We start from the raw sequence: 57671 nt of genomic DNA, 5'->3' as shown, positions 1-57671 counted from the left end.
AGGGGTACTATGGCGATTAGTGAAGAACAAGTAAAACATGTAGCGAAGTTAGCCAAATTGAAATTTGCCGACGAAGAGCGCGCAGGTTTTACTGACCAATTAGGAAAAATCATTGACATGGTAGAAATGCTGGAAGAAGTAGACACAGAAGGCGTACCATTTACATCAAACGTCGTTGAAACTGTCAACGTCATGCGACAAGACCGTGCACAACTAGGTTGGAGCAGAGATGAATTATTAAAAAATGTACCAGAAAAAGAAGATGGGTTCATCAAAGTACCAGCAATCATCGATAATGGGGAGGCTGGCGCATAATGACAGAATTATACAATCGTTCATTAGAAGAACTACACGACTTATTAGTGTCAAAAGAAATCACTGCACAAGACTTAGTGAGAGCTACATTTGATCGTATCAAGGATACAGAACCTGCGATTGATGCATTCATTACATTGAATGAAGAGAAAGCTTTAGCCCAAGCCAAAGCCTTAGATGAAAAAGGCATCGATGAGCATAATGTCCTTTCTGGTATCCCGATCGGTATCAAAGACAACATCGTGACAAAAGATCTTTTGACGACAGCAGCTTCAAAGATCCTTTATAATTTTGAACCGATCTACGATGCGACAGTCATGGAAAAAGTATACGAAGCAGACATGATCCCTGTTGGTAAATTGAACATGGATGAATTTGCAATGGGCGGAAGTACCGAAACTTCTTACTTCAAAAAAACAAAGAACGCTTGGGATCAAACAAAAGTACCTGGCGGATCATCTGGTGGTTCAGCCGCCGCAGTTGCCGCAGGACAAGTGCCAGTTTCTCTAGGTAGTGACACTGGTGGAAGTATCCGCCAACCAGCCGCTTTCAATGGGATCGTAGGAATGAAACCAACTTATGGTCGTGTGTCACGTTTCGGTTTGATTGCATTTGCTTCATCTTTAGACCAAATCGGTCCAATGACCCGGACAGTCAAAGATAACGCATTAGCATTGACCGCAATCAGTGGCTACGACGAAAAAGACGGTACTTCATCTGGTGTATCTGTGCCTAACTTTGCAGATGGCTTGTCTGGTGATATTAAAGGAATGAAGATTGCTTTACCTAAAGAATATTTAGGTGAAGGTGTCGATGAAGGCGTGAAAGAAGCAATTCTTAAAGCAGCTGAAACATTCCGTTCATTAGGTGCAACAGTTGAAGAAGTTAGCTTACCTCATTCAAAATATGGCGTGGCTGTCTACTATATCATTGCTTCATCTGAAGCAAGTTCGAACTTGCAACGTTTTGACGGTATTCGTTATGGATATCGTTCAGAAGATGTCAAGAACTTGGATGACGTTTATGTCAATTCACGTTCTGAAGGTTTCGGAGAAGAAGTAAAACGCCGGATCATGTTAGGAACGTTCTCATTGAGTGCAGGTTACTATGACGCGCATTTCAAAAAAGCAGGACAAGTCCGTACATTGATCAAGCGTGACTTTGAAAAAGTTTTCGCGGATTATGATTTGATCATCGGCCCTTCTTCACCAACAGTTGCGTTCGGTCTTGGTGAAAATATCAACGACCCGATCACGATGTATATGAGTGATATCTTGACGATCCCAGTGAACTTGGCAGGACTACCAGGCATGTCAGTACCTGCAGGCTTATCGGAAGGATTACCAGTTGGTTTACAGATCATCGGTAATTATTTCGAAGAGAAAACCATGTATCAAGCAGCTTATGCGTTTGAGCAAGCGACTGAGTTCCATCGTCAACAACCAGCTATTTTAGGAGGGAAAGCCGAATGAATTTTGAAACAGTCATTGGACTTGAAGTCCATGTGGAATTAAAAACCAACTCAAAAATCTTCTCTCCAGCTCCTGCGCATTTTGGTGCTGAACCAAACAGCAACACCAATGTGATCGATTGGGGATACCCTGGAGTTTTACCAGTAATGAATAAAGCCGCGCTAGAATTTGGGATGCGTGCAGCGTTAGCATTGAATTGCGAAATTTCGAAAGATACTCATTTTGACCGCAAAAACTATTTCTATCCTGACAATCCCAAAGCTTACCAAATCTCACAATTCGATCAACCAATCGGTCATGATGGCTGGATCGAGATCGAAGTAGAAGGTAAAAAGAAAAAAATCCGCATTGAACGTGTGCATTTAGAAGAAGATGCAGGGAAAAACATGCACGGCATCGGTGGGTACTCTTATGTCGATCTAAACAGACAAGGAACACCATTGATCGAGATCGTTTCAGAAGCAGACATGCGTTCTCCAGAAGAAGCCTATGCTTATTTAGAAGCTTTGCGTTCTGTAATCCAATTTACTGAAGTCAGTGACGTGAAATTAGAAGAAGGTTCAATGCGTTGTGATGCGAACATTTCTTTACGCCCCTATGGACAAGAAGAATTTGGGACAAAAGCAGAATTGAAAAACTTGAACTCCCTTTCTTTTGTCAAAAAAGGTTTAGCATTTGAAGAAAAACGCCAAGCAAAAGTATTGTTATCTGGTGGAGAGATCCAACAAGAAACTCGTCGCTTTGATGAAACGACGAATAAGACGATCTTGATGCGTGTCAAAGAAGGGTCAAGTGACTATCGTTACTTCCCAGAACCTGATATCCCAAGATTCGTGATCGATGACGAATGGATCCAACGAGTGAAAGCAAGCTTACCAGAAATGCCTGCCTCTCGTCGTGAACGTTATATTCGTGAACTGGGTCTACCAGAGTATGATGCAAAAGTATTGACACTATCAAAAGAAATGTCTGATTTCTTTGAAGCAACATTGGAAAATGGGGCAGATGCCAAACAAGCATCCAACTGGTTGATGGGTGAAGTATCAGCTTACTTAAACAGTGAAAAGTTAGAATTAGCTGAAACAAAATTAACACCTGAAAACTTAGCAGGTATGATTCTTTTGATCGCAGATGGTACGATCAGTTCTAAAATTGCGAAAAAAGTCTTTCGTGAGTTGATCATGAATGGCGGAGATGCACAAAGTGTTGTCGAAGCAAACGGTTGGGTCCAATTATCTGACCCAGCGAAGTTATTACCGATCATCAATGAAATTTTAGATAACAATCAACAATCTGTTGATGATTTCAAAAACGGAAAAGACCGTGCAGTCGGTTTCTTAGTTGGACAAATCATGAAAGCTACTAAAGGACAAGCAAACCCAGGTGTGGTCAACAAATTGCTAAATGAAGAATTAGCGAAACGATAGAGGGATGCTATGAAAAAAGCGCGTGTGATCTATAATCCGGTCTCAGGTAAAGAATTGTTAAAACGTAATCTTGCCGACATCCTCCAAGCTTTGGAGGAGTCGGGCTATGAAGCAAGTGCTTATGCCACGACTCCGGAAGAGGACTCGGCAAAAAATGAAGCACGACGAGTCGCTGAGTTAGGTTTTGATCTTGTCGTTGCTGCTGGTGGCGATGGGACGATCAATGAAGTCGTCAATGGTATCGCCTCACTGGAAGTTAGACCTAAAATGGCGATCATTCCAGCGGGAACGACCAATGACTATGCTCGCGCCTTGAAGATTCCTAGAGATAATATCAAGGCAGCAGCAGAAGTCATCAAAAAGAATCAAACAGTCAAAATGGATATCGGTCAATCCGATAATAGCTATTTCATCAATATTGCAGCTGGTGGCTACTTGACAGAATTGACCTACGAAGTTCCTTCCGAATTGAAAAGTATTTTTGGCTATCTTGCATATTTGGCAAAAGGAGCAGAAATGTTACCACGTGTCAAACCGATCAAGATGCACTTGAAGTATGACGAAGGAGAATATAATGGCAATGCTTCGATGTTCTTTTTAGGGTTGACGAATTCCGTTGGTGGATTTGAACAAATTGCGCCTGATGCAAAGCTAGATGATGGAAAATTTTCTTTGATCATTGTCAAAACGGCGAATATTTTTGAGATCCTACACATTGCGGCACTCATGCTCAATGGAGGAAAGCATGTAGATGATCCAAGGGTCATTTATACAAAAACAAGTTCCCTTTATGTTGAAACCGAAGATAATGCGAATCGTCCTGTCATGATCAATTTAGATGGCGAATATGGAGGTAATGCTCCGATGCATTTCCAAAATCTTCATCAACATATCGAGTTTTATGCAAACACAGATCAAATTCCAGATGAGGCAATCACTGGTTTTGAGGAAGAAGAACTAGAAGAAGTTAGCAAAGAATTCGTCAAAGAAGTAGAACGTTTGACGGATGAAGACATCGATGGCGATGGCAAAATTGCTGATAAGGATCAGAACTGAGCAGGATTGGACGACTATTAGAAGGAAAAAGCAATGATCATAGGATTACTTGCTTTTTCCAATAGACTGAAGAAAAAAAGGGCTGGGAATGAATGGATATCCCAGCTCTTTCCTTTGTTGAACGGACAAAATTAGAAACCATTCAAAAGAATAGGAGTAATGAAATGACACAAACAATTAAGAAAAATGAACGGTATACTGTTGATATCATCGATTTAAGTTACGAGGGGTTAGGTGTTGCGAAAATTGATGGCTATCCATTATTTATTGAAAATGCTTTGCCAGGTGAACAAGTGGAGATCCTTGTCGTAAAAGCAGGCAATAAATTTGGCTACGGTAAGGTCGAAAACTGGTTGACGACGTCACCAGACCGTCAAGAAATCACTAGTAATGTTCTGTTGCGTACAGGAATCGCTCCTTTAGCCCATTTAAGTTATGATCAACAATTAGTATTCAAACAAAAACAAGTCGAACACGTTTTAGCTAAAATCGCTAAAATGCCTGAAGTCACAGTACAACCAACGATCGGGATGGAAGAACCTACAGGATATCGCAATAAAGCACAGATTCCTGTTCGTCGCGTCGAAGGCGAATTAGTGACTGGTTTTTACAAGAAAAACAGTCATGACTTAGTGGAAATAGAAGATTTCTTCATCCAAGACCCACAAATCGATCAAGCCATCATTAAGGTAAGAGACATCTTGCAACGTTTCCAAGTACGTGGCTACAATGAAGAAAAAAATGAAGGACAAATTCGTCATATCATTGTTCGTAGAGGTCATTACACCCATCAAATGATGGTCGTTCTAGTCACTCGAAAAGAAAAATTCTTCAAAGCGAAAGAAATCGCTGAAGCCATCCATGAAGCTTTACCGGAAGTGGTGTCAGTGATCCAAAATATCAACGAAGAAAAAACGAATGTCATTTTAGGAGAAAAAGAAAAAGTTCTTTTTGGTCAATCATATATCGAAGATCAGTTACTTGGTAAGACCTATCGTATTTCTTCTAAATCCTTTTATCAGGTCAATACATTACAAACCGAAGTACTGTATCAAAAAGCGATTGAATTTGCTGAATTGAAAAATGACGATGTCGTGATTGATGCCTATTCAGGAATTGGAACGATTGGTTTATCTATAGCAGACCAAGTAGCAAGCGTTTATGGAATGGAAATCGTACCAGCAGCAATTGAAGATGCACAGTTTAACGCATTGACAAATAAAATCGAAAATGCGCATTATGAAGTTGGAAAAGCCGAAACAGTCATGAAAAAATGGCAAGAAAAAGGGATCAAACCAACTGTTTTAGTTGTCGATCCTCCAAGAAAAGGCTTGGATGCACGCTTTATTGATTCAGCGATCGAGATGGCTCCTGAACGAATCGTTTATATCTCATGCAATCCTGCAACGTTTGCCAGAGATGTGAAGTTGTTTGCAGAAGATGGTTATAAATTGGAAAAAGTCCAACCAGTTGATTTATTCCCACAAACACATCATGTGGAATGTGTCGGATTATTACGTAAAGGTTAATTGGTTTAAATAGATGAGCGCAAGGCATTATATCCTATAAACTCATTTTAGAAGACGTTTCTGTCAAAAGAAACGTCTTTTTTAGGTGAGTGATAATATTAGTTATCAAGGAGAGCTCTTCTAAAAATGGTATCGCACTCAAAATAGAAAAAGAAAACTTAGTTGTCACCTGAAATTAGCAACGTACATAAAATTTTCAAATTCACAAAGGACTATAAACTAGACCATCACATTAAGGATGGAGGAGAGCAACTAGAAAGTCTTTATACCAATAGATTGTTGATTTTGAAAACTATCAAAAGATTTTTAAATGTTTTGGGGTCTAATCCTGAATGTACTCGATAGGTCAAAAATTTTGTAAAATAGACGATTGATACTATCCAAATTAGACTTCTTAAAAAACTTTGTGTATAAAATTTACAATCTTTAGTGGTTTTATAGATTAAAAGTATCAGCATTTTGTTGATGTTTTTTTCTGACATCACTCTTGTTAATGGTTGGAGCCATAATCACTAGCAACATTTTTGGAAGATGGATAGATTACAAGTAAATCCCTATAAAATTACCTTAATCCAAGCATTTTTTTTGCGAAAGTCTCCATTTCTTGAGCATAATCATTAAAATCCAATAGTCTAAACATATCGATAAATGAATCAATCGTGTTGAAATTTTTGACAGTAGGATCATACTTACATTTTAAGATCTCAGTAAAAATATTATATAAAATACGTTCTCTTACATAATTGATCGTGTTGAAACTTTTGAGTTCGGCTAAATAGAAGTTCATATTTTCAAGCTCGTCTCTTTCAAATTTCAACATGATAACGTTGATTATAAAGAAGCTATATAATTTGTAAAATTTAAAACTCCCTCGCACATTCCGATATTTTTTTCGAAGAATTTTTACTTTTGAAAAAATATAAGCATCATTAAAAAGGGAGAGACAGTTGGAGAATAAATTTAATTCGAATGCTCCCCATACTTCTACATCATTTAAATAGTTCTTTATAACCATAACTTCATTCTCTGTGATAATAAATTTTTCAGCCCTGATTTTTCGATATAATAATAATTTGTATTGGATGAATAAGTAATAATAATAGAAATCATTACTTTTCATGTATAGCTGATATGTATGGTTTATTTTTTCTTCTAAGTCAGTCCAGTTATACGTATAATAGGCTTTTTCTAATACTTTATTCGCTTTTTCCTTATTTGAAGCTACTGTTTGATTTGGCCATTCTTCATTAAAATGTAGTAAAAAGTAATCTTCAACAGAAATATTTAATCTGTCCAAGTACGATTGGAACAAATTCAAAGAAATATTAGTTCCAGTATTTTCGAAAGAAGAAAGAGTTGTTCGGCTACAAATCCCTTCGCTTAGAGTTCTCTGACTTATATTTCTTTCTTTGCGTAATCTTTTTATTATTTCATGATGTTTCATTGGTAACCACCTCTCTTGACGGAAATCTGTACATTCTGGAAACATTATATCATATTCTAGATATAATATTTCTAGCGATAGATATAGTATCGAATAATACATAGAAGAGCGGGGGTTGATATAAATAAAAAAAGAACAATAGTTAAAACAAAGAGAAAAAAACAAAATTTATATTTTTAAGTTAAAAAAAAAATGATGACGAATTAAAATATTGGAGGCGATTCTATGGATTCTATTTACTTTGACAACGCATCTACATCATTTCCTAAAAGTAAAAAAGTATTGGAAAGTATTTCAGATTTTATAAAAAATACTGACGGTAGTTACAATCGTTCAGAATCAACTGAAGAAAGTGATTATATCTTTGAAACTAGGAGAAAACTAGCAGAGCTTATAGGAGTAAAGTATCCAACCCATATTATATTTACAAGTAATGCAACAGAAGCTCTGAATACCATTATTTTTGGATTCGTAAATAAAAACGCAAATATAGTTTCTACTGTCACAGAACATAATTCAGTAATACGTCCGTTAACCTATTTACAAAAGATTAGAAATATAACAGTTGATTGGGTTGAATGTGATCGCTATGGTTTAATCAATGTAGATGAACTAATTGATTTTATCGATGAAAAAACAGATCTTGTTATAGTGAACCATGGTTCAAATGTAACTGGTCAAGTACAACCAATCGCCGAGATTTGTAAACGTGTCAAACAAAAAGGAGATATTCCTATTTTGATTGACATGTCTCAGACCATAGGGCATATAGAAATTGATAATAATAACCTTGAAGCAGATTTTATCGTTTTTACTGGTCATAAAGCTTTGAAAGCGTTATCTGGTATTGGTGGGTTTTATATTAACCCCAAGCATACTAGTATTTCTCCTTTGAAAGTTGGTGGCACCGGTGTTTTATCAGAACTTCTTAGTCAGCCAAGGACTCTCCCATATTATTTTGAATCAGGAACATTGAACTATCCAAGAATTTTTTCTTTGTATTGTAGTTTATCAGAAATGTCTATAGAGACTTTAAAAAATAAAAAAGAATACATATATACTCTGACGGATTATTTAATAAATAAATTAACTGATATGCATAATATTGATATTTATAGCAATGCCAATGTATTAGGTATCGTTTCTTTTAATATTAAAGGAATGATTGCTGCACGAGTTTCTAGCTTACTTCAAAAAGAAAATATTAAGACACGCTCAGGTTTACTATGCGCACCCTTTTTACACCATCATATCCATGACAATGTATATGGTTGTGTGAGGATTAGTTTATCTGAATCAAATACAAAGGAAGAGGCAGACAAACTAATAGATATCTTGGGAGGGATTTGTAACAAGGTGGGAGAATATCAAAATATTAAGCTTCCAAGGGTTTATGAATTGCCCATTCCAGAAAGGAAGTATTTCAATGAAAAATAAAACGATTGATTTTTGTACATTTTGTTCTCAGGAAAAAGATAAAATTTATATCAAAACTGAAAATTTTACAGTCTGGTTAGCTATTGGTCAAATCGTTGAAGGTTATTCACTAATTATGCCTAATGATCATTATCATTGTATTGGTGCTCTACCAGATATTTTAAAAAAAGAATATCTTCAATTAAAACAAAAAGTACGAAATTTATTAACTAAGTATTATGGGGCGTGTATTTTTTATGAACATGGACGTGTAGGTTATTGTAATGTACAACCTGGAGAGCAATTATGCTACCATGGACACTTGCATGCGGTACCTGTTGCGATTGACTTACTAGAAAGTTTTAAAGCGGATGGATTATTTCCTATCGAGTTAGAAGATGATCGTGAATTTTTCAAGGCGTATATGGAATATGGACATTATTTATATTATGAAGATGTAACTTCAAGGAAGTTTCTTGTACCAATTACGCAACCTTTACAAAGACAGTATTTAAGGTTTATAACTGCAATAAAAATTGGAAGACCAGAATTAGCAAACTGGCAAGAATTTCCTGAGTGGAATAAATTTTACTCAGCGAAGAAAAAGTTAATTATAGGTGAAAATAATGAATAAACTAATTAGAACCAAATTAAGAGAAAAAATACTTGAAACTAATCCAAATGCTAAATTTATTGATTTAACGTCTATTGAAGTAGAAAGTGAACTTAAAAAAAAGCTATTAGAGGAAGTACAAGAATTTATTGAGGCTAAAAGTGTGTATGAAAAAAATGAAGAGATGGCAGATATTCTAGAAGTAATCGACGCATTTTATAGTTTTGACTTATTAAAGAAAGAACATGTATTGCACGCTAAAACTAAAAAGTACGAAGAACGAGGTGGGTTTAATGAAGGAATATATTGGAAACAGTAATATCCATTCCTTTGTAACTGTAGCAATGAACAAACCGAAAGAATTGAATAGATTATTGGAATATATCGAGAAGCTTATTCGCCCTGATCTTTACCAATTTGAATGGATTATTGTAACAAATGACTCAATTTCAACTAGTTCTATTCCAAATGTATCAATTTATGAACATGCACAAGGAAATATTTCTCAATTAAGAAATTATGGGGCTGATTTTGCAAAAGGAGAATTTATAACTTTTCTAGACGTGGATATGATATTTAAGCAAGATTTTTTTGAAGAAATTATTCTTAAATTGAAAAAAGTTACAAATAAAACTGTGCTTTTACATTATATATATGGGTTTAATGTAGAAGATACTCTACCTAATCGATCTATTTTTGAAAAAATATCTCCGATGAATGTTGGGCAGTTTTTAAAAACATATGAGGATGTCTGGAGTGATTATAGAAAAGATGTTTTTCAACTGTATAAAGATGATCTCTCAATGTTGAGAGCTCCATGGGTATATGGATGGAGTGGTGCTTTCACATGTAATAACTCCGAATTTATGAAAGTGAAAGGATTTGATGAATCGTTTAATGGTTGGGGAGCAGAAGATACGGATTTGTCTTATCGATTATTTCTAAATAATAACACTTTTATAATTTCTGAAAAATCTCCGGTTATTCATTTTCCGCATCCAAGTAAGTCAAAAGACATTTCTAAGGAGTATTTTAATAATAGGTGCAAACTTTTTATGAAGAATCCAGCAATAGAAAGTGAATTATATAAATACATTACTGGGATAAATTTGAATAACGTTCTCAATAAATTAGAAGTAACTGTTATTTGTTCGATGTCACCAGTTTATGCTCACCATGACTTGAGTGCTATCAAGTCAAAAATGAAAAGCAATAATTTATTCATAGGGACTGACTCACTTGGCATATTAAAACAGTTATTGCCCCAAGAAATACTAGTATGGTCCGATAGGTTTGAGCAAGTTGTGAATAAACACCTTTCGACAATCAAGACGACTAAATATTTTGGTGTTTCTACAAATTACAAGGATAACTATTTTGATTGCGTATTTCTTTTTGACGCAGGAATTTCTATATTTCCAACTTTGAAAAAAAGAATTTTTATGGAAGCATATAGAATTGGAACTGAAGTGTATCTTGTTAAAGATCCTTTGTTTTATCCATTGGAAGAATTTAAATTAGAAATGACTGAATTTCAAAATAACGAAATAATAAATATTGAAATTTGAGGAGGCCTTTGGATGGGCTTAGCATTATGTTTAATGATGAAAAACGAAGAAGAATATTTAGATGATTTTTTTCGAAACTGCTTTGCTGATGCTATTTATGTACTTGATACGGGATCAACTGATCAATCAATTCAAATTGCGCAAAAATATACAACTAATATTTATAGTAAGCCTTTTAATAATGATTTTTCAGCTATGAGAAATTATTTGCTAGAGAAGGTAGAAGAAGATTGGATATTATTCTTGGATGCAGATGAGTTACTATTGGAATCGGATTGGTACAAAATTAGACATTTTATAAAAAGTAATAGTGATGATAGCAATACTGGTGGCTATAGATTTTTAAGGTATAACTTTTTTGGAACAGGTGGGTGGTACTCTGACTCAATGGTAAAATTGTTTCGGAATCATTGTGGATTTAAATATTATAAAAAAGCCACCGAAAAAATAGAACCATCAATTAAATGTAAAGGGTTTAGTGTTGCCGATATTCCTATTACACTCAATCATTTAGGCCACCTAAGACCCTTCAAAGAACGACAAATGAAAAATGAAAAGTATATTCAAATAATGAACGAGCAAATTTTGAATAACCCAAAAGAGACACTAGCGAAATCTTATTTGGCAATCATACAAAGAAATGCAGGAAAACTAAAATTAGCAAAGAAGAATGCACAAGAAGCAGCAGAAGCTAATCCAGATAGTGAAATTGCTCAACTCTTTTTAGGATATATTTTTAGAAGTGAAAATGACATTCAACGATCAAAAAAACAATTTCAAAAAGTACTAATCATTAATCCTAAGAATACTAGGGCTCTAAATTCATTAGGAATAACAGAACTCTGTTGTGGGAATTATGAAACTGCTAGGGAATTTTTCGGGAAAGCATTTGAAATTTCACCTCTGTGTATACACATATATATAAATATAGGGCTAACCTACTTTTTTTCCGAGAACTATTTTCAAGCACTCTCATTTTTTAAGCGTGTGCTTGAGATCAATCCATATTTTGGTATCGCTACGACTCAAGGGATATTAGAAATGGACTTTTACAAGTCCCATTATTATGAAACAATTCCCAATTATTGGGGAGTGAGAACGTATATTACAATTTGTGAAAAGGAGTTAGGGAATGATGGATTCTATTTTTTTTATAAGTGACATCGATGGAACAATCTATAGAGAGAAAAAAGTAACAGAAGAGGAATTGTTCTTTTTAAGTTCTGTATCTAAAAGGCATCCAATTGTTTTGGCTACAGGAAGAAATTACGCAATGTTCCATCGTTTTATACAAGAATATAACTTTGAATATGAATATTGTATACTTAATAATGGTGCTTTAGTAATGGATAAACACGGTTCCATACTTTTAAGTTTAATTATGAAAACTAGTATGATATTACCGATAATTCAAAAAATGTTAGTAAAAAAAGAGACCATTATCAATATTACATTTAGTCATCTTCAACAGAATATTTTTTTAGAAAGAATCCATAGTAATAATTTTTTGAAAAGAACATCCAATACCCCTTTAATAACAAACTCTGTTACTTTAGAAGTCAATGGTTATAAAGAATTAAGCAGTGAAATAGATATTTTCACAAAAGCTATAGAGCGGACAGGCTTTCAGGTGAATAAAAATAAAAAATACATTGATATTTCACCACTTGGGAGTGGAAAGGCTAGTTCCGTTATTTGTTTAGGAAATTTAGTCGAAGCTGATGTCAGCAACTCAATCATTGTTGGAGATGAATTAAATGATAAAGAGATGCTTATGCTTACTGAAAAATCATATTGCATGGTTAATGGAAATAGTGAGTTATTTACTGTAGCAAATAATATTATTAGTTCACTCACAGAAATCTCCTTAAAAAAGGAAGAACAAAATGAATAAAGTATATAGTACGATTGAAAATAATTTACTTTTAAAAATATTGCGAAATAGTTTTATTTCATTGATGCCAATTACGATTATCAGTTCATTTTTTATTCTGATAGTGAATTTTCCTATCCCAACTTTTACTAAATTTATGGAAAAAAATTTCAATGTATTATGGATGACTGCCCTTCCTTCAATTCCCAATGCTTTTAATAATCTGATAGGTTTGTTTATTTTAATATCGATTGCCTATAATTATTGTAAAATAAAAAAGAAAGATTATATACTGTACATCACATCAACAATATTCGCTTATTTTATTTTTTTGCCGCTTGAATCCCCAGATCAATTGATCGATTCACTTGGATCACAAGGTATATTCTTTTCGATGCTTTGTGCTCTTATGACATGCGGTATATTAACTGTAAGTTTTAAAAAGAAAAAAAAGATAAATCTACATTCTTCTGTTCCAAGAGAAGTAGCAGAAAGCTTTGAATATTTGTTACCTTTCCTTACGACCACGGTAGTATTATTTTTTATAAAATTAGTCTTAGTAACTTTAAAAATAGACAATCCATCTAGTATGATCAATGGATTAATCCAAGTACCGATCACGAATTTAGGTAGTACTCTTCCAGCAGTTATCATAATTAATCTAGGAATTACATTGTTATGGTTTTTTGGGTTTAATGGGAGTTATCTATTCAATTCAATAATGAATCCGATTTATTTTTCATTAAATATGGAAAATCTTTTGAGTATAACCAAAGGAGAAGTTCCTAAAAATATTATTACTGGAACGTTCCAATCTTTATTTATTAATTTTGGAGGAAGCGGAAGTACCTTTGCATTAATTCTAGCAATACTATTCTTCTCAAAGAACAGTGAAAAAAAAAGTATAGCAAAAGTATCATTTATCCCAGGTTTATTTAACATAAACGAGCCAATAATTTATGGCCTTCCGATTTTACTAAACTTTAGAGTATTTTTCCCATTTATTCTTTGTCCAGTAGTCAACACAGTCATAGCTTATTTTTCTATGAGTGTAGGAATTGTAGCGAAAACAAATGGCATCCAAATTCCATGGACGACACCACCTATTATTTCTGGATTCTTAGCCTCTGGAGTTTCTGGAGCCTTTCTGCAAATGGCTTTGATTGCATTGAACATCATGATATATGCACCGTTCGTAAGGACTAAAAATAAAGGAACTTTGATTGGGTAGGCACGACAGATTTGCTGTACTCTCATTCGTTCTAAACTAAGCCTGTTTTAAAATTTCCAATTCTCTTTATTTCATGTTTGATCATAGTCTTACTGAACATCGGCGCTACTCTAGATGAAAGTTCAGTGATTTTTGGTGGTTGTATTTTTATCGTTTGCGCCGAGTGATTTTACCGTTGATCCCTGGAAATTCTGCCATTGGTGCTTTACTTGTGTTTGTCAAAGCAGTTTAAGCGTATCGCACATTGCAACGATCGGCCAAAGCATTGGCTTCTCTATTTGTTACGGCGATTCACCATCATGTAACGATTGCACCAATCAACGTCAACACAGCAGCAAGTTAGTGATCTTCATCTGCTTTTTGTATTAGGTTTTTATAATGAGAAAAGCTATGTGATCTTAACCTGTGATGAACATACAAACATCGTACGTTTTTATGATGAAAAGCATAAAGAAATCAATAAGTATGAATTTTTTAAGTAAAAATGTGGTACAATAGCGAAGTGTTTATCACAGTAGCGAAAAAGTGAATAGAGTAAAAGAGGGAAACAGATGAATTCAAAAGAGAAAATGCTTGAAATAATCAAAAAGAAACAAGGTGGCGGTCGAGTTGAAAAGATGGCTACGCCAAAGAATGATCGTAGTAACATGAGAAAAGGACCTAAAATCTATAATAAATAATGAACGACTGGTATATATCAGCTGAATTATTTGTTGTTATAAACTAACACTAGTGAGTAATCACTGGTGTTTTTTTGTCTAAAAACGAAGAAATAGGTCTCTAGTAAAATAAACCTCCAAACAAATATAAAGAATTATTGGGAAAAAAATCAGAAAAAAACCTGTTTGATAAAAATACATAAGCTATTTTTATTTTTATAAAATCACATTAAAGAGAATGTTAGAAAACGATAGTTATTGTTATTTTATATCGTGTTTGTTTTTAGAATATAATAATGATTAAATAAAAAATACATTAAATAGCTTTTTTAATAATGATTTTATGCATATTTCTCATGATTTTTTATAAAAAATTCATTTTGGAGAAAAAAGTGTGTTTGGAAATTGGTTATTTAATGTTAAGGTATTTAGGAAGATAGCTACGAGTAAATATAACGGAATCCTTTTTTGTTTACGATTGAGTCTCTCTTTTTTCAATAAATTATTTGATGATAATGAATTAGGAGGAGAAAAAATGGAAGAATATTTCTCAATAATTCCTGAATAATTAAATGAGAAATCAGGCTGTATAAAAAGCCAAGTTGAAGAAAGGCTCTAAAAAAATAAATCGAATGAACTAGATACACAATCTGCTGGAAACGACAAAAGAAATTATTTTAAAAAATTGTATGACTTTATTTAATCTTTTAAATGTCATGTTGTTCATTACAGTTATATCGATCGGATCTTTTAGAAATAGTTTTTTAAGGTCTCGATTTTAGTCAATAAATCTATGGGGATTTACCAAGAAATCAAAGTAAAAAGGACGATAGAAAGACTTAGTGTTTTAAAGCAAGATCATGTGCCTGTTTTGCGAGAAGGGAAAAAGCAACGATAAAAAATTGAAAAGTCCAACTGTTTCGATTCTTATGAAAAAGAGGGCTTAGCAACATTAGAAATCCTTCCTAATATCAGAATGTTTGATGAGCAAGGCGCTGAACGGAGATTGAATTTACCGTTGTTTGAGAAAAACATAGTTTGCATCCTGGAGTATACGTAAAAGCGGAGGCAAGTAACGTGGTGATCGTAGATCCAAAAGATGTACCTCCAGAAGTGAAAAGGAACTTGCTGAATGATTAAAAAATGAAAGGTGGTGATGCGTATGGAGTGATGGAGACCTTTATCGGTAGATCCAATTAAACCTTTAGTAAAGGGGCAAGAAAAATTGAGAAAAATATGTCTATTGATCAGTAGTGCATTGATGGTTCTGTTTGTTGGTTACCACGAGATAAATGAGCAAAATTTGCCTGTTTTAACTGATAAAAGCGCTGATTTTTCAGGGATCATTGATGCCGCAGACCTGCCTTCTTTAAAGTATTGGAGGGATGAAGTCATTCAAGGTAAGGGAATGAGAGATCTTGAACTCAAATTGAAGTTACAAGATATCAAGAAAATCAAGGATTGTACTTTCATGAGACAAATGACAGAAAGTGATGTGATCATCAATGTGGATGGTGATAGATGGTTGCATGATACGATCAGTAATAGTCGTAAAGTTTATGTCTATTTAACGAAAGAACAGAGATTTGTAGGAAGTGGCCGGATCAAAGAGTTACCAATCGAATCCATTCAAGCGATACGATTCGGACATGAAAAAAATTCAGATTAAAAGGAACGGTGAAAAAAATGGGAAATTCAATTCAAAAATTAGCAGGAATCTCTGCAATGCTATTTAGTGTAGTTTTACTCGTAGGAAGATTATTTCAAGTCATCAGTGATGGACAAACGAATAGTACGATATCGATTCTCTTGAATGGTATGAATTTCATTGTACTATTTATGGTGATTTATGCTTGGCACAAAATAAAACAACAAAAAAAATCGGCGACACCACATTTTATCACGCTCATTGGTTTAGGTATTGCTCAATCTGTGATCATCATTAATCAAGTCAATATCGTAACAAATTATGCTGGGATCTTCTTATTATTAGTTGGTGGTTTTTTAGTATACAGTAGTGGTATTGTTTATTTAGTGAAACGATGAAAAAGAACAGAATATCAAAAAAACAATGCAACAACTAAGTAATTGATCTGGCGGAAAAATACGAGAGTTGTCGCATTGCTAATTATTAAGTATAGATAGATAACAAACATGAGTCAAGAATGTTCATTGAAACAATTCATTCTTGACTCATGGTATGTTCAAAGGATGAAATCGACAGATGAAAAATAGGGGCGGATGGTATGAAATCACTATTCCTGATGCCATTTAATTTGAGAAAAGAATTACTTGATGGAGAATCGTTTAATTATGCCAGCAAAAATGATCGATTACATAAACTTTTAGATAGTTCGCCCTCAAAAAAACTTGATCATCAGGTTCGTCAACAAGCAAAAAAAGCTTGGATCAGCGTGAGTATCACAAAATACTTCAATCGGCACCCAAATGTTTCGCCAATGATTCTTGGATTGTTACTCTTTTTGGCGTTGCATTTTTTGTTCTTTTTTATCATAGACAAAGAAAAAGAACAATGAACAAAAAAGTCAGATGAAAGGAGAGAACCTTCTATGCAGACGAGAACAGATAAACAGATCGATGTCTTTGTTTTAGTGCTTGTGGTTACCATTTTAAGCGTTTATCTTATACGGAACCACAGGGATGATTTATTTCAAGTGTTTCGCTGTCTTAAACTATTTTGAAAGAATGTCGCACTACGTTTTTGTTCGATTCATTTCCTTCCTTGGTTGGAATTTATGGTCTAACAGCTCCATTTGTGAATAGTCACAAGTCTTAGACCTAGGGAGAAATTTTAGACGTTTCTCCCTAAGTCTACAGCAAAAATCGAATGGCTCCTTGAAACTATCAATGACTTGAAGCACGTTCAATCAAATGTAGTTTTAAGTCTGTCCACTCCTCATGCGTCGGGATTTGGGCAATTTGAATCACTTCACAGGCCATTTTCTCCGTAAGATCATAGTTACTGATGATGAGACAAGCTCCTAACTCGTCGATCTTTGTTTGTGTAATCGGTTGATCGAAAAGAAAAAGAGGGTGATACGTTTCAGGTAGCCATTTTTGGATCATAGCCATTAAAAAATTATCATAGCCAGCATCTCCATGAAAAGTAAAGACGATCATTTGCTTTTTCCTTCTTTGGATTTGCTGATAGGAGGATTGGATCATACTCAAAGATAGTGCAACTTCTTTTATGCAGGTCATTGGTATGATCTCTTGCCATTTTAGTTGCTGCAATCGGTCTTGCCAGGAGTGATAGAGTGCTTCAAAGTATGGATCGACTAAATGATCAATCGACAGCGGGTGATTCTCAAAACCATCAGTGATTTTATTAAGTAAGCGAAGATTAGCTAAATAAGCACTCATTTGCTCAATACCTTCCTTTGTTGTACCGTCAATAAGCACTTCGTCGAGTAGAAATTGCTTGATCCATTTTTTGGCTGGTGCTTCTTCTTGATAATGGGTCGCTTTATGCGATATTGTCTCTTGATAGTTAGATGAGCTATAGGAAATACAGTGTAAAGCAATCAAATAAGCCCAAACTAGTTCATTTATAGACAGCTGTTGGATACCAAGAATCTCTCTCAGAAAAGGAGTGATTTTTTTTGAGAACCTTTTGAAGCTTTTTCTAGACTGGATCATACTCAATGTTTCTGAGGGGATTTCACCTTGTTTACGACGCAACCATCTTTCTTTTAAGATGGACAACCATAGCGTAGCACGAAAATTACTAATATGTAAATGAGACTGAAATACTTGCTCTAGTTCAGCGAACATGACTTTGTATGTCTCTTGAGAGGATAAATAAGTATGATCTGTAATGATCGTTCGTCGAAAACTCGTATAAAAGTAAAAAAAGAAAAAACGAATCTCGTTTTCTTTTCCAATAAGATCACCATTTTTGGGAGAGAGTTGGATTCGGTAGTTTTTTAGTTCATGGTTCATGTGTTGAATGATTTTGCGTAAAGCTGAACTAGATAAATGATATTCCAAGCGCATGGCTTCGAAGGATTGCTGATTTCCCCGAAGGCTACGGTCAATGATCTTATAAGTAATCGTTTCTCTAACAAGAGACAAAAGATATGTATCCAGTGTTTCCCCATTGGGTATTTTTAAACGGTAGCCAATCATTTTGATTGATTGCAATTGAATCGATGGTGGTAATTTGGTACGTAATGCCTGAATATCTGAACGTAGAGTGGGTGGTGTGCAGCCTATTTCTTGAACTAATTCAGTGATCGAAGTGATGTCATTTCGTTTTCTCAAATAAGTAAGAATCTTGATTTGACGATGTAATTGTTTATTTTCATGTAGTTTGAAAAAAGGTTCCATTAATTGCTCCTTTCGTTTGGTGAACGCTGATTCGATTGTTTTATTTTATCTCGCTTATTTTGCAAATACAAATCTATTTTTAAATATTTTTTTCGAAAAAAAAAAATAAAAAATTTTCTTTCACGGATTACGGTAAAATTTAGTTGGATGTTTTTTTATCTTTCTATAATTTGAGGAGTTGAATAAACAATGGACCACAGAAAAATAGTAAAAGTGACAGCTTCAATGTTATTACTCATGAACGCATCCCAACAGAGTATCATGACGTTTGCTGATCACTTAGACAGTGGACAAATGACAGAAGAGCTAGTCAGTTCGACCATCGAAGAACCAACAGAGAACAGCGTGATGGAAACAGCAGAAAACGAAGCGATGGATGAGCAGCAAATAAGCGAAACACCAGAATCCTCAGCGACTGTTCCATCTGAAGTGCCGACACAACCCACCACAGAAACAACGCCAGATGTAAATGCTGAGGTAGAGCAATCGACTGTCGATTCGACAGTTCCCACCACTGTGGAACAAGAAGTGACGGATGTTTCTAGTGCCCCAGTTATTCCAGATCCAAATGCCAAGACGGAATGTTTTGAGATAGAGGTGACAGAAGAGCAATTGGCATCTGGTGTGTTCGGTAGCAGTCCTTGGCGGATCGACCAAGAAGGTGTTTTGTACATAGATGCAGGAACATTAGGAGAAACAACTTTGGCGGCTCGTGCGCCGTGGTTTCCTCACCGTTCACTCATCAAAAAAGTGGTTCTTACTGGACCAGTGGTAGCGAATGCTGAATCACTAGGATTGTTTTTTGATCTGAATCAGCTAACGACGATCGAGAATTTAACCAATCTAGATACAAGTCAAGTCACGAATATGGATTATTTCTTTGCTTGGTGCCAGCAACTGACCTCATTGGATCTTACAACTTTTGATACCCAAAATGTTCGTTCGATGAACCACATGTTCAATGGGGTATCTTCTGTCAGTACGCTCGATCTAACCAACTTCAATACTGCGAACGTCACTGAAATGAGTCATATATTTTATGGGATGAGTGGATTGACTTCATTAGATTTGTCCAGTTTTAACACGACGAACGTGTCGAACATGAGCTACATGTTTTATGATTGCTCTGCCTTGACGACACTGGATGTAACTGGTTTTCAAACAGCCAACGTGACAAATTTCAGTCATATGTTCCGCGGTTGTTCCGGATTGGCTCAACTGGATCTTTCTAGTTTTGTAACGAGTCAAGCAACAGAAATGTCCTTCATGTTCCATGGCTGTTCGGGATTACAAGCGTTAGATGTGACACATTTTGATACGAGCAACGTTATGTACATGCATTATATGTTCCATGGCTGTTCCGGTTTGACAGAACTTGATGTTAGCCGCTTTGATACGACAAACGTGACTTCTATGTACTATATGTTCTTCGGCTGTTCCGGTCTGACAGCGTTAGATGTTACGAACTTTTCAACAACTAACGTGACAACAATGAGTTTTATGTTTGCAGAATGTCTCAATTTAGAAGCAATCGATGTCAGTGGTTTTGATACGGAGAATCTTCGATTTATGCGAGGAATGTTTAGAAACTGCCAAAAGATCACTGAATTGGATCTATCACATTTTAAAACTGGCAAGGTGCAATTGCAGCAAGAGATGTTTGCTGGTACAACCTCCTTATCGAAAATCTCTTTAGGTGTCCAGTTTTATTCTTTAAATGATACCAATATTCCAGAGTTGCTCGCTACAGAAGAGCATACGGGGTATTGGCAAAACGTGGGATCTGGCACAGACGATGTCCCACTCGGTGAATATGTATTAAGCTCCTTTTCACTGATGTCAACTTATGAAAATAGTATGGCGGATACTTATGTGTGGCAACCAACCGCTAGTGAGTCGATCCGCGCAATTGATTCAACGATTTATGTTGGTGATAGTTGGGAACCAATCGACAATTTTGTTTTAGCGACCGATCCAAATGGAGAATCAATTCCTTTTGACGAAAGTATGGTCACTGGTACAGTGGATACGACGACAGCAGGAGTCTATCCAGTGACTTATACCAATGGATCTGCAAGTCAACAGATCAATGTGACTGTCGAAGAAAGTCAAGAAACCCTTAAAGTCACAGATTCGACGATCATTGTAGGGGATGCTTGGACACCAAGTGATAATTTTGTTTCTGCTACTGATAAAACGGGAGAAACTGTTGCCTTTGATGAAAATATGGCCAGCGGCTCAGTCGATACGACACAAGTAGGCGAATACAAAATCACCTATACGTATGGTTCAATCAGTCGTGAAATCACAGTGACCGTCATTGCTAGTCAAGAAGCGATCAAGGCAATCAATTCAAGGATTCATACAGGTGATGTTTGGCATCCAAGCGATAATTTTATCTCAGCAACCAATAGAGCAGGTGACACTTTGCCATTTGATGAAAGTATGGTGTCAGGCACCGTTGACACCGGACGAACAGGAAACTTCATCATTACTTATACGAATGGAGAAGCCTCTCAAAAAATCACAGTGACCGTGGTTGAAAATAGAGAAACGATCCAAGCAAAAAATGGCAGCATTTATGTCGGTGATAAGTGGGCGCCAAGTGATCAATTTGTATCTGCTACAAACAAAGATGGGGAAATGATCGTTTTTGATGAAAGCATGGTCAGTGGTACGGTAGATACAACTAAAGCTGGCGATTATCCGTTGACTTATACCAACGGTCGAGCAACAGAAGAAGTCATGGTAGTCGTAAAAGAAAACGGAGAAACGATTGTGACAAAGGATCTCCAATTATATATCGGTGATACGTGGAACCCAAGCGATGGCTTCGTATCGGCAACAAATCGCGAAGGGTTCACTCTTGCATTTGACCAGAATATGGTGTCAGGTGATGTTGATACCAACAAAGAAGGAACCTACACGATCACTTATACGAATGGTTCCGTTTCAGAAACAAGTCAAGTGACAGTGAGTAAACGAGGGATTACGGGAGGAAATGCCAACACAGGCGGAGGGAATACTCAGCAAAAGAAAACAGCCAACACCCCTGCGACCCAAAAAAGACAAGTCCAAGGAAATACAGCAAAAAACTTACCAAAAACGGGTGAGATCCAATCTAGTGCAGCAGTTCTTGGTTTAGCCCTCGTAGGTGGAGCGATAGGAACTTATATCTACAATAAAAAGAAAAATCGTAACGATTGATTCTATAAAATCAAAAAGCCAACTTAGTTTCGGAATGAACCTAGACTAAGTTGGCTTTTTTGTGGCTCAACTATTTTGAAATTGGCTGTTGTATAAGCTTGCGTAAAGTGTTGGTTGTTGTAATAGTTCTGTATGTGTTCCTGTTTCAATGATATCTCCGTTTTGCATCACTACGATCATATCCGCATGTTCAATCGTAGAAAGGCGGTGGGCAATCACGAAACTTGTCCGGTTCTTAGTCAAAGCATTCATTGCTTCTTGGATCAACGCTTCCGTACGTGTGTCGACACTCGACGTTGCTTCATCTAAAATGACGACTGCAGGATTAGCTAAAATGACTCGTGCAATCGTTAAGAGCTGTTGTTGCCCTTGAGATATCGCCCCATTTTCGCTCGAGATAATGGTGTCATAACCTTGTGGCAATGTGCGGATAAAATGATCACATTGAGCAATTTTTGCTGCTTGAATGACTTCATCTCTGGTTGCCTCTTTTTTGCCGTAAGCAATATTTTCTGCAACAGTACCTTCGAATAACCAAGTATTTTGTAGTACCATGCCAAATAGATTCCGCAATTCATGGCGCGGCAAATCGGTGATGTCATGACCGTCGAATAAAATCTGACCGTCATTGATCTCATAAAAACGCATCAAAAGATTGACAAGTGTGGTTTTTCCGGCGCCAGTTGGCCCAACGATGGCAACAGTTTGTTGTGGCTTGACCGAGAAGTTAACATCTTTCATCAACGGTTTTTCTGGTGTATAACCAAAGCGCACATGTTTAAATTCAATAGCTCCTTGTGGTGTGATGATTGGATTTTCTACTACCTGATCAATGGCTTCTTCTGGCTCATCCATGATTTCAAAGATTCGTTCGATGGAAGCCATTGCTGATTGCACCGAGTTGATGACATAAGAAGCGGTAGAGAGTGGTTCCGAGATTTGGTTGATGTACTGCAAATAGGCTTGCAAGAAACCAATCGTAATACCACCAGATAAAACAGATATTGCGCCAATGATCCCACTAGCGATAAACGCTAATTGATTGATCAAACGAATCGCTGGATAGATCGCAAAATTCATGAATTGCGCTTTTTTGAAAGCTTGCGATTGTTTTTCATTTACTTTATCGACTTCTTCAATCGCTAATGCTTGTTGGTTGAAAGCTTTGATCACCAAATTACCAGTTAAATATTCTTCCGCTTTATTGTTCAAATCTCCCAGTTCTTCTTGGTTATTGTCAGAAATTTTTTTATTTTTGTTTGCAAATTTTGTTGTGACAACTGTGCTAATCGTAATCAAAACAAGAACAAGTAAAGTCAATTTTATATCGATGTAAAACAACATGATACCAGCTAAAAGAATCGTTACAAGAGAGGTGAAAAATTGATTGATACCTGTTAGTAAAACTTGTGATAGTTGATTTAAACCAGTAGTTGTACGACTAATGATGTCGCCGACTTGATGGCGGTCATAAAAAGCCATCGGTAGAGCTTTGAATTTTTTCGTGACTTCTTTTCGGACACGCAATGTTACTCGTTCACTCAATGAAGCCATTGCTCGTTCTTGGATAAAAGAAGTGACGCTACTCAGTAAAGAAAAGAGTATCAGCAGTATAACGGGTAAAAGCAATGTTTCTTTCACATCAGCCGCAGTCATTTGGGGCAAGCCAACAGCTTGGATACGTGCAAGTAGTTGGTCGATTCCGATACCCATGATCAAAGGCATTGCAACGACTAATGTATTCCCGATCAAGCTACAAAGTAATGAACCATAGAAGATTTTATGTTCGGGTTGGATCATTTTCCAGAAGCGTTTCAAACTTTGTTTTTTTATCGTTGTTTTAGTCATTTCCATCGACTCCCTCCTTCAACAAACCTTGTGATTTCGCAAATTCCTGATACGAGTGATTGGTTTTCAATAACGCTTCATGCGTGCCTTGTCCGACGATCCGTCCTTCATCCAAAACAATAATATTATCAGCGTTCACGATGGTACTTAAACGTTGTGCCACGATGATCAATGTTTTATCTGCCATTTCTCGATGCAACGCACGTCGTAATTTGGCATCTGTCCGATAGTCCAATGCAGAGAAACTATCGTCAAAGACATAGATTTCAGCAGGTTTGACTAACGCCCTAGCGATACATATCCTTTGTTTTTGTCCGCCAGAATAATTATCTCCCCCTTGAGCAACAAAGCTGTCCAATCGATCTGGTAGATTTTCTAAGACTTCATTCAATTGTGCGACGCGAACTGCTTTGGTTAATTCTTCATCTGTCGCATGTTCCTTACCCATCAGTAGATTACTTCGAATCGTTCCACTAAATAAAAAAGCTTTTTGGGGAACATAACTAATATAGCTTCGCAGTGTTTCTTGGTTCATTTCTTTGATTGGAGTGCCTGCGAAAGTGATTTGGCCACTTGAAACATCATTTAAACGTAGCAATAATTTTGCAATGGTACTTTTTCCTGAACCTGTTCCACCAACAATCGCTGTGGTTTTACCTTTTGGGACGGAAAAATCAATGTTTTCCAACACAGGATCAGCGGTTTCGTTATAACGAAACGTGACATTCTCAAAGGATAAGAAAGTATCATCGACTGAATCGAAGGATAAAGTTTCTGGTTGGTCGGGATCTTTAATTTCGATTTCAGCGTGTAATACTTCCTCAATCCGTTTAAGACAAGAAATTGATTTTGGCACGATAACAAGAACCATTGCGGCAATCATCAAATAGGCAAGTGTCAACATCGAATATTCTACAATGGCAGTCACTGTGCCGATTTGTAAGCTACCATTAGCCACCAAACCGCCACCAAACCACAAAATAGAGGCATAAACGATGCCCATCAATAAAAAGGCAATGGGTGTGACCCAAGCAAAGATCCGATTGACACGAATCATTTGTTGCGCGTAATTTTCAAAGGTCTTATTTGTTCTTTTTTCTTCGTAGTCTTGATTATTAAAGGCACGGATCATATTGACACCTGTAAAGAATTCACGTAGCGTTGTCGTGACACGGTCCATCTTCGGTTGGATACTCAAAGATAAAGGCGTTCCTTTTTTCATCAAATAATACGTGACTAGAGCATAGACGAAGATCGAGCCTAAAGTGATCACTGTTAACTTGACGGAATGCTCCAACATCATCAGAATCGTAAATAGCGAAATGATCGGTGCTGGGATGATCATCTGGCAGAACATGACGATCATTTGTTGGACGTTATCTACGTCATTGGTCATTCTAGTCAAAAGAGAACCGGTGTTAAATCGATCAACATCTTTCATTGATAATTGTTGGAATTTTTGAAAAAAGCTTGCTCGTGTCTGATAACCAAATCGAGTGGCTAACAAAGCAGAATAGTAGCTTGAGGCAACTGCGGCAAAAGATCCTAATAAGGCAACGATCAACATTTGAATTCCGATTTGTTGGATTTGTTTCACTTCGCCACTTGCAATCCCTGTATCTATGAGATCAGCTACTAACTTTGGCACACCAAGGGTTCCTAGAAGTTGTAAACAGATAAATAAAAGAGTAAGTAATGCAATTCCTTTATTGTTTTTTATAGATTTTTTTAATAATGTCATTGTGTTTCCTCCTTTTCCCGACAAATACGCATTCTACACCTTAAAGTTACTTGAAGGTCAAGAAAAAAAAGCATAAACTATCATTGAGGTGAAAGGTATGAAACGATTGTATTCGATTGGGGAAGTATCGGAGTTATTGAATATCCCTAGATCAACCATTCGGTATTGGGATGCAGAAGGGTTGATCCATGCAGCAAGAGAAGAGGAAAATGGGTATCGATTATTTGATATCGATGCCATTTTTCAAGTATATGACATCAATTTTTATCGAAAACTAGATATTCCCATGAAGCAAATGAAAAATCTATATAGTAAATCATTAAATGAGATGTACGACATTTTAGCTGAAACGGAACAGCGCTTGGATCATGAGAAAAAAATCTTAGAACAAAAGCATAAAGAAGTATTATCAAGAAAAAACCAGTTGAAAGAAATGATCGATAGTGAACCAGATAAATTTCCTGAAGAAGAAATTCCCTTTCAAAAAATCGTCGTGGCAGCATCTGATGACATCTTATATTCAAAGGAATATCTAAAGAATTATTCAAGTTTCGTGATTTATTTTCCAGAAAATAATCAGAACAGTATTTATGGGTTCTGTACGGACGAGCACACGGAAAAACTCCCAGGCTCACAGACGATCTGGCAGAAAGATCCTGCGAAAAAGTACGTGCGATTTCTATTAAAAGTCCAAGTGAATAACACAAAAAATAATAATCTATTTGAAGTAAAAGACAGGTTGCAAAAGCAAGGCTACCGATTAGGGCAAACGATTGGTCAATACTTGTTGACTCATACGACAAAGGACAAGATTTCCTTTGAATATTACCGAGCATGGATCGAAGTGAGTGAGGGGAAGTAGGATTAGTTGACATTCGGAAGTAAACATGGGATAGTAATTGACAATATCAAAGCGTAGAAGAGAAGAGTAACTAACGGTCAACGGTAAAAAGAGACTCCGGAGGGTGAAAAAGGAGACCTAAAACCTTAGTGAAGATGAACTTGGAGCTTGTTTTACTAGTAAGTGAGTAGAACCGGACTGCGACCGTTAACTCGCCGGATATCTGATGGTATCGTTGAGGCATTATTTGTGAGGATAATGTAAATAAGGGTGGTAACACGACGCATTCGTCCCTTTTGTCAAGAATTGGCAAAAGGGATGAGTGTTTTTTGTTTTCATCAGGTCTTCAGCTACTACGTAATCTAAGGAGGAATTTTTTTATGACTACTCGTACCACATCCCCATTTCGTTATGACATCGTTGGGAGCTTTTTGCGCCCAGAGAAGTTAAAAAAGGCACGAAAAGCGTATAACGAATCGCTTATTTCTGTTACTGATTTGAAAGAGATCGAAGATGAAGCTATTATCGATCTGATCAAAAAACAAGAAGCTGCTGGCTTACATGCGGTGACAGATGGTGAGTTTCGTCGGAGTTGGTGGCATTTGGACTTTTTCTTTGGTTTACAAGGTATTGAGTTTTTTGTCCCTGAGCGAGGGTATCAATTTCACGGAGAAGAGACACGTCCAGGGACAGTGACTGTAACGGGAAAAATCAAGGGAGAAAAACACCCTTTTGTCGACCATTTTCGATTTACCCGGGCCCATACAAGTGAAGGAATCGAAGTAAAGCAAACCATTCCAGCCCCAGCACAATTGTTAGTCGAGTTATTACGGCCAGATATCTTGCCATATGTCCGTGACATCTATCCGGAAAATGAAGAACTTTTTCAAGATATCGTTACTGCTTATCGTCAAGTGATTGCGGATTTATATGAAGCAGGTGCCAGAACGATCCAATTGGATGACTGTACGTGGGGCGTATTAGTAGCACCTTTACCAGAAGGATTTTTAGCAGAGAGTGATAAAGAGGAAGGCGAGATTCGCAAAGAGTTGGCACAGACCTATTTACAAATCAATAATGCGGTTATTGGAAATCAACCACAAGATTTGATTTTGAATACCCATGTCTGTCGAGGGAATTACCACTCCACCTGGGCAGCAGCTGGCGGATATGAAGCTGTAGCTGAACCACTATTTACGGAAGAAAATGTTCATGCCTATTATTTAGAATATGACAACGATCGTTCAGGCGGTTTTGAACCACTTGCGAAAGTTAGTGAAGAAAAACTTGTAGTATTAGGATTGATAACCTCAAAATCCGGTGAACTTGAGGATCGTCAAAAAATCATCGAACGAATTTATGAAGCTACTCGCTACGTCCCTTTAGATCGATTGTGTTTAAGCCCACAATGCGGGTTCGCCTCCACCGAGGAAGGGAATATTTTGACGGAAGAAGCACAATGGGAAAAAATCACATTGATCAAGAGTATCGCAGAAGAGGTTTGGAATTAAGGAATAGCCGACGAACCAAGTATTCAGGAAAACCGTTAAGAACAACTCAGTTGTTCTTAACGGTTTTTCTTGTTTATACGGCATGACAGCTTACTGCTCAGGTCAGAGCGCTCATTTCACAACCTCCGATAAATGGTGTTCAATGAGCTGACCTTCAACATTAAGCTAAAAAATCGAAAAATATGAGAAGCTATTTTCCCAATTTCCGCCTTACTGCTCGGAGCTGAACGGCTTTCTCATGACCTCTGATAAACGGTGTTCAAGGCGCAACATTTCGGACATAAGCCAAAAAAATAAAAAATGAAAGAACCATTTTCTATTTTTTCAATCTTATGCCTCAGTGCTGAACGCACCTTTCACAACCTCTGATAAACGGTGTTCAATGAGCTGACCTTCAACATTAAGCTAAAAAATCGAAAAATATGAGGAGCTATTTTCCGATTTTCTATCTTACTGCTCAGGTCAGAGCGCTCATTTCACAACCTCCGATAAACGGTGTTCGAAAGCCAACTCCTACGACATTAAGTCGAAAATTGAAAAAATATGAGAAGCTATTTTCCCAATTTCCGCCTTACTGCTTGGAGCTGAACGGCTTTCTCACAACCTCTTGGGCACAAAGCTTTCTCTTACCACTAATCGGGTGGGGTAGGTCAAAATAATGGGTTCGTCGCGGATTTGGTCGATTCTTTCGACGGCTAAGCGAACAGCGGCTTTACCGATGGATTTGGCATTGATTTGGACAGTGGTCAAGCCAGGAGTTAGTCTACTGGCTGCTTCAATGTTATCGAAACTGGCGATCATGATGTCTTTACCGATGGCCAAATGGTGCTTTTTCATGGTGTGATAGACGCCGATTGCCATTGGATCGCTTCCTACAAGGAGTGCGGTTGGAAGTGGATCAGAGCTTTGGATCAGCTCTTCAGCTAATCGTTCACCGTCTTCTTCGGTCCAATTTCCCAGGTAGTGCGTACTGTAATCTTGTAACTGGTGATCGGACATGAAATGCAAATAGGCACGGACGCGTTTTTCATCTGGATTGATCGTCTTGCCTCCTCGTTCATCCATATCAACTTGGTAGCCACCGATATAGGCGATTCGATGATGCCCATTCTCTAGAAATAACTCTAAAACAGCTTTGGTCATTCGCTCTAAATCTCCATAAACCATATCGACTTCTTGTTGGATATCAGGATTATCAACAACGATCAAATGCTGATTTTGTGATAATAGATCAGTGATCGACTGCTTCGTCACTGTTCCAACTACGATGATCGCTCCTAGTTGATCTAGGTCTTTCCATTCCTTGGGATTGTCAGAGAGATTGTAAATTCGATTCATGCCAATATGCAGGCGGTTTGCTTCTTCTTCTAATCCCATACGTAATTCTTTGTAATAGACATCTTGTGCTTCACTTGCCTTACTGATCGTCGAGATCACACCGATCGAGGGCATTCGTTTTTTGATATATTTTCGTTTATTGATATCATAGTTCAATTTTTCTGCAACTTCAAAAATCCGTTTCTTTGTTTCTAATGCGACATGGATCGTCTTATCTTGATTCAATACGCGCGAAACAGTTGCAGGAGAGACATTCGCTTTTCGAGCGACATCACGAATACCTACCATAAAATCACCCCTTTAAGAAATATAAAAAAAGTTATTGACAAATATGTTTAGTAAACAGTATACAGGAGTTAGTTAAAAAGTAAACGGTTTCTAAAAATTTGTGAGGTGAAGAAATGAAAAGACAATCATTGATTGCATTCGATTCGGAAACAAATGTTTTTCATTTGTCGAATCCATTGATTTCTTATGTGATGAAAATTGAAGAATCTGGTGTGTTGAGCCATATTCATTTCGGTAAAAAAGTGAGTAACTATACCGATAACAAAAAATACCCAAGAAGAGATCGCGGTTTTTCAGGAAATGTCCCTTTGCATGAGGAGCGAGCATTTTCAAAAGATACGTTGCCACAAGAATTTTCAGGACACGGAAGTATGGATTATCGCATACCAGCCACGATCATCACACGTGAGAATGGCTCTAGCTTGCTTGATTTAAGATATGAAACGTATCAGATCATCCAAGGTAAACCAAAGCTTTCAGGATTACCACAAACCTATATATTGGAGGAACAGGAAGCACAAACGTTGTGTATCACATTGAAAGACCGAGATTTACCGATCTATGTGGATCTTTTTTATACGATTTACGAAAAACGAGGGGTCATTATCCGCTCCGCTAAGTATCGTAATCAAACAGAGCAAACGATCTGGTTAGATAAAGCAGCTTCTTTTCAATTAGATTTGACAAATTCTGGCAGATTTACTGAAGTGATCGCTTTACCTGGAGCCCACGCTAGAGAGCGTTTGATTTCGCGACAACGGATCACTGAGGGGGTGAAATCATTTGAAAGTCGACGAGGAAGCAGTAGTCACCAAATGAACAATTTTATCGCTTTGACACATACACATACGACAGAAAATCTTGGAGAAGCCATCGGTCTACAGTTTATCTATTCTGGAAATCATGCGTTTGAGATCGAAAAAGATCAAATCGATCAACTAAGAATCGTTGGTGGCATCAATGCGTATCAGTTCCAATGGCAACTTTCAACCAACGAAGCGTTTCAAACGCCAGAAATGATCCTTTCTTATTCAGACGAAGGATTAAATGGCATGAGCCACATACATCATGAACTGCTGCGAGAACGCGTGACACGTGGGAAGCATCAGTACGAACCACGTCCAATATTGGTCAATAATTGGGAAGCGACTTATTTTGACTTTACTAGCAAAAAAATCGAAGCACTGATCGATGAAGCAGCAGCGTTAGGTATGGAAATGTTCGTCTTAGACGACGGCTGGTTTGGGAAAAGAGATGCAGATACTTCTTCTTTAGGAGACTGGTTTGAATATGAAGGGAAATTGGCGAATGGTTTGAAAGGCATTGCAGAGTATGCCCATGAAAAGGGCCTCAAATTTGGGCTATGGGTAGAGCCCGAAATGATCTCGATCGATTCTGAATTGTATCGTCAGACGCCTGATTATTTGATGCAAGAACCAGCACGAACGCCTGCGGCATCTCGGTCACAATTTGTTTTGGATTTTACACGAAAAGAAGTGCGAGATTCGATCAGTCAGCAATTACGAAAAATTTTGGATGAGGTACCGATCGATTATATCAAATGGGATATGAATCGCTCCTTATCAGATGTTTACTCTGCTTACGTGGAGAATCAAGGAGAGGTCTATCACCGGTATGTTTTAGGATTATATGATCTTTTAGAAGAGTTGACCACAGCTTACCCAGATATCTTATGGGAGGGATGTTCAGGTGGTGGTGGCCGTTTTGACGCAGGAATCCTTTATTATATGCCACAATCCTGGACAAGTGATAATACTGATGCGATGGAACGAATCGACATCCAATACGGAACGAGTCTTGGCTACCCGATTTCCTCGATGGGCGCTCATGTCTCCGCATCACCTAACCATCAAAGTGGACGTGTGACAGATTTAAAGACACGCGGGGACGTAGCGATGAGCGGGGTATTTGGTTATGAACTAGATTTGACCGCATTAGGCGAACAAGAAAAGAGAATCATCAAAGAACAGATCAGCACGTATAAAGAAATTCGTCAAATAATCCAACAAGGAAAATTTGACCGTTTAGAAAATCCCTTTGAACAAAACATTGCAGCGTGGCAATTTGTTTCTCCAAATAAAAAGGAGATCGTTGTCTTTATGGCACGACGATTAACTTCTGGACAACCGCCTTTTCATGAGATCCGCTTGGTTGGTTTGGAGGAAGGGATGTATCGTGAACGTAAAAGTTCATTGATTTATTCAGGTTCGGAGTTAATGACGATGGGGATTTATCTCCCTGATTTTCACGGAGATTTTCAAACAGAAATTTTTCACTTTGAAAAAATAGTTACAGGAGAGGAAGAAGAAAATGCAAGCATCAATTGATTGGTTAGATGATCCCCAAGTTTTTCGTGTGAATCAGCGAAAGGCACATAGTGATCATACGGTCTACGGTTCAAAAGAAGAAATAAGAAGTCAAAGTTCCCGACTACAGTCGCTAAATGGTGAATGGCGCTTTTGTTTTTCTGAAAATGCAGAAAATCGCCCAAAAGAGTTTTTTGAACAAGATTTTGACGATCGTTCATTCGACACGATCCATGTGCCTGGACATATTGAACTAAGTGATTTTGATAAGATCCATTACATCAACACGATGTATCCTTGGGAAGGTCATGAGTTTCGTCGTCCCGCTTATACAACTGCTTCAGAAAAGGAAATGGCAGGGATGTTCTCTCAAGCGGAAGAAAATCCAGTAGGGTCCTATGTTACGACTTTCCAATTAGCAGAGGGACTGAAGGGAAAAGATGTCACGATTCGTTTTGAAGGTGTCGAACAAGCCATGTATGTGTGGTTGAATGGTCATTTCGTTGGTTATGCAGAAGATTCATTTACACCGTCAGAATTTGATTTGACTCCTTATCTAGAAGAAGAGAATCGTTTGGCAGTCGAAGTCCACAAACGTAGCACAGCTGCCTTTTTAGAAGATCAGGATTTTTTCCGTTTCTTTGGGATTTTTCGGGATGTCGTTTTAGTTGCTCGTGGCAAGAATCATTTAGAAGACTTGTGGTTACGTCCCCAATTAGATGACACGTATCAAAAAGGGAAATTAGATGTGTCGTTGTCTTTTGAAAATCTCGCAGCTGAAAGTGACTTACAGGTAAGGGTCCTTGATTTAGACAAGCAAACGATCTATGAAGAAAAGCATACGATAGTCGAAACGATGCAGCTCAGTATTGATTTAGGTGAAGTAGTATTATGGGATCATTTTGCCCCAAATCTGTATAGCTTTGAAATTGAAACCAGGGACCGTGACGGAGTGACTGAATATGTCGAGTATCCATTCGGCTTTCGCAAGATCGAGTTAAAAGATAAAGTGATGTATCTGAATGGAAAACGTTTGATCATCAATGGCGTCAATCGTCATGAGTGGAGTGAAAAAACAGGACGTGCAATCACATTAGCTGACATGGAAAAGGATTTGGCAGTGATTAAAAATGCTAACATCAATGGTGTGCGGACCTCACATTATCCCAACCAGATTCCTTGGTATTTCCTCTGCGATCAAGCAGGTATCCACGTGATGGCAGAAACCAATTTAGAATCACATGGGTCATGGCAAAAAATGGGTGCTTTTGAGCCATCCTATAATGTACCAAGAGGAATTCCGCAATGGCGAGAAGTGGTGCTAGATCGAGCAAAAACCAATTTTGAAACCTTCAAAAACCATACCAGTATCTTGTTCTGGTCCTTAGGCAACGAGTCTTATGTAGGGGAGAATATTCGCTTGATGAATGAATACTTCAAGACGGTTGATCCAGACCGCTTGGTGCATTATGAAGGGAATTATGTTGATCCCAAATTTGAAGCTTCTGTTTCGGACATGAAAAGTAGTATGTACGCAACACCTACGGCAGTCGCTGAATATCTAGAGAATCAAGCAGATAAACCATATATCTTGTGCGAATACATGCACGATATGGGGAATTCTTTAGGTGGATTAGGTTCTTATATGGCACTGTTAGACAAATATGAGATGTATCAAGGCGGATATATTTGGGATTTTAAAGATCAGGCACTTGAGGTACTTGATCCAGTGACAAATCGAAAAGTCATGCGTTACGGCGGCGATTTTGATGATCGTCCAAGTGATTATGAGTTTTCGGGAAATGGCATCGTTTTTGCAAATGGACAAGAAAAACCAGCATTACAGGAGGTAAGATACTATTATGGCAAATACAGCTCCTAAACTGAGAATCATTTATGGCGACTGCACCTTAGGGATCAAAACAGAAGAAAAACATTATATTTTCTCTTACACCAGAGGTGGTTTGGAATCACTCAAAAAAAATGGGAAAGAATGGCTTTATCGTGAAACGCAACCAACTTTTTGGCGAGCATTGACAGATAATGATCGAGGAAATGGCTTTGGGTATCGCTCAAGTATGTGGCTTGGTGCAGGGTTGTATCTAAAAGTGGAAGCAATCCATGTTGCAATAAACGACCAAGCCATCGAACTGCCGATCGCACCAGTCAATAATCGTTATAGCAATCAAGAGTATGCGAATACAGTCGAAATCACTTTCACATTGGCTGTCAACACAACTCCACAAACGACCGTCGATATGACGTATCGTGTCAATGAACAAGGGGATCTACACGTGAACATGCACTATCATGGCAAAGAAGGATTACCCGAACTGCCAGTAATAGGATTTCGCATGATCATGCCAACGAAAGCCACTCATTTCGATTACGAAGGGCTGTCAGGTGAAACTTATCCGGATCGTAAAGCTGGTGGCGTACCTGGGGTCTATCATGTAGAGGGCCTACCGATCCCACCTTATTTAGTGCCACAAGATTGCGGCGTCCATATGGATACCAAGTGGTTAGAGATCACGCGCAAGACAACCTTGAATAATGCAGATAAAAGTCAGGAAGAGTTTTCCTTACGATTTGAACAAAAGGATTCGCCATTTGCTTTTGCGGCATTACCGTTCAAAGCAGAAGAATTAGAACAGGCGACACACATAGAGGAACTGCCACCGGAACGGCGAACGGTTGTCACGATGTTGGCGAAAGTCCGAGGAGTCGGAGGTATCGATTCTTGGGGAGCGGATGTCGAAGAAGCCTATCATATTAGTGGTGAAGAAGACCACGCGTTCAGTTTTATCATTAAATGATGTAAATTCGTAAAATCAAAAATAGGACCCTCTAAAAATCCATTCTGCGGATTTTTAGAGGGTCCTATGAGTTGTGGCTGATACTTGAAGGTCAAGAAAGAAGTGGTTCGCCAGAATTGCTGAAGGAATTGTTTCTGTCTACACGTTCATTCAGTTTTACTCCCCTTTTTTATGATCGGTAACGTGATCGTTACCGATGTACCCACACCGACTACCGAATCAATGTGTAAGCCATAATCTTCACCATAAAGTAATTGGATTCGTTCATGAACATTTTTGCTACCGATACCTGAAAAATAGTCTCTGTTTTTCGTTGGCTGTTCCGTATCAAAGCCATCACCTGTATCCATAACTTCAAACGACAATTTATCCTCTCTGATCATCCCATACAAAGTGATGAAGCCACTTTTCTTCGTTTGGAACGCATGTAAATAAGCATTTTCGATGATTGGCTGGATGATCATATTGGGCATGTACAAAGAATAAAGTTCCTCAGGTACCATGATTTTGGTTGAGATTGCATCACCGTAGCGCAGTGTCAAGATCGCAATATAACTTCTCACACTGTTCAATTCTTCTTCCACAGGGATAATTTCATTTTTATTGCCGATTGTACTGCGCAAGAGATCGATAAAACTGTCAATGCCTGCGACTGCTTTTTCATTTTCTTGTTGCCACACTAAAAATTTGAGGCTAGTTAACGTATTATATATAAAATGAGGCTGGATCTGTGCTTGCATCGCTTGTATCTCTAAGGTCCTTTTTTTCTTTTCATTTTGTAAAGATTGCGTATGATTGTCACTGATCGTTGTTAGCAGCTGATTGATTGTAGTAGCGAGTGTCCGGATCTCATAGGTTCCCTGGATCGGAACAGTAGCTGCTACCGGTTCTTTGATTTGGTTCAATGAATCTACTAATTGATAGATTGAGCGAGTATTGCGATTCAAATAGATCGCTACTACGATACCACCTAAAATCAGTGTTCCAATATTATAAAGGATGATCGGAATGATGACATTCATTTGATCGGCGATCGAGTGGACATTGACCTCACTGACCAAAGCCGAGTTTTGTCGGTAAAGTGGTAACCGAGTGATCCGCTGATTGGCTTTGGTCAACGTCTCGTGTTCGACCAACTCATCAAATGAATCAAACGTCGTTCCAATCCGATTTTCAACATTCGAAGCAAAGATTTTTTTCTCATCTGTCACAAAGTCGATTTGCGTGATTAGCGGGTCGACTGATTGGCTGAATATTTTTGCCAACTCATCAGAAGTGATGGCAACGACAGCATAACCATAAGTTTGGTTCAAAGTGGATCTAAGCTTTTTGATAAACAAGACACTTGGTGATTGTTTGTCGCGTTTCGTCAGTCCAAACTGGGTAAAGACCATTTGTGTCGCTGTTGGATTTTCATTGACTTTCTGGATCAACTCTAATTGAAAAAAGTCATCAGCAGTGAGATCACTCACCATATCATTACTAATGAACATCCGACCATTTTCCCCAAAAAGAAAAATATCATCTTTGATGTTTGGAAAGATCGGTGCCAATGAATCATTCATTTTTTGCACCGTACGTAGTTGATTGATTTTCTCCAAAGTCGTTTGTTGCCCTTCTTTGAAATACCCCTCTACAGCAGAGCTTTCAGCCAATAATGTCAACGTGTTCTCTATATTGTCATTCAATGTTTCAAAATCATGTTGGATCTTTTGTAAGGTCATTCGATTGGATTGATCGAATTGTTGAATGTAGGCGTCTCTTGAGCGTTGATAAATGAACAAAGAAATCGTCGCTGCTTGAGTGAACAAAGCAATAAAAAGAATGATCAAAAGTTTGGTCAAAAGCTCGTGTTCTCTTAGCTTTTTAATCATACGGTCAGTATTCCTTTACGATATTGTGAAGGGGTCAACCCAGTTTCTTCTTTGAATACTCGAGAAAAATAACCAAGTTCAGTAAATCCAGTTTGCTGACCAATATCACTTAACGAAAGATTCGATTCTTTCAACAATAGTTTTGCATGGTTGATACGGACTTTTTTTAAGTACTTCGTAAAATTGATCCCATACTTTTCTGTAAAAATCGTCGATAAATAACTATAAGAAAAATGATATTTTTCGGATAGCGTTTGTAGACTGATGTCTTTATGATAATTCTCTTGCACATACTCATAGATCAACGTCAACACATCTGAGTTGTCTTTTCTGAAGGTTGTGGTGACTTCACGCAATAACTTCGTCGTATTATTGACGATCAAGACCAGATCATCCCACCGTTCTGCTTGCGTGATCTGTGCTGGAATCGTGATTTTTAGTGTCATGATCTCTTTTCTTTTTTCATGTTCGTCCGCGATCGCGTTGATCAAGGCATAGAGTCGATTGATGATCTCGTGTTTCAGATAGCTTGGTTGCAATCGTTGATCAAGTACCTTACTCATGTAATTGTCCAATTCTTCGATGGCAGATACAAAATCTTTGTTCATGATCTTGGTCAAATAACTTTTTGTTTGTTGCTCATAAGAAGAGAGTAGGGGAGATAATAAATCTTCACAAATAACGCAGTGATCTGTCAGATAAAAGTGCTGTCCGCTACTTTTTTGCTTTAATGTAAGGAATTCAGAATAAAAGTTTTCAAAATCAAGTGCATCAGATACAACATAGAGACAAGAATCTGCCTGGTGCTCTTGCTGAAATCGTTCAATCAACTGATCGAATGCCTTCTTCGAAGCGACATTGATAAAATAACCAATATCATTTGCTGTCGTAGAAAAAGGAAAGACAGAGGCGAGCTGATTTGTGTATCGTGGTGCTTCTGCAATCATTTGTTCACTCCGACGCTGTTTTTCCGATTGCTTTTCTTCACAATATACTAGATAAAAGTGGTCATGTGGGAATTGTTTGCGTGACATACCTAAATCAAGAGAAGTTCCGGACAAATAATTGCTCAGTAATTGACTCGTTTTTTCGAGTTCTGTCAAACGTGGTTTCTTTACTTCTGTAGATTGTTCCACCAGACTCTTTAGAGAAGCTAAAAATTCACTAGGGTTCAATTTTGGTTTAAGTAAATAATCTGAGACGCCTTCTTTGAATGAATCTTTGACCAATTGAAAGTCATCATAGCTAGATAGAACCAAGATTTTTGCTTCAGGTTGTTCCTTCTTGATCAATCGAGAAAGTTCGATACCATTTAGATCTGGCATCATCAAATCCGTTACGATGATATCAAGAGGCTGATGCTTAATGAATTCGAGCGCTTCTAATGGTTTTGAAAAGGCCCCTTTGAGATGGAAGTCGTGCGCTGGCCAATCGATCAGGGTACTTAGACCAGAGAGAATGGTCTGTTCATCATCGATCAATACGATATTTTTCAATGTTTTTCCCCCTATTCCTTTGTTACGTAAGTTAAAAATACTGGGAAACGTTTACAAATGCAAGTCTAAAATTTCATTCACTAAATCAAAAGATGACAAAATTGTACTTTTTTCTTATTTTAGGATATTTTTCTTGAGAACGATCATTAACGAAGAAAACGCTTGCAAGTCTGCTATGATAAGCATGTAAGAAAAACAAACACTAAAAAGGGTGGGAAAAAAAATGAAACTAAAAAAAATCTTAGCTAGCGCTTTCGTCCTAACAGCAGCAGTTACACTTTTTGCCGGTTGTGGCAATTCTTCCAGCGATGCTTCCGGAAACGAAGATAAAGTAACGGTCTGGGCATGGGATGAGGCCTTTAATATCAAAGCTGTCAATGAAGCCAAAGAGTTTTACGAAAATGAAGATGTTGACGTGGAAGTAGTGACGATGTCCCAAGATGATATCGTACAAAAACTGAATACGGCATTAGCCAGCGGAAATACAGATGGGTTACCAAATGTTGTGTTGATCGAAGACTACCGTATCCAAGGATACCTTACTTCTTACCCAGATGCGTTTGCTGATTTGACGGATATTGTGGATGAAAGTAACTTTGCCGCCTATAAATTTGCAGTAAACAAAGTTGAAGATAAAATTTACGGCGTACCTTTTGACTCAGGTGTGACAGCTAATTTCTATCGTACGGATATCTTAGAAGAAGCTGGTTATTCGGAAGAAGATATGAAGAACTTGACGTGGGATGATTATTTACAAGTTGCACGAGATGTCAAAGAAAAAACAGGGAAAAAAATCTCTGAAGTCAATCCATCCGATTTAGGTCGTGTGCGCATGATCATGCAACAAGCTGGAGAGTGGTATACCTCGGAAGATGGAGAAACAGTGACGATCGAAAATAATGAATCATTAAAATATGGATTAGAACTCTTTGCTACCTTGCTTAAAGAAGATCTAGTCGAACAAACATCTGACTGGAATGCTGGGGTTACGGCGGTCCAATCAGGAGCTGTTGCTTCTACACCAACTGGCGCTTGGTATTCTTCAACCATCCAAGGGGCAGAAGATCAATCAGGCAAGTGGAAGATCGCACCGATTCCAGCTCTACCTGCTAACATGCAAAAAGCACAAGCTTCCAACTTGGGTGGTGCCGGCTGGTATGTGATCAAGGGCGTAGCTGGTGAAGAAAATGCGAAAGATTTCTTGGAAAAGACATTCGCAACAAATGAAGAATTGATGGGCAAATTAGCTGAAGAAATTGGTTTAGTATCGACCATGTTGAGTGCGAATGATCAAGAAGCTTATCAACAGCCATCTGAATTCTATAGTAATCAAAAAGTATTTGATGACTTTTCAAAATGGACAGCAGAAATCCCTGAAGTGAACTATGGTCATGAAACTTATGCCATTGAATCTGTTGTGGCGGAATCCTTGAGCCGAATCATCAATGGTGAATCAGCGGACAAAGTTTTGGCAGATACGCAAAAACAAGTCGAAGCGCAGTTAGCCAATTAAGTCATATCCAGCGTCAACAGTAAACCGATTATGAATGGAACAACAAAGAAATGAGTGGCGATCTCTTCAAACGGATCAACGAGTGTATTGTTCGTTCGTTTGAAGGTATCGCTTATGGAATAAGCAATTAATTGAAACGCGTATGGGGGACATGGACATTCACACCGTTAGCTATCCTGTATAACTTTAGCAATGGTATTCGAAAAAATAAGAAGTTCCGCTCGTTTTCTATTCTCTGTCTGATGGAACCAATCACGGGCAGTGGTTCAAAGCTTAGAAGAAAATAACAATCTATTTTGTCTGACTTTCTGTGAGGCATGTATTTCTTCAACATATGTGTAATGAAAGTGGGGAATAATATGAAGCAAAAGGATCTATTCAGAAATGGTCATGCGTTTTTAGTTTTGCCAGTGATCATGATCTCGATTTTGGTTTTTATACCAATGGTGTTAGCACTGATCACCTCTTTTCAAAGTGGACCTCCTGTAAATATGACGTTCAACGGATTAGGAAATTATCAACGAATGTTAGGAGATTCGACTTTTCGTAAAGCATTTTTCAATACCTTTTTATACTTATTAGTACAGGTTCCTGTCATGTTGTTTTTGGCATTGTTTATTTCAAATCTATTGAATGATAAAAAATTGAAGTTCAAAGGATTGTTCAGAACAGCGATTTTCTTGCCATGTATTACCTCAATGGTCAGCTATTCTTTGATCATGAAAAGTTTATTTTCCCAATCAGGTTTAGTCAATAACCTTTTAGTTGGAATTGGCTTGATCGATAACCCGATCGGTTGGTTGACTCATCCATTCTGGGCAAAAGTTTTGATCATTATTTCCATCACATGGCGTTGGACAGGGTATAATATGATTTTCTTTTTATCTGGTATGCAAAACATCGATCCAGAAATATATGAAGCTGCTGATATTGATGGCGCATCAAGGTGGCAACAGTTCATTAAAATCACGATACCTAACTTGAAACCAATCATTTTGTTTACATCGATCACTTCAACGATCGGTACCTTGCAATTATTTGATGAGGTACAAAATATCACTGGTGGTGGGCCAGCTAATGCAACGACGACATTGTCACAATATATCTATAATTTGAGTTATAAATTCACCCCGAATTTTGGTTATGCCGCAGCTGTTTCTTTCGTTATCGTACTATTTATCGTCTTGTTATCAGTGATTCAAACTAAAATAGGGAGTGAGAGCAAATGAGAGAAATGACAAGTAGTGAACCCCGATCAATTACGAAAAAGCAAGTGAGTATTGGACAGTTACTCTTGAGCATTTTTAAATATACCTCTTTAGTCATCGTTTCCTTTATTTCAATTTTCCCGTTTGTTTGGATGATTTTAGGGATGACGAATACCGCAGTGGATATTAGTTCAGGTAAACTGATGATTGGTGAGAATTTAGTGATCAATTTCCAAAATCTCTTTTCGAATGACTTGAATTTTTCACGCTCTTTACTTAATTCTGCAATGATCGCTGTGGTTACAACGATTTTTGCTTTATTGATCTCCTCCATGGCAGGTTATGGTTTTGAGATCTATAAGAGTAAAAGAAAAGAAGTCGTCTTTAATATTTTGTTATTATCGATGATGGTCCCTTTTGCGGCATTGATGATCCCGCTGTATCGGATGTTTTCTCAATTGAATGGTACGATATTAGGAATCAATAGTTTTCTAGTTGTCATCTTACCTTCAGTAAGTACCGCCTTTTTGATTTTCTTTTTCCGTCAAAACGCGAAGTCCTTTCCTAAGGACCTTGTAGAGGCGGCACGTTTAGACGGTCTTAAAGAATTAAGTATTTTCTTTCGTGTCTATTTACCAACAGCTAAAAATACGTATGCCGCTGCGGCGATCATCACGTTTATGAGTAGTTGGAACAATTACCTCTGGCCTTTAGTGGCGTTACAATCTCCAGATAAACGAACAGTTCCATTAGTATTATCAGCCATGGGGGCATCCTATACACCAGACTATGGCATGATCATGAGTGGACTGGTGATTGCGACCTTACCAACTGCACTTGTGTTTTTCGTTTTACAAAAACAATTTGTTCAAGGGATGATTGGTTCTGTCAAATAGACAGAATTAAGCCTGAAATCTCATGTTCAGAAACTATCTTCTGAATAATCAAAAATGAGAAAAAAGGACCCCTTTAGACTTTCGATTTATGGATAACTTTCGTTATAAAATAAACTTCTTAAAAATAAGCGATAAAAGCCAAAAATAGTTTATCTATTTTTGGCTTTTATCGCTTATAGCAAGTAGTTGAGACTTTTTTTAAAAAAACAAAAAATAATGTTCGTTGATTTTTTTTGATGCTTTAGCTAGTTTGTTGCTGTTTTTTTTACAGTTTTTACATAAAAATGGTATCGCTTACGGTTTTTCCTCGTAAACTTACTTTTAATCAGGTAAACTAGAAGTAAAGGAGGAGGATACATGAGGAAAAATTTTAAAGAAGTAATCATTGCAATCATGCCTATGACGGTATTGATCGTTATCCTGACCTTTGTATTTGCACCATTAGATGTTGAAACCATGGGAAGATTCATCTTAGGAGCAATCATGATGATGGTTGGTATGAGTCTCTTTTTATTTGGTGCTGATTATTCGATGATGGAAGTTGGTGATTTGGTCGGTAAATATATGATCAAAAAGAAAAGTCTACCAATCATCATTAGTTTGGGTTTTCTGATTGGGATCGTGATCACGATTGCCGAACCCTCGGTGCAAGTATTGGGTCAACAAGTATTTGATATTTCGGATGGAGAGATTGGTCGAGTCTTATTGATCGGTATAGTCAGTGTTGGAACCGGCGTATTTTTAGCTTTTGCACTACTACGAGTCGTATTTAAACTATCTTATTATCGATTGATGGTGATCGGTTATCTTGCGGTACTTATCGCTTCCTTCTTTACAAGTAATGAATTTATGCCGATTGCTTTTGATGCAGGTGGAGTCACAACTGGCCCAGTGACTGTTCCGTTTATTCTAGCCTTGGCTGGTGGAATGACAAGTATGATCCGCCAAGGGAAAAATGAAAACGATAGCTTTGGAATGGTTGGTATTGCCTCACTTGGTCCTATCTTGGCTGTCATGATCCTGGGGGTGATCTTCCAATGAATTTTTTGGTCACTTTTTTTGCAGGTATTGGACAAGTTGGATATGAAGTCATCCTTGCGGTGGCACCGATCGTGGGCCTATTTGTACTAATGAACTTTCTTTCATTCAAATTGAGGAGAAAACGTTTTTTTGATATCATGAAAGGTTTTTTGATCACAACTATCGGATTAGTTTTATTTTTACATGGTGTAAATGTTGCTTATGTACCAGTAGGGCAACACCTGGGAAGTGCAATTGCTTCTTTAGCGAATAATCAGATCCTGATTCCTTTAGGGTTTGTTATGGGATTTTTAGTAGGTTTTGCAGAGCCAGCTATCCATGTGATGGTCAAACAAGTCGAAGAACTAAGTGAAGGTCGGATTCATGCAAAAGTAATGTTAGCAGTGATCTCGATTGGGATCGGTCTAGCAGTCGGTCTATCCATGTGGCGCTTATTAGCTGGTTTTTCTCTTTATTATTTCTTGGTTCCTGGATATGGCTTAGCTTTTGTTTTAGGTGCAAAAGTCGACAAGCTTTTTCTATCGATGGCTTTTGATAACGGCGGTGTCGCCACAGGACCGATGTGTTCTACCTTTATTTTGTCTATGAGTGTGGCAATCGCCACACAGATCGACGGTCGAGATCCAATTATTGATGGATTTGGCGTGGTGGCAATGATCGCATTGACACCGATACTATCAACATTAGTCTTAGGGTTCATTTATAAACAAAAAGACAAAAAAGATCAGAAAAACAAAGAAAAATTACAACAAATGGAGGAACAACAATGAATGATTTAGTCGCACTAAATCTCGAGATGATCGTCACGATCGTGGATGGTGGCATTGGGGAAGATGTGATCGATTACTCAAAGAAGGCTGGCGCATCAGGGGGGACGATTTTACATGGACGTGGTTCTGGCGTCCATGACACAGGAAAATTCTTAGGATTAGATATCTCACCGGAAAAGGATATCGTTCTGACATTAGTACCAGATAGTTTGACAAACGAAGTGATGGATGCGATAGGAAAAGGCATCAAGATCGATGTTCCGGGTAATGGTATTTGTTTTAGTATTGATATCGATAAAGTAATTGGTATTACGAAAATCCATCAATATCGCGAAGTTGTTGAAATGAAAGATTTATTAGAAGATAATTGAAACTCATCCAAATGCAAGTGGCTAAATTCGGAATAGCACTTACCTTGAAATATACCAAAATTTGATCATCTTGTTTTGACAATAAGTCGAAAAAAACAAAATAGACCTTGTGCTATTTTAAGTTTTTTACGGCTTTTTTTTTACCAAAAATGCTTGTCTATGTTGCTGGATCAGCATTTTTTAGGTTATAACTTAAAATTATAAATAAAGAAACTTCTGATTAGATAAACTTTTTTTCGATTTTTAATTGGAAAAAGGTGAGGTAGACTTCTTGTATTTACTTATAATTAGCCTTGAGACCGATTAAATATAGGATCGGTGGATGTATGTGCTACTAAAGTAGTTAAGTTGATCAAGAAAAATCGCTCGGATACTAAAACAATTGTAACAGTTTAAGTAATGGCTCTAAAGTGTGTGTATTATTTTTTGTGTAATGTAGAAAAAATAAAAATAAATTTAAGGAGTGAAAATAGTGACTAAAGACAGTTATTCCGAAGAGATTGGTAAATTGTACAATAGACGTCACGAGGATTTTAAACAGTTAAATGATCAAATGTGGCCGAATTATCGTACAAATCAAATGGGAAATACGCTTACGCCAAAAGGTCTAAGAAGTTTAACAGGTTACCTTTATATTTGCAATATCTTAGGTAACTTTCAAATAGTAGGGGAAGTCCCACTGACACGTCAGCAAGTGGGAAAGAAACAGTCAGCTGCTTTTAAAGAAGATACTCATTTAAAGGTTCGCCAAAAAGAAAAGAAATTCACGATGGATAGCCCCTCATCAAGTTCAAGTGTAGACCTCAAACGTTTCAGCTATCCAGACTTTCATGAAACAGCCAATCCCCTCATTGAGCAACTATCCTCAACTAATCCAATGATTTATCTAACGGCTAAAGCACATCAATGGAATCTCAACATGCAGCAGCTTGCCCAGCTATTCTCAAAACGCGCCAATTATACGATGAATAGAGAACTTTCTAATCAAAAGCAACCTGACTCCCAGAAGTCTTTCAATCATACTCAAAACCAGTTTAGCAAAATCCGCCAAGCAGCTGTTCTGAGAGCACAGCAATCAAATGAACAGCAAACCCTAACTCTCTCCCAAAATCACTTTGAGCCACGTACAGAAGAAACCGATTCCTCCTATTTTATAGCAAAAAATTCGGCTGAGAAATTAAAAAATGTATTTGAAGCCAATGTTAACTATCAGTTTAGATCAACTGACATCATTCCTTCAGGCAGTACCAGCAAGATAGTTTCGATCAATGAGGATTCGTTGATAGCAGCTTTTTGGAAAGATATGACCGATCAATTCACTATTTTTTTTAGCGTTCCTGAAAATGCAACCTTCACGGAACAAATGAAAGATTTAAACGGTATTTCAGTGCTCGATCTTTTTCTGGGGATGATGAATCGAGTATTTTACAGGAACGATGAGCAACAAATTCTATCAGATGATCAAGCCAAGAATGCAGAGTCAGTATCTGCATCACTCGTTGATTTCTTACCGGAATCTTTTCAAGGACTGTTTTTTTCAAAAAAAAGTTCGATCACACAGGTTAGAGAGGAAGGGATCTTCTCACAGCTTTGGAGTTTAACAAATAAACTATCAGATACTTTGGATGATTATATTGATAAATGGGATGTTCTGAAAGTAAAGGGAGTTGAAGCAGCTCCATGGTTTGATATTAGCCCATTGAATCCACGGTCTGATCATCGATTGGAATCTTCGTTGAAATCCTATGAGACTTTGCAAATGGAAACCTCTAATATTGTTTTTTTAGCTACTAAAAGATACATTCAAGTTAACTTGCCTGAGTACGAGTTGGGTGAAAAACAACTACCATTTTGGTTTAATTACGCTCTTTTTCAAGAACGGAATGAAACGGAAAAAATCAATACAGCGGTCAAAAAATATCTACGAGAGGAGGGTTCTGGCTGGTGGCTGGAAGACGATACCTCAATGCGTTATGTATTCACAAATCTACAAAAATTGGAAAATAGCGAAGTAGTTGAAAAAGTGATTGCTAGAAGAACACAGATTGCACATATCATTTTTGATACTTGTGGCCTCTCAACACACGGACTGACTGATGAGCGAGCAAATGCTATTTTCCTTCAATGGCGAAATAATAATATATTTAAAAATGTTCAATTTAAAATAATAAAAAAGATTATATGGACACCTTCAAATGTTCTGAGTAATGAAGAAAAAAACAAGCCTGTGAGTGAGACGACACCTGCCACAATTTCCTCTAAGAAAACAGACTTAGAGCGAATTGATGAACTTGTGACAGATCTCATGAATAATCGTAACCTTCTTGTAAACGACGGAGAGTTATTACCGATTTTTTATTACCAATATGATCTTTTTGAGCATAGGGAAAAAACTAGTAAGGTGAATCAACAATTGAAGAAACTCCTTGGAAAAAGTGGTATTACACCCTCTTCTGACAGTGGATTGGAACTGGTAAAGGCAATCGAAAAGTATAGCCAAGAAGATTGGGGCTCAAAGAAGTCATATAAATCAAGAAAAATACAGTATCTTGCTTATGTTATTTTGAAAGCTTATGGAGTGGGACAAAGCAGACTAGGAGATTCCCTATCAGCCAATCAGTTATTCGGAATTTTCATGCAGTGGAAAGCCAATACCTTACTTGAGAAAAATGAGTATAAGAAAATAGATCAGCAAACGATTTATTATAAGTTATCTCCATGGGAAGATTCTTTATTAGCCCGTAATCAAGAACAAAAAAGTGAAAGTAATCAAATCTATGATGATTTCATCAATGAGCGCTATGACTTGATATCTCATGAACATCCATTGATTCCCTTTGTCTATTATCCGCCACTTTTTGAAGTAAGGAATAACATAGTAAAAGCAGTTTATGATTTGAAAAAGATATTAGATGAAAAGGGAATCCCAACTCAGGGAGCGTCCCTGGCGGATGTATCAAAAGCGGTAGATCATTGGATTATTGCTGGAGAGACCTATAAAACAATAATTAAACGAGTAAAAAAAATAGCAAAAATCATTGTAAAAACGTATAAACTCGAGGAAAAAGATTTATCGATTGATAAAGCTGTTGCCATCTATCTTCAGTGGGGGAATAATAATGCGTATTATGGGTATACAATTGAAAAAGACAAAAGAAACTATGCCTATGAATGGAACAAAGGAAATAAAAGGGAAGAATTAGATAAGAAAATCATCACTTTTTTACGTGAGAATGAGATTGATTCCTCAAAACCAACGATTAGTGAACCATTGGCTTTTTCTTTACCTAATTTTACTATTGAACAATATGAGCTTATATGCAAAAATATGACCAATTTTTTATCAGAAAGAGGTTTTGCTAACGATCTAAGTAATAAAAATATCTTGGTGGAAAGTGCCGCTAAATGGGCATTAGTAGAAGGGTTAGAAATTGATACGATCGATTGGGGGAAATTGAAAGAATTAGTTCGGGTAATTCTAGGGGATGAAAAAGAGAGGGTGATCTCTAACGAAGAAGCCCAACAAATATTTGTCCAGTGGATGAAAGATACAATAGAAATGGATACTCCATCTTTGGAAGTGAAACCTAAAGATAATACTTTAGAGCAAAAACAATCTCAGTCTATGAGTAAAGCGATAGTTTCAAAATGGCAATCTGAAAATATCAAGAATCAAATTGAACTTTTTTTTCGACAAAAAGGATTGCTATCTGAACGACCCACGAAAGAAGACATTTTACTTGCAGTCGGAAAATGGTTTACGCAAGAAGGTGTTGGGACGGTGCTAATGCCAGAGAAAGTTCAGGCAGTTGCGAAAGTAATCCTTAATGAGTTGGATCTTTATGGAGGGAAGTCAGACGAGAAGATTTCAAATAAGGACGCTGAAGCAACAGTCATGAAGTGGGTATTTGAAACAGTTCTGGAAAAATCGGTGGAAACCTACATTGTCCAAAATATTATTTCCGCTCCTGATCCGGCAACGTTTACTATCGGCCGTCTAAGAAAGTTATTTGAGGTACACGAGCTAATTGAAGCTGGTCTGATCGAGCAACGACCTAAGAAGGAAGAACAAGAGACTATAACGAAACTATGGATCCTATTGACAAAAAAAATGCTCCCAAATTATTTCCTAGAAACAAGTCAGTTAGCTGATGAGCTTTTGATTTCTGACTATGAATCTTTGATGCAATTGATTGGTTCAAAATTTTTAGAAGATACAGGCTATCATTCGAATTTCAATAAAAATGAAACGAATACTTTAGGAATGTTTTTGTTTGATATTGCCACTCATCAAGGTATAGATAATTTAAATGAATTGAATTATTTTTTTGTGCCAGCCTTACTAGCTACAGCACAACTAGAGCCAGAGCGGTTAAATAAGGCGATGGAGTTAGGGATTCATAAAGAATTTGCATTAAGTAGTTTTATGAGTTATTACCAAAAAGGCTATTTCAATTATATGGAAAATCAAGAAGATGTTGAGCATCTGTATCAAGAGTATGAAGAGGCTTTTATAAACTGGCGTCGTAAAAAAGGCTTAGTGAATGAAGTGTTAGCAGAGTGTGAACGACTCGGGATAAGAGTGAGTTTATTTGGAGATCAAGTGTATCTTGATGGTGGAAACCCATGCCCCGGGCCATGGATCCCAAGAGATATAGAAAAATGGTACACCGAATTAACGAAAGAAGTAGCAGACAAGCACCGTGCATTAAATAAGAAGTTGATGGAGTATGCATTTCATTCACTCAATATAGAAGATTTCAATTTTATTATTTCTCCAAAGACACATATTTATGAAGCATTTACTCAATTGAAAAATGAAGTGCGCTATTATGCGCCTTCCGCACCAGGATCAATTCCTCCAGTATTTTTTGGGAATCGAGAAACTTGGCTGGATACAACTCTTAATTTAGAAAAGACGAATATTTTGGTAGCTGTCAACGAAAAAGAAGAACGGGTGTATGCCTTGAAAAACCTAGATAAAGAGGGAGGGTATGCCATCTATCGTGTAGATAAGGATCCTATGCTCTATCTTAAATATGGCTTGTTTGATAAAAAAAATGTCTGGGGAGGAGGATATTCGAAAGTCGGGGAAAAGATTCGAATTGGCAACAAGGACTACACTTTTTCTAGTCAAGTTGATCGAATGAATGCACTCACTTCTAAAGGGGATTTGAGAACAGTTATTGACAGGATTGCTCAGAAACATCGGGACCAGTTGTATCGCCAATTATATGATTCAGGAAATGATAAAACAGTTGCTAGTGCTGCCTGGGATGGTGTCAAGCATTTTATTCCATTTTATGATTGCATTGTTGGGATCAATAATCGAGATACGAAAGGAGCAGCTATTTCTTGCACAATCGACGTGGTGCTTTTACTACCTGTTTTGGGACAGGTCACTTCCCTTAATCTGAAATTCGGTTTATCCGTGGCAAAAGCAGCAATAGTGGGTGGTGCAGAAGGAATTGTTAAAAATAGTGTGCGGGCCCTTCCCAATATCGCCGAGATAGAGTCTCTAGTAATAGGTGCGATCCGTTATATTGATCCGGGAGTTGAGCTGGTCAAAGGGAGTAGTCAGTTAGTCCTCCAGAAGCTGATCAATATGAAAACACGCGCATTTATTCGAAAAGATATCAAACCACTACTGGTAAAGCTAAATAAAATAAAAAAACCGTCAGAACCATTATCGAAAGAGCTTATTTCCGCTCAGCTGAAAAAAAATGGTCCCAAGGTTTTCGTCAAACGGGTGAAAGCCCAACTATACATGCGAGTAACCAATTTGAAAACTAGAGATGTTTTTGGAGAATTCTATACGTTGCGAGGAGGACAATTAAGAGTGTTTGAAGGACAAGCCTCCTTTACCTCTGACCAACTTGATTTGATCAATCGTCTATCCAGTAAAGTGGATATCGATCAACAGTTTGTCGAGGAAAAGAATCTAAACGTCAAGTTTTATGGTGACGGAATGATTTTAACAGGAAAAAAAGAAGGAGAGCAAAGTAGCCGCTACATTGTAATGAAAAATAAAATTACGCCTATAAGAGTAACGGTCATCAAGGAGCAAGGCGTGCGTTATGATATCTGTGAAGGAGAACGGGTTTTTCCGGTGAACTACAACGGCATTGAATGGTATTTCGAACCAGCCACTTCGCGAACGCTCTCCGAAGAAGTATTACAAAAAGTAGGTAAAAATATCGATAAATTTCAATCATTGAAAGAGCCAAATACGCTTTCACCACCAGATGATTTGGGCTTGATGAGTTCAGAGACAGGTAGAACCTATATCAAGATTAATGAACGTTATGTACCATTAGTTTTATTCCATAAAGAGAAACAGCGCTATCATTTAGTTAAAAACGATATTCTTGAACCGATGACAGTCTTACGCTTAGATTTAGCAAATGATCAGTTCCGATTTGAAACAGAACTAGAAAAACGTGCCCTCAAATTTCAATCTTATGCACAACCCGCAGGTGGGAAAGACGATGTCTCAGATGACCAAATTCCTAGCACTTCAAAAGGCGCCGATTCACTTTTTGATCATCTAGCGTCATCTTCATCACAAGTATTCGTTGATAATCGGTATCCACCATATTTCCAGCTTCCAGATACACTACCTTATGCGAAGGAGTGGAATAAACTTCGCCAAGCAATACAACTTCCTGATGGGACAGATATAGTGGAGGATCCAAAAGTGATAGTACCAGTTTTATCGGAGTTTGTCCCAGAATTACCGCCTTATGTAATCAGTGATGAAGCTAAATTAAGAGAGAAAATTACTTCAGCAATTAAAGAGTATTTCCCCGAAGGTTCAAATCCGAATTATCGTGTATTTTCTGGTATCGATATCACTAAGGCACCAGAATCACTCAAACCATTTCTAAAACAATTTACTGCAGAGTTTAAAAATGCGCACGAAAATTTCCAGAAATTTATAGATAAGGAGAAGGAACTATCAAAAGAAAAGGCTCTTGCACCTACGACTGCGGGAGCTTACTTAATCGAAATGTTTAGACTAAGTGATGCGGAAAATCAAGAACAAATTTTAAAAGAAATTATGAAGCGCTTGTTATCAGTTGCAAAAAAAAGTACGCAGCTTCTTGAACAAACGGAGGATTTTAATTTTAAAAATATTTGGCTTGTTTCTACTGATTTATTGCGTGATGAGGTGACAAAAAATTACTACTCACAAATTAAAGGACGCATGGGTGCACATGCGTTTGTTATGCGGTTTGACCCTGAATGTCGAATTATTTTCATGCTTGATGGTTTTCATGTAAATCCAGCTACTAGACCAGGGATTCAAGCACAGCCAAGTTCCAAGGATACTCTTATGCACGAAGTGACCCATATTGTCGCGTCATCGGACGATTTGATAAGTTGTCCAAGTAGTCCGATAGGTTTCAGGAGTAGTGGAGAAGATCTTCGAAAGAGATACGAAGTAAATTTTCTGAAGCTAATTCATGGCGAAGGGTTTGATTCTTTTGTGGAGAATGTAAGTGAGATGTTAAATTTGCCGACTGTCACAAAACAAGCTGTCTTCAATGCTGTACTGACTGACAAGATGTTAAAAGCAAACCTTCAAATAACCGATGCTGAGATGCTGATGACTTGTATTCGTGATATTGGATTAGGACGAAACTTTTTTGAGCGAGCACCCGTAAAAAGAAGTCTAGCTGACCAACTAGGAAACGGCGACCTATTGTTTGCTCTTGCTGTGATTGAAGTAGTTAATGTGGAGAATTTAGTAACCGAGCATCAATTAGAAACTACCTTAGAAAACGCGGAAAAAACGACAGAAATTAACGTCTCACAGCATACACAGGCCCCTTCGGGAAATAGAAGTTTTTCAACCATTAAAAATATAGGTAAAACAAATAGTAATGATACGAATACAAGGCTTATGCACAAGCAAGAAATCAGAAAGCGCGCCGAATTGAATCTATAAGTTGATTGTCACCTTTAGATTCAGACTAGGTTACGGTTGATGAATCGCCCATAACATCAAATACATGAATAAAAAAACTAATATAGCCATAAAAAAGTTTTTTATATGCGCATAAAATTCAAAGAATAAGATTTTATGAAATCTCCTGCATATTTGCACACAAACCGTTGAAAATATGCTATTTTGTAATAGAAAAAAGGGGGAGAAGAATGAATTTTTTAGTTGTTTTAAAAGATACGATTCTCAAACGGTCGACATTCATCTATACGCAAATCGATGAACAAAAAACAGTCTTGCATTTTTCGCCGGAGTTTCATTTAGAAGGGTTGACGATTGGTGAAATTTACGAACAAGGTGGCATTCAAGCTGCCAAGCAATTTTTTGTTCAAGAACTTCAACTGCCATTGAATGACTATCTTGAAGTATCATTAAATGAGTGGGACAAAGCAATCTCAGAACTTTTCCCTCAAGGAATCAACGTAGAGTCAGGTACCACTGAAGTACATCTATCGGTGAAAGATCTACAACGTCAGATGCGTTACCAGATCGATGAAGAAGGCTCTCTTTCAATCTTTCAGCGGCAGCAAAAGATATTAAAAAGTTTTTTAAAACAAATCAGCCGAAAAAGAAATTTGTTTAAAACAACGCAGTTATTAAAAAAATATCCAGAATTATTACACACATCGATCCAGTTTCCACAATTGCTCTCGTTGATCCGTCGTTTTGTTCGCTTGAAGGAAATCCAATCTAAGAAGTTGACATTACCTTTACAAGATACCTTTCGAGTGGTAAAACGTGAAGATGAAAAAAAACTGATCGTGATCGATTTTATGCGGAACCGTCATGTGTTACAACAAATGACGATGGAAAAGGCCAACTAAGGCTTTTTCTTTTTGAATAAAAGAGAAATGGAGAAAAAAATGGGACCTATTTGGATACAACGTATAATGAAAGCTCAACAAAAATATCAACAAGTTATGAAAGGGAGATATGCGCGTCTTGATCCATTGAATCGTTTATTGTTAGTTTTAGGATTATTTTTCTTTGTCGTTAGATATTGGTTGCCTTTCAGTTTAGGCTATCTACTCTTCTTCTTTTTTATCGCTTTGACCATCGCTCGATTTAGTTCAAAGAAAATCTATGTTCGTTCAAACGAAAATCAAGCGTATTTACAAAAAACAGTGGCGATCAAAAGCTGGTTTACAAAAATAAAAAATAAACTGAAACGTCAACCTGAACAACAAGCTAGCGCTACCTACACGATTTTTTCATGTCCAACTTGTCAACTCAAGCAAAGAGCGCCGAAAGGCAAGGGTGAGATTCGAGTGACTTGTAAAAAGTGCGGCACGCAATTTACAAGAAAGGTATAAGAAAAAATACTAGTCAAATGTCTAGTGAAATGAGTAAAAAGGAGTAAAAGAATGATTAAAAATTACATTTGGGATTTTGATGGGACATTGTTCGATACGTATCCGGCGATGGTTGAAGGAGTATCTCAAGCATTACAAGATTTTGGTATCGAACGCCCAAAAAAGGAAATCTATCGTGTGATGAAGCAAGAATCGGTGAGAAAACTACGAGAAAGCTATCAATTAGAAGAAGTCTCCTTCAATCATTTGTTTCATCAATATGAAGAACAATATCAGGAATTCTCAGTACCGTTCAAAGAGACTGAAATGGTTTTACGCCGTTTAAAACAGAATGGAGCAAAACATTATATTTTAACACATCGTGTAACGGCTTCTACTTGGAAACTTTTAAAAGTCTTTGAGCTAGCAGATTTGATCGAAGAAGTGATTGGTATCGACCAAGGCTTTGCCAGAAAACCAGCACCTGATGCCATCAATCACTTGATCGATCAGTATCACTTAGACCCAGAAAAAACTATGATGGTAGGGGATCGAAGATTAGATATTGAAGCAGGGATCAATGCAAAGATCCACACTTGCCTATATGATATTGATCATTTCTTAGGTGAGATTCCTGCCGATCATATTGTGGCGAATCTAGCGGATATTTTAGCAATCGAAAAGAATGCAGAATAAGTATCCCCTTTCAACTTTAGTTATGCTATAATTTAAACAGAGGAGTGATAAAATGGAAATTAGAAGACAAAAAGAAGTAGTAGAAGCTTTTCATTATGATTTTTTAAAGCCTGATCAAGAGGTACAAACCGACTTAAAAGTAGGTTTTTCACCACTAAAAGAGACAATTGAAAACTATCCGAAAGAACATAGCATCGTTGGTGCCCGTTTAGAATTTCGTTTAGTATTTGATACATATGTGTTATCTGGAAGCGTTAGTCAAATCAACCACATCTTGAATCGTAAAGTCCAAGATCAAAACGATGTGACGCAAGAAGAGGTCGATGAATTAGTGGCACCACTTTTTGAGATGGTCAAACGTCTGGCCTATGAAGTAACAGAGATCGCCTTGGATGCACCAGGTGTGAAATTGAACTTCCAATCAGAAAAAGAAGAAAAAGCCAAAGAAGAAAATTAAGAAAAAAACACTAGTGATAGTTATTAGCTATCACTGGTGTTTTTTTCTATTACTAATTGTAAGCAAAAGTAAGGAAAAATTTCGGAAAATAGTCTAGAATGAATAAGTCACTGAAAAAAATATTTTCAGGAGAAGAGCTGAAGAGTTCTTCTCGGGAACCTTTACTTCCTTAGATGGACTTGTCATTACAAATTAAGAGGAGGATGAAAATGACAACACTCATCACAGTTTTAGTGGTTCTAGTTTTTGCGGCATTATTATATGTGTTTTATCGTATGCAAAAGCGCCATGCAAAATTTTCAACGCGGGTTTACACTGCGCTAGCTGCCGGTATCGTATTCGGGGGCGCGTTGCAACTGATTTTTGGAGTAGAAAACGAGGTTATTACGCAATCCATGGATTGGATCAGTATCGTTGGGAACGGCTACGTTAGTTTCTTACAAATGTTGATCATGCCTTTAGTCTTTGTTTCAATCGTTGCGGCTTTTACAAAAATGAAAGTATCAGAAAAATTAGGTAAAATCAGTGCAACGGTGCTGACCACTTTATTAGCAACAACGGCTATTTCCGCATTGATTGGGATCGGTGTGACGATCGCATTTGGTCTTCAAGGTGCTGAATTTACGCAAGGAGCAGCCGAAACTGCTCGTATTTCTGAGTTAGCGACACGACAAGAAACAGTGGAAGGACTAAGTATCCCACAACAAATCTTGTCATTTATTCCTAAAAATATTTTTGCAGACCTTGCCGGAACTCGTGCAACAAGTACGATTGCTGTCGTGATCTTTGCGGCATTTGTTGGGGTTGCTTACTTAGGAATCAAACGAAAAGCACCAAAAGAAGCATCATTCTTTGCTGATATGATCGATAGCTTGTATCGTATCGTGATGCGTATCGTGACGTTAGTCTTGCGTTTGACACCTTATGGCGTGTTCGCATTGATGACGAACGTGATGGCAACAAGTGATTTTGATGCCATTTTGAACTTAGGTAAATTTGTGTTAGCGTCTTATCTTGCATTGTTTGCAGTGATGATCGTTCATTTCTTGATTTTGATCGGTGTGAAAGTCAGCCCGATCGACTACTTGAAAAAAACATTTCCAGTACTAAGTTTTGCATTTACTTCACGTTCAAGTGCGGGTGCTTTGCCATTGAATATCGAAACACAAACAAAAGCACTCGGTGTGGATGAAGCCACAGCAAACTTTGCTGCCAGCTTTGGTTTATCGATCGGTCAAAATGGCTGTGCGGGTGTTTACCCAGCCATGCTAGCGACAATCGTTGCACCAGCAGCTGGAATGGATGTCTTTAGCATTCAATTCATCTTGCTACTAGTAGCCATCGTAACAATCAGCTCATTCGGAGTAGCTGGTGTCGGTGGTGGGGCAACCTTTGCCTCATTGATCGTATTAGGTTCAATGAACTTACCAGTAGCAATCGTTGGTTTAGTTATCTCCGTCGAACCATTGATCGACATGGCTCGTACAGCTGTCAACGTAAGTGGTAGTATGGTAGCAGGTATTGTTACAAGTGCACGTATCAATGATCTTGATCGAGATGTGATCAAAGATGAAGCAAAAGTCGTTGACGTGAATGCTTGATAAAAAAAGAAAAGTGAGAGCGAAATGCTCTCGCTTTTTTTACTCTGTAAATATATTCCGAAAAGTGAAAGTGTGGAATTTTCGATATAAAAATGTATAAAACAATAAGGTGACAAGACTTATCTAATACAATTCTCATCCAACGGAAGGTTATGTATTGTTATAATGAATATGTAAGCGTTCTATACCGTCTATATAAATCGAGGAGGAGATCTATGGTCACATTCAGCAGTAATTCTCAACAAGCCCAACAGTCCACTTCAAAAATTACCAGTGCCACCACATCGTTAAAACAAACATCACCGATTGAAGATGATACACGTACTACTCTTATTGGCAATCAAGACATTCAAAGTAGTCTTACATCCGTCAAAAACTCTGCCAGCCAAATCGCCTCAGCCATCTCAGGCGCTGCTAATCAATTGCAAACTGCTGCTCAAGGATTTTCTACACTAGACACTCAGTTAAGTCGAGATCTTTTTAAGGAGAGACGCTAATGAATCAATGGATAAATCTTGATACCGAGGAAACGTTGCTGCAAGCAAAAAGAGAAGAACAGGAAAAGAAAATGAAACAACTTGATGCCTGCCGTTCAGATTACCAGAATCACTTTAAAGAAATCGGAAACTTCTTATTTCGATTACAATTGTCTTACCAGAAATCGAATACCTTTACGTCCATCGAAACATTCACCTCGGAGTTTTCACATCAAAGTAGGCGATTGATGAATGGCTTTGATGAATGCCAACATTACGAAATGATCCAACAACAAAAAATCACGCAAAAGCTTGATGAGATTAGCTTTGAGAAAAGAAAAATTTTGTTGGAGGATCAAAACACATGAGTATCGATATGTATCTTTCGGATTCCTTAGCCCAAGCCACGAGCGCCAGTCACTTCTGCCAAAAACAAGTCACTGATTACCAAAATCTCCAACAAGCCATCACTCAATTCACTTTACAAACGCCCAATCTCCAAGGGAAAACCTACGACGCTGCGAAAGCCTATTTTTCTCAAATACTTTACCCACTCGTCCAAGGAGGAATTTTACTCTCCGAAGCGGTCGAAAAAGCAGCGAAACGATTTCCACAGGAATACATAAATCAAGTTGATTCTATCAGCTTGAAACAATCCGAATTAGAAGCGCAAATTCGTCAAATGAATCAATATATCACCCAAGCTGAAGGGATACGGCAACTGCTTCTTTCACCTTATATGCCAGAAGAACATCAAAGCTTTCAACTCAATCAGAATACGTTGTTACTCACGATGTATCATGACTTGAAACACAAGCTGGAAGAAAAACTCCAAAAACTCTTAGCTTACAACCAAAGCTCCGCGCAATTTTTTACAGAAATCAAAAGTCTCGAACAAGCAGTCAATCAAGGCCTTGCTCAAACGAAAACTGCTTGGAATAGTCAAACGAAGACATTCTCTATGCCGAAAGATTTGTCCTGGACAACTACGATCCAAGACAAATGGCAACAAGCAGAAAACGAGAAAAAAGGCATCGATCCAACTAAAAACAAAGAACTAGAAAAGTACAACGTCTATGCCCTCATTATTCACGATAGCGAG

At 37.4% G+C, this 57671-nt stretch carries 43 protein-coding genes and 1 pseudogene (1 of these 44 running past the window's edge); 37 read left to right on the top strand and 7 right to left on the bottom strand.

The window, feature by feature from the left end; all coding sequences use genetic code 11:
- Positions 1 to 9 precede the first annotated feature (9 nt).
- The 5 genes from gatC to rlmD all read left to right on the top strand — a co-directional run bounded on the left by gatC (position 10) and on the right by rlmD (position 5799).
- Complete coding sequence (gene gatC, locus EM4838_RS07650) at positions 10 to 315, top strand: Asp-tRNA(Asn)/Glu-tRNA(Gln) amidotransferase subunit GatC (protein WP_010735262.1); 306 nt, start codon at positions 10 to 12, stop codon at positions 313 to 315.
- The gene (gene gatA, locus EM4838_RS07645) at positions 315 to 1787 is read left to right on the top strand and encodes an Asp-tRNA(Asn)/Glu-tRNA(Gln) amidotransferase subunit GatA (protein ID WP_071866274.1); all 1473 of its coding nucleotides are present in this window, start codon (positions 315 to 317) and stop codon (positions 1785 to 1787) included. Before gatC ends, gatA begins: the two co-directional genes overlap by 1 nt.
- Positions 1784 to 3214 (top strand): Asp-tRNA(Asn)/Glu-tRNA(Gln) amidotransferase subunit GatB, encoded by a 1431-nt coding sequence (gene gatB, locus EM4838_RS07640; RefSeq protein WP_071866275.1) that lies wholly within the window; start codon positions 1784 to 1786, stop codon positions 3212 to 3214. Before gatA ends, gatB begins: the two co-directional genes overlap by 4 nt.
- Before the next feature lie 9 nt (positions 3215 to 3223).
- The gene (locus EM4838_RS07635) at positions 3224 to 4270 is read left to right on the top strand and encodes a diacylglycerol kinase (protein WP_023519798.1); all 1047 of its coding nucleotides are present in this window, start codon (positions 3224 to 3226) and stop codon (positions 4268 to 4270) included.
- Positions 4271 to 4434: 164 nt separating this feature from the next.
- On the top strand, positions 4435 to 5799 hold the full coding sequence (rlmD, locus tag EM4838_RS07630) for a 23S rRNA (uracil(1939)-C(5))-methyltransferase RlmD (protein WP_071866276.1): 1365 nt from the start codon (positions 4435 to 4437) through the stop codon (positions 5797 to 5799).
- A gap of 562 nt (positions 5800 to 6361) precedes the next feature.
- On the opposite strand, the gene EM4838_RS07625 is transcribed toward rlmD, so the two are convergent.
- Positions 6362 to 7243, bottom strand: a complete 882-nt coding sequence (locus tag EM4838_RS07625) for an Rgg/GadR/MutR family transcriptional regulator (protein WP_071866277.1) — start codon at positions 7241 to 7243, stop codon at positions 6362 to 6364.
- Positions 7244 to 7468: 225 nt separating this feature from the next.
- Here EM4838_RS07625 and EM4838_RS07620 point away from each other — a divergent pair, with 225 nt between their 5' ends.
- The 11 genes from EM4838_RS07620 (at position 7469) to EM4838_RS07575 (ending at position 17140) form a co-directional block, all read left to right on the top strand.
- Complete coding sequence (locus EM4838_RS07620) at positions 7469 to 8680, top strand: aminotransferase class V-fold PLP-dependent enzyme (RefSeq protein ID WP_071866278.1); 1212 nt, start codon at positions 7469 to 7471, stop codon at positions 8678 to 8680.
- Positions 8670 to 9293: an HIT family protein gene (locus EM4838_RS07615; protein WP_071866279.1), complete on the top strand. Its 624-nt coding sequence runs from the start codon at positions 8670 to 8672 to the stop codon at positions 9291 to 9293. The genes EM4838_RS07620 and EM4838_RS07615 overlap by 11 nt, the downstream gene beginning before the upstream one ends.
- On the top strand, positions 9286 to 9591 hold the full coding sequence (locus EM4838_RS07610; protein WP_081355902.1) for a nucleoside triphosphate pyrophosphohydrolase: 306 nt from the start codon (positions 9286 to 9288) through the stop codon (positions 9589 to 9591). The genes EM4838_RS07615 and EM4838_RS07610 overlap by 8 nt, the downstream gene beginning before the upstream one ends.
- Complete coding sequence (locus EM4838_RS07605) at positions 9566 to 10840, top strand: glycosyltransferase family 2 protein (protein ID WP_071866281.1); 1275 nt, start codon at positions 9566 to 9568, stop codon at positions 10838 to 10840. Before EM4838_RS07610 ends, EM4838_RS07605 begins: the two co-directional genes overlap by 26 nt.
- Positions 10841 to 10852: 12 nt before the next feature.
- On the top strand, positions 10853 to 12001 hold the full coding sequence (locus EM4838_RS07600) for a glycosyltransferase (RefSeq protein ID WP_071866282.1): 1149 nt from the start codon (positions 10853 to 10855) through the stop codon (positions 11999 to 12001).
- Positions 11973 to 12734: an HAD-IIB family hydrolase gene (locus EM4838_RS07595; protein ID WP_071866283.1), complete on the top strand. Its 762-nt coding sequence runs from the start codon at positions 11973 to 11975 to the stop codon at positions 12732 to 12734. The genes EM4838_RS07600 and EM4838_RS07595 overlap by 29 nt, the downstream gene beginning before the upstream one ends.
- On the top strand, positions 12727 to 13944 hold the full coding sequence (locus tag EM4838_RS07590) for a PTS sugar transporter subunit IIC (RefSeq protein ID WP_071866284.1): 1218 nt from the start codon (positions 12727 to 12729) through the stop codon (positions 13942 to 13944). The genes EM4838_RS07595 and EM4838_RS07590 overlap by 8 nt, the downstream gene beginning before the upstream one ends.
- A gap of 551 nt (positions 13945 to 14495) precedes the next feature.
- Positions 14496 to 14624 (top strand): hypothetical protein, encoded by a 129-nt coding sequence (locus EM4838_RS17060; protein ID WP_010735268.1) that lies wholly within the window; start codon positions 14496 to 14498, stop codon positions 14622 to 14624.
- A gap of 1204 nt (positions 14625 to 15828) precedes the next feature.
- Positions 15829 to 16272, top strand: coding sequence for a hypothetical protein (locus tag EM4838_RS07585; RefSeq protein WP_071866285.1), 444 nt, complete (start codon positions 15829 to 15831; stop codon positions 16270 to 16272).
- Positions 16273 to 16289: 17 nt separating this feature from the next.
- A complete protein-coding gene (locus EM4838_RS07580) occupies positions 16290 to 16649 on the top strand; it encodes a hypothetical protein (RefSeq protein ID WP_071866286.1) in 360 nt (119 codons plus the stop codon).
- Positions 16650 to 16849: 200 nt separating this feature from the next.
- Entirely contained in the window at positions 16850 to 17140 is a 291-nt protein-coding gene (locus tag EM4838_RS07575) for a DUF3114 domain-containing protein (protein WP_071866287.1), read from the top strand.
- A 328-nt stretch (positions 17141 to 17468) separates the two neighbouring features.
- On the opposite strand, the gene EM4838_RS07570 is transcribed toward EM4838_RS07575, so the two are convergent.
- Positions 17469 to 18953, bottom strand: coding sequence for a helix-turn-helix domain-containing protein (locus EM4838_RS07570; protein WP_071866288.1), 1485 nt, complete (start codon positions 18951 to 18953; stop codon positions 17469 to 17471).
- 189 nt (positions 18954 to 19142) lie between these two features.
- Between EM4838_RS07570 and EM4838_RS07565 the strand changes: the two genes are divergently transcribed.
- Positions 19143 to 22160: a bacterial Ig-like domain-containing protein gene (locus EM4838_RS07565; protein WP_071866289.1), complete on the top strand. Its 3018-nt coding sequence runs from the start codon at positions 19143 to 19145 to the stop codon at positions 22158 to 22160.
- A 66-nt stretch (positions 22161 to 22226) separates the two neighbouring features.
- Here the strand turns inward: EM4838_RS07565 and EM4838_RS07560 are convergent, their stop codons facing one another.
- Both EM4838_RS07560 and EM4838_RS07555 read right to left on the bottom strand, forming a co-directional pair.
- Positions 22227 to 24014: an ABC transporter ATP-binding protein gene (locus EM4838_RS07560; protein ID WP_071866290.1), complete on the bottom strand. Its 1788-nt coding sequence runs from the start codon at positions 24012 to 24014 to the stop codon at positions 22227 to 22229.
- Positions 24001 to 25749, bottom strand: a complete 1749-nt coding sequence (locus EM4838_RS07555) for an ABC transporter ATP-binding protein (RefSeq protein ID WP_071866291.1) — start codon at positions 25747 to 25749, stop codon at positions 24001 to 24003. Before EM4838_RS07555 ends, EM4838_RS07560 begins: the two co-directional genes overlap by 14 nt.
- A 97-nt stretch (positions 25750 to 25846) precedes the next feature.
- On the opposite strand from EM4838_RS07555, the gene EM4838_RS07550 reads away from it, so the two are divergent.
- Both EM4838_RS07550 and EM4838_RS07545 read left to right on the top strand, forming a co-directional pair.
- Positions 25847 to 26611 (top strand): MerR family transcriptional regulator, encoded by a 765-nt coding sequence (locus EM4838_RS07550; RefSeq protein ID WP_071866292.1) that lies wholly within the window; start codon positions 25847 to 25849, stop codon positions 26609 to 26611.
- Between the two features lie 359 nt (positions 26612 to 26970).
- Positions 26971 to 28101, top strand: a complete 1131-nt coding sequence (locus EM4838_RS07545) for a 5-methyltetrahydropteroyltriglutamate--homocysteine S-methyltransferase (protein ID WP_071866293.1) — start codon at positions 26971 to 26973, stop codon at positions 28099 to 28101.
- A gap of 597 nt (positions 28102 to 28698) precedes the next feature.
- Here EM4838_RS07545 and EM4838_RS07540 read toward each other — a convergent pair.
- Positions 28699 to 29727, bottom strand: a complete 1029-nt coding sequence (locus tag EM4838_RS07540) for a LacI family DNA-binding transcriptional regulator (protein ID WP_071866294.1) — start codon at positions 29725 to 29727, stop codon at positions 28699 to 28701.
- 113 nt (positions 29728 to 29840) lie between these two features.
- Between EM4838_RS07540 and EM4838_RS07535 the strand changes: the two genes are divergently transcribed.
- The 3 genes from EM4838_RS07535 to EM4838_RS07525 are packed head-to-tail and all read left to right on the top strand — an operon-like array spanning position 29841 to position 34870.
- On the top strand, positions 29841 to 32075 hold the full coding sequence (locus EM4838_RS07535; protein WP_071866295.1) for an alpha-galactosidase: 2235 nt from the start codon (positions 29841 to 29843) through the stop codon (positions 32073 to 32075).
- Positions 32059 to 33936, top strand: coding sequence for a glycoside hydrolase family 2 TIM barrel-domain containing protein (locus tag EM4838_RS07530; protein WP_071866296.1), 1878 nt, complete (start codon positions 32059 to 32061; stop codon positions 33934 to 33936). Before EM4838_RS07535 ends, EM4838_RS07530 begins: the two co-directional genes overlap by 17 nt.
- Positions 33917 to 34870: a beta-galactosidase small subunit gene (locus tag EM4838_RS07525; protein WP_071866297.1), complete on the top strand. Its 954-nt coding sequence runs from the start codon at positions 33917 to 33919 to the stop codon at positions 34868 to 34870. Before EM4838_RS07530 ends, EM4838_RS07525 begins: the two co-directional genes overlap by 20 nt.
- Before the next feature lie 146 nt (positions 34871 to 35016).
- Here the strand turns inward: EM4838_RS07525 and EM4838_RS07520 are convergent, their stop codons facing one another.
- Together EM4838_RS07520 and EM4838_RS07515 are read right to left on the bottom strand one after the other, a co-directional pair.
- Positions 35017 to 36744: a cache domain-containing sensor histidine kinase gene (locus tag EM4838_RS07520; protein ID WP_071866298.1), complete on the bottom strand. Its 1728-nt coding sequence runs from the start codon at positions 36742 to 36744 to the stop codon at positions 35017 to 35019.
- Positions 36741 to 38240: a response regulator transcription factor gene (locus EM4838_RS07515; protein ID WP_071866299.1), complete on the bottom strand. Its 1500-nt coding sequence runs from the start codon at positions 38238 to 38240 to the stop codon at positions 36741 to 36743. Before EM4838_RS07515 ends, EM4838_RS07520 begins: the two co-directional genes overlap by 4 nt.
- A gap of 223 nt (positions 38241 to 38463) precedes the next feature.
- Between EM4838_RS07515 and EM4838_RS07510 the strand changes: the two genes are divergently transcribed.
- From EM4838_RS07510 to EM4838_RS07440, 15 genes and pseudogenes are all read left to right on the top strand, one after another.
- Complete coding sequence (locus EM4838_RS07510) at positions 38464 to 39753, top strand: ABC transporter substrate-binding protein (protein ID WP_071866300.1); 1290 nt, start codon at positions 38464 to 38466, stop codon at positions 39751 to 39753.
- A gap of 359 nt (positions 39754 to 40112) precedes the next feature.
- Entirely contained in the window at positions 40113 to 40982 is an 870-nt protein-coding gene (locus tag EM4838_RS07505; RefSeq protein ID WP_071866301.1) for a carbohydrate ABC transporter permease, read from the top strand.
- 68 nt (positions 40983 to 41050) lie between these two features.
- Positions 41051 to 41857 (top strand): annotated as a pseudogene (locus EM4838_RS07500) (carbohydrate ABC transporter permease); the annotation flags it as partial.
- Between the two features lie 357 nt (positions 41858 to 42214).
- On the top strand, positions 42215 to 42898 hold the full coding sequence (locus EM4838_RS07495; RefSeq protein ID WP_071866303.1) for a DUF1538 domain-containing protein: 684 nt from the start codon (positions 42215 to 42217) through the stop codon (positions 42896 to 42898).
- Positions 42895 to 43668, top strand: a complete 774-nt coding sequence (locus EM4838_RS07490; RefSeq protein ID WP_071866304.1) for a DUF1538 domain-containing protein — start codon at positions 42895 to 42897, stop codon at positions 43666 to 43668. The genes EM4838_RS07495 and EM4838_RS07490 overlap by 4 nt, the downstream gene beginning before the upstream one ends.
- The gene (locus EM4838_RS07485) at positions 43665 to 44039 is read left to right on the top strand and encodes a P-II family nitrogen regulator (RefSeq protein WP_019723997.1); all 375 of its coding nucleotides are present in this window, start codon (positions 43665 to 43667) and stop codon (positions 44037 to 44039) included. Before EM4838_RS07490 ends, EM4838_RS07485 begins: the two co-directional genes overlap by 4 nt.
- A gap of 472 nt (positions 44040 to 44511) precedes the next feature.
- A complete protein-coding gene (locus tag EM4838_RS07480; protein WP_071866305.1) occupies positions 44512 to 51990 on the top strand; it encodes a QWxxN domain in 7479 nt (2492 codons plus the stop codon).
- 209 nt (positions 51991 to 52199) lie between these two features.
- Positions 52200 to 52871 carry an LCP family protein gene (locus EM4838_RS07475; protein WP_071866306.1) on the top strand — a complete coding sequence of 224 codons (672 nt, stop codon included), beginning with the start codon at positions 52200 to 52202 and terminating at the stop codon, positions 52869 to 52871.
- Positions 52872 to 52937: 66 nt separating this feature from the next.
- Positions 52938 to 53360: a hypothetical protein gene (locus EM4838_RS07470; protein ID WP_233433775.1), complete on the top strand. Its 423-nt coding sequence runs from the start codon at positions 52938 to 52940 to the stop codon at positions 53358 to 53360.
- 54 nt (positions 53361 to 53414) lie between these two features.
- Complete coding sequence (locus EM4838_RS07465; RefSeq protein WP_179948061.1) at positions 53415 to 54035, top strand: HAD-IA family hydrolase; 621 nt, start codon at positions 53415 to 53417, stop codon at positions 54033 to 54035.
- A 52-nt stretch (positions 54036 to 54087) separates the two neighbouring features.
- Positions 54088 to 54492: a DUF1149 family protein gene (locus tag EM4838_RS07460; protein ID WP_019724590.1), complete on the top strand. Its 405-nt coding sequence runs from the start codon at positions 54088 to 54090 to the stop codon at positions 54490 to 54492.
- Positions 54493 to 54701: 209 nt separating this feature from the next.
- A complete protein-coding gene (locus EM4838_RS07455) occupies positions 54702 to 56093 on the top strand; it encodes an L-cystine transporter (protein WP_019724480.1) in 1392 nt (463 codons plus the stop codon).
- A 215-nt stretch (positions 56094 to 56308) separates the two neighbouring features.
- A complete protein-coding gene (locus tag EM4838_RS07450; protein ID WP_100917256.1) occupies positions 56309 to 56590 on the top strand; it encodes a TIGR04197 family type VII secretion effector in 282 nt (93 codons plus the stop codon).
- Positions 56590 to 56937 carry a DUF3958 family protein gene (locus EM4838_RS07445; protein ID WP_071868111.1) on the top strand — a complete coding sequence of 116 codons (348 nt, stop codon included), beginning with the start codon at positions 56590 to 56592 and terminating at the stop codon, positions 56935 to 56937. Before EM4838_RS07450 ends, EM4838_RS07445 begins: the two co-directional genes overlap by 1 nt.
- Positions 56934 to 57671: the 5' portion of an LXG domain-containing protein gene (locus EM4838_RS07440; protein ID WP_169925658.1), read on the top strand. 663 nt of this gene lie beyond the right edge of the window; only the first 738 of its 1401 coding nucleotides appear in the window; its start codon is at positions 56934 to 56936; its stop codon lies off the right edge, out of view. Before EM4838_RS07445 ends, EM4838_RS07440 begins: the two co-directional genes overlap by 4 nt.

Source organism: Enterococcus mundtii, assembly GCF_002813755.1.
In the GTDB taxonomy this organism is placed as follows: domain Bacteria; phylum Bacillota; class Bacilli; order Lactobacillales; family Enterococcaceae; genus Enterococcus_B; species Enterococcus_B mundtii.
The sequence above is the reverse complement of the archived record's forward strand: the minus strand, read 5'-3'. Positions and strand labels throughout refer to the sequence as shown.

Coding starts and splice junctions, on each gene's coding strand:
- gatC (WP_010735262.1), top strand. CDS start 10: ATGGCGATTAGTGAAGAACAAGTAAAACATGTAGCGAAGTTAGCCAAA.
- gatA (WP_071866274.1), top strand. CDS start 315: ATGACAGAATTATACAATCGTTCATTAGAAGAACTACACGACTTATTA.
- gatB (WP_071866275.1), top strand. CDS start 1,784: ATGAATTTTGAAACAGTCATTGGACTTGAAGTCCATGTGGAATTAAAA.
- EM4838_RS07635 (WP_023519798.1), top strand. CDS start 3,224: ATGAAAAAAGCGCGTGTGATCTATAATCCGGTCTCAGGTAAAGAATTG.
- rlmD (WP_071866276.1), top strand. CDS start 4,435: ATGACACAAACAATTAAGAAAAATGAACGGTATACTGTTGATATCATC.
- EM4838_RS07625 (WP_071866277.1), bottom strand. CDS start 7,243: ATGAAACATCATGAAATAATAAAAAGATTACGCAAAGAAAGAAATATA.
- EM4838_RS07620 (WP_071866278.1), top strand. CDS start 7,469: ATGGATTCTATTTACTTTGACAACGCATCTACATCATTTCCTAAAAGT.
- EM4838_RS07615 (WP_071866279.1), top strand. CDS start 8,670: ATGAAAAATAAAACGATTGATTTTTGTACATTTTGTTCTCAGGAAAAA.
- EM4838_RS07610 (WP_081355902.1), top strand. CDS start 9,286: ATGAATAAACTAATTAGAACCAAATTAAGAGAAAAAATACTTGAAACT.
- EM4838_RS07605 (WP_071866281.1), top strand. CDS start 9,566: ATGAAGGAATATATTGGAAACAGTAATATCCATTCCTTTGTAACTGTA.
- EM4838_RS07600 (WP_071866282.1), top strand. CDS start 10,853: ATGGGCTTAGCATTATGTTTAATGATGAAAAACGAAGAAGAATATTTA.
- EM4838_RS07595 (WP_071866283.1), top strand. CDS start 11,973: ATGATGGATTCTATTTTTTTTATAAGTGACATCGATGGAACAATCTAT.
- EM4838_RS07590 (WP_071866284.1), top strand. CDS start 12,727: ATGAATAAAGTATATAGTACGATTGAAAATAATTTACTTTTAAAAATA.
- EM4838_RS17060 (WP_010735268.1), top strand. CDS start 14,496: ATGAATTCAAAAGAGAAAATGCTTGAAATAATCAAAAAGAAACAAGGT.
- EM4838_RS07580 (WP_071866286.1), top strand. CDS start 16,290: ATGGGAAATTCAATTCAAAAATTAGCAGGAATCTCTGCAATGCTATTT.
- EM4838_RS07575 (WP_071866287.1), top strand. CDS start 16,850: ATGAAATCACTATTCCTGATGCCATTTAATTTGAGAAAAGAATTACTT.
- EM4838_RS07570 (WP_071866288.1), bottom strand. CDS start 18,953: ATGGAACCTTTTTTCAAACTACATGAAAATAAACAATTACATCGTCAA.
- EM4838_RS07565 (WP_071866289.1), top strand. CDS start 19,143: ATGGACCACAGAAAAATAGTAAAAGTGACAGCTTCAATGTTATTACTC.
- EM4838_RS07560 (WP_071866290.1), bottom strand. CDS start 24,014: ATGGAAATGACTAAAACAACGATAAAAAAACAAAGTTTGAAACGCTTC.
- EM4838_RS07555 (WP_071866291.1), bottom strand. CDS start 25,749: ATGACATTATTAAAAAAATCTATAAAAAACAATAAAGGAATTGCATTA.
- EM4838_RS07550 (WP_071866292.1), top strand. CDS start 25,847: ATGAAACGATTGTATTCGATTGGGGAAGTATCGGAGTTATTGAATATC.
- EM4838_RS07545 (WP_071866293.1), top strand. CDS start 26,971: ATGACTACTCGTACCACATCCCCATTTCGTTATGACATCGTTGGGAGC.
- EM4838_RS07540 (WP_071866294.1), bottom strand. CDS start 29,727: ATGGTAGGTATTCGTGATGTCGCTCGAAAAGCGAATGTCTCTCCTGCA.
- EM4838_RS07535 (WP_071866295.1), top strand. CDS start 29,841: ATGAAAAGACAATCATTGATTGCATTCGATTCGGAAACAAATGTTTTT.
- EM4838_RS07530 (WP_071866296.1), top strand. CDS start 32,059: ATGCAAGCATCAATTGATTGGTTAGATGATCCCCAAGTTTTTCGTGTG.
- EM4838_RS07525 (WP_071866297.1), top strand. CDS start 33,917: ATGGCAAATACAGCTCCTAAACTGAGAATCATTTATGGCGACTGCACC.
- EM4838_RS07520 (WP_071866298.1), bottom strand. CDS start 36,744: ATGATTAAAAAGCTAAGAGAACACGAGCTTTTGACCAAACTTTTGATC.
- EM4838_RS07510 (WP_071866300.1), top strand. CDS start 38,464: ATGAAACTAAAAAAAATCTTAGCTAGCGCTTTCGTCCTAACAGCAGCA.
- EM4838_RS07505 (WP_071866301.1), top strand. CDS start 40,113: ATGAAGCAAAAGGATCTATTCAGAAATGGTCATGCGTTTTTAGTTTTG.
- EM4838_RS07495 (WP_071866303.1), top strand. CDS start 42,215: ATGAGGAAAAATTTTAAAGAAGTAATCATTGCAATCATGCCTATGACG.
- EM4838_RS07490 (WP_071866304.1), top strand. CDS start 42,895: ATGAATTTTTTGGTCACTTTTTTTGCAGGTATTGGACAAGTTGGATAT.
- EM4838_RS07485 (WP_019723997.1), top strand. CDS start 43,665: ATGAATGATTTAGTCGCACTAAATCTCGAGATGATCGTCACGATCGTG.
- EM4838_RS07475 (WP_071866306.1), top strand. CDS start 52,200: ATGAATTTTTTAGTTGTTTTAAAAGATACGATTCTCAAACGGTCGACA.
- EM4838_RS07470 (WP_233433775.1), top strand. CDS start 52,938: ATGAAAGCTCAACAAAAATATCAACAAGTTATGAAAGGGAGATATGCG.
- EM4838_RS07460 (WP_019724590.1), top strand. CDS start 54,088: ATGGAAATTAGAAGACAAAAAGAAGTAGTAGAAGCTTTTCATTATGAT.
- EM4838_RS07455 (WP_019724480.1), top strand. CDS start 54,702: ATGACAACACTCATCACAGTTTTAGTGGTTCTAGTTTTTGCGGCATTA.
- EM4838_RS07450 (WP_100917256.1), top strand. CDS start 56,309: ATGGTCACATTCAGCAGTAATTCTCAACAAGCCCAACAGTCCACTTCA.
- EM4838_RS07445 (WP_071868111.1), top strand. CDS start 56,590: ATGAATCAATGGATAAATCTTGATACCGAGGAAACGTTGCTGCAAGCA.